The 57,671-nt window shown below is 74.6% G+C and carries 44 protein-coding genes and 1 tRNA gene (2 of these 45 running past the window's edge); 24 read left to right on the top strand and 21 right to left on the bottom strand.

Annotated features, from left to right (window positions below; translation table 11 throughout):
• From QRT04_RS11445 to QRT04_RS11435, 3 genes are all read right to left on the bottom strand, one after another.
• A protein-coding gene (locus QRT04_RS11445) for a cation-translocating P-type ATPase (protein WP_289455377.1) crosses the window boundary here: on the bottom strand, positions 1-1,892 show its 5' portion. Its footprint begins 823 nt before the window's first position; 1,892 of the gene's 2,715 nt are visible here — the first part of the coding sequence; its start codon is at positions 1,890-1,892; its stop codon lies beyond the left edge, outside the window.
• 77 nt (positions 1,893-1,969) lie between these two features.
• Positions 1,970-3,013, bottom strand: coding sequence for a cytochrome d ubiquinol oxidase subunit II (locus QRT04_RS11440; RefSeq protein WP_289455375.1), 1,044 nt, complete (start codon positions 3,011-3,013; stop codon positions 1,970-1,972).
• Positions 3,010-4,434: a cytochrome ubiquinol oxidase subunit I gene (locus QRT04_RS11435; RefSeq protein WP_289455373.1), complete on the bottom strand. Its 1,425-nt coding sequence runs from the start codon at positions 4,432-4,434 to the stop codon at positions 3,010-3,012. The genes QRT04_RS11440 and QRT04_RS11435 overlap by 4 nt, the downstream gene beginning before the upstream one ends.
• Before the next feature lie 252 nt (positions 4,435-4,686).
• Between QRT04_RS11435 and QRT04_RS11430 the strand changes: the two genes are divergently transcribed.
• Entirely contained in the window at positions 4,687-6,546 is a 1,860-nt protein-coding gene (locus tag QRT04_RS11430) for a glycoside hydrolase family 15 protein (protein ID WP_289455372.1), read from the top strand.
• Here QRT04_RS11430 and zwf read toward each other — a convergent pair.
• Positions 6,543-7,946: a glucose-6-phosphate dehydrogenase gene (gene zwf / locus QRT04_RS11425; protein WP_289455371.1), complete on the bottom strand. Its 1,404-nt coding sequence runs from the start codon at positions 7,944-7,946 to the stop codon at positions 6,543-6,545. The two genes, QRT04_RS11430 and zwf, sit on opposite strands and share 4 nt — an antisense overlap.
• Positions 7,947-8,189: 243 nt before the next feature.
• On the opposite strand from zwf, the gene QRT04_RS11420 reads away from it, so the two are divergent.
• The 3 genes from QRT04_RS11420 (at position 8,190) to QRT04_RS11410 (ending at position 13,792) form a co-directional block, all read left to right on the top strand.
• Positions 8,190-10,817, top strand: a complete 2,628-nt coding sequence (locus tag QRT04_RS11420; protein ID WP_289455370.1) for a LuxR C-terminal-related transcriptional regulator — start codon at positions 8,190-8,192, stop codon at positions 10,815-10,817.
• 96 nt (positions 10,818-10,913) lie between these two features.
• Positions 10,914-12,218: an NAD(P)/FAD-dependent oxidoreductase gene (locus QRT04_RS11415; RefSeq protein WP_289455369.1), complete on the top strand. Its 1,305-nt coding sequence runs from the start codon at positions 10,914-10,916 to the stop codon at positions 12,216-12,218.
• A gap of 23 nt (positions 12,219-12,241) precedes the next feature.
• Positions 12,242-13,792, top strand: coding sequence for a GMC family oxidoreductase (locus QRT04_RS11410; RefSeq protein ID WP_289455368.1), 1,551 nt, complete (start codon positions 12,242-12,244; stop codon positions 13,790-13,792).
• 19 nt (positions 13,793-13,811) lie between these two features.
• Here QRT04_RS11410 and QRT04_RS11405 read toward each other — a convergent pair whose 3' ends face one another.
• The 6 genes from QRT04_RS11405 to galU all read right to left on the bottom strand — a co-directional run bounded on the left by QRT04_RS11405 (position 13,812) and on the right by galU (position 20,480).
• Positions 13,812-16,085, bottom strand: coding sequence for a helix-turn-helix transcriptional regulator (locus tag QRT04_RS11405; protein WP_289455367.1), 2,274 nt, complete (start codon positions 16,083-16,085; stop codon positions 13,812-13,814).
• 151 nt (positions 16,086-16,236) lie between these two features.
• Positions 16,237-16,309, bottom strand: a tRNA-Ala gene (locus tag QRT04_RS11400).
• Between the two features lie 85 nt (positions 16,310-16,394).
• A complete protein-coding gene (locus tag QRT04_RS11395) occupies positions 16,395-17,603 on the bottom strand; it encodes a hypothetical protein (RefSeq protein WP_289455366.1) in 1,209 nt (402 codons plus the stop codon).
• Positions 17,604-17,709: 106 nt separating this feature from the next.
• Positions 17,710-18,315 carry a GNAT family N-acetyltransferase gene (locus tag QRT04_RS11390; protein ID WP_289455365.1) on the bottom strand — a complete coding sequence of 202 codons (606 nt, stop codon included), beginning with the start codon at positions 18,313-18,315 and terminating at the stop codon, positions 17,710-17,712.
• The gene (locus tag QRT04_RS11385) at positions 18,315-19,532 is read right to left on the bottom strand and encodes a molybdopterin molybdotransferase MoeA (protein WP_289455364.1); all 1,218 of its coding nucleotides are present in this window, start codon (positions 19,530-19,532) and stop codon (positions 18,315-18,317) included. The genes QRT04_RS11390 and QRT04_RS11385 overlap by 1 nt, the downstream gene beginning before the upstream one ends.
• Positions 19,533-19,577: 45 nt before the next feature.
• Positions 19,578-20,480 (bottom strand): UTP--glucose-1-phosphate uridylyltransferase GalU, encoded by a 903-nt coding sequence (gene galU / locus QRT04_RS11380; protein ID WP_289455363.1) that lies wholly within the window; start codon positions 20,478-20,480, stop codon positions 19,578-19,580.
• Positions 20,481-20,595: 115 nt separating this feature from the next.
• Here galU and QRT04_RS11375 point away from each other — a divergent pair, with 115 nt between their 5' ends.
• The 5 genes from QRT04_RS11375 (at position 20,596) to QRT04_RS11355 (ending at position 23,760) form a co-directional block, all read left to right on the top strand.
• On the top strand, positions 20,596-21,231 hold the full coding sequence (locus tag QRT04_RS11375) for a 5-formyltetrahydrofolate cyclo-ligase (protein WP_289455361.1): 636 nt from the start codon (positions 20,596-20,598) through the stop codon (positions 21,229-21,231).
• A gap of 117 nt (positions 21,232-21,348) precedes the next feature.
• Entirely contained in the window at positions 21,349-21,732 is a 384-nt protein-coding gene (locus QRT04_RS11370) for an FmdB family zinc ribbon protein (protein ID WP_289455360.1), read from the top strand.
• A gap of 425 nt (positions 21,733-22,157) precedes the next feature.
• Positions 22,158-22,754, top strand: a complete 597-nt coding sequence (locus tag QRT04_RS11365; protein ID WP_289455359.1) for an SAF domain-containing protein — start codon at positions 22,158-22,160, stop codon at positions 22,752-22,754.
• 40 nt (positions 22,755-22,794) lie between these two features.
• Positions 22,795-23,394, top strand: coding sequence for a large conductance mechanosensitive channel protein MscL (mscL, locus tag QRT04_RS11360; protein WP_289455358.1), 600 nt, complete (start codon positions 22,795-22,797; stop codon positions 23,392-23,394).
• 84 nt (positions 23,395-23,478) lie between these two features.
• Positions 23,479-23,760 carry a hypothetical protein gene (locus QRT04_RS11355; protein ID WP_289455357.1) on the top strand — a complete coding sequence of 94 codons (282 nt, stop codon included), beginning with the start codon at positions 23,479-23,481 and terminating at the stop codon, positions 23,758-23,760.
• Positions 23,761-23,793: 33 nt separating this feature from the next.
• Here QRT04_RS11355 and QRT04_RS11350 read toward each other — a convergent pair whose 3' ends face one another.
• On the bottom strand, positions 23,794-28,389 hold the full coding sequence (locus tag QRT04_RS11350) for a hypothetical protein (RefSeq protein ID WP_289455356.1): 4,596 nt from the start codon (positions 28,387-28,389) through the stop codon (positions 23,794-23,796).
• 466 nt (positions 28,390-28,855) lie between these two features.
• Here QRT04_RS11350 and QRT04_RS11345 point away from each other — a divergent pair, with 466 nt between their 5' ends.
• The 11 genes from QRT04_RS11345 to QRT04_RS11290 all read left to right on the top strand — a co-directional run bounded on the left by QRT04_RS11345 (position 28,856) and on the right by QRT04_RS11290 (position 43,222).
• The gene (locus QRT04_RS11345) at positions 28,856-29,437 is read left to right on the top strand and encodes a DinB family protein (protein ID WP_289455355.1); all 582 of its coding nucleotides are present in this window, start codon (positions 28,856-28,858) and stop codon (positions 29,435-29,437) included.
• 260 nt (positions 29,438-29,697) lie between these two features.
• The gene (gene pstC / locus QRT04_RS11340) at positions 29,698-30,729 is read left to right on the top strand and encodes a phosphate ABC transporter permease subunit PstC (protein WP_289455354.1); all 1,032 of its coding nucleotides are present in this window, start codon (positions 29,698-29,700) and stop codon (positions 30,727-30,729) included.
• A gap of 2 nt (positions 30,730-30,731) precedes the next feature.
• Entirely contained in the window at positions 30,732-32,102 is a 1,371-nt protein-coding gene (pstA, locus tag QRT04_RS11335; RefSeq protein ID WP_289455353.1) for a phosphate ABC transporter permease PstA, read from the top strand.
• Positions 32,099-33,811 carry a phosphate ABC transporter substrate-binding protein PstS gene (pstS, locus tag QRT04_RS11330; RefSeq protein WP_289455352.1) on the top strand — a complete coding sequence of 571 codons (1,713 nt, stop codon included), beginning with the start codon at positions 32,099-32,101 and terminating at the stop codon, positions 33,809-33,811. The genes pstA and pstS overlap by 4 nt, the downstream gene beginning before the upstream one ends.
• A complete protein-coding gene (locus QRT04_RS11325) occupies positions 33,808-36,528 on the top strand; it encodes a hypothetical protein (protein WP_289455351.1) in 2,721 nt (906 codons plus the stop codon). The genes pstS and QRT04_RS11325 overlap by 4 nt, the downstream gene beginning before the upstream one ends.
• 183 nt (positions 36,529-36,711) lie before the next feature.
• Positions 36,712-38,760, top strand: coding sequence for an Ig-like domain repeat protein (locus QRT04_RS11320; protein WP_289455350.1), 2,049 nt, complete (start codon positions 36,712-36,714; stop codon positions 38,758-38,760).
• A gap of 79 nt (positions 38,761-38,839) precedes the next feature.
• Positions 38,840-39,763, top strand: a complete 924-nt coding sequence (locus QRT04_RS11315) for a sortase (RefSeq protein WP_289455349.1) — start codon at positions 38,840-38,842, stop codon at positions 39,761-39,763.
• 280 nt (positions 39,764-40,043) lie between these two features.
• On the top strand, positions 40,044-40,766 hold the full coding sequence (locus tag QRT04_RS11310; protein ID WP_289455775.1) for a phosphate ABC transporter ATP-binding protein: 723 nt from the start codon (positions 40,044-40,046) through the stop codon (positions 40,764-40,766).
• 231 nt (positions 40,767-40,997) lie between these two features.
• Positions 40,998-42,215, top strand: a complete 1,218-nt coding sequence (locus tag QRT04_RS11305) for a M23 family metallopeptidase (RefSeq protein WP_289455348.1) — start codon at positions 40,998-41,000, stop codon at positions 42,213-42,215.
• Positions 42,212-42,592, top strand: coding sequence for a DivIVA domain-containing protein (locus QRT04_RS11295; RefSeq protein WP_407653594.1), 381 nt, complete (start codon positions 42,212-42,214; stop codon positions 42,590-42,592). Before QRT04_RS11305 ends, QRT04_RS11295 begins: the two co-directional genes overlap by 4 nt.
• 45 nt (positions 42,593-42,637) lie before the next feature.
• On the top strand, positions 42,638-43,222 hold the full coding sequence (locus QRT04_RS11290) for a GNAT family N-acetyltransferase (protein ID WP_289455347.1): 585 nt from the start codon (positions 42,638-42,640) through the stop codon (positions 43,220-43,222).
• A 60-nt stretch (positions 43,223-43,282) separates the two neighbouring features.
• Here the strand turns inward: QRT04_RS11290 and QRT04_RS11285 are convergent, their stop codons facing one another.
• The gene (locus tag QRT04_RS11285) at positions 43,283-45,421 is read right to left on the bottom strand and encodes a MucBP domain-containing protein (RefSeq protein ID WP_289455346.1); all 2,139 of its coding nucleotides are present in this window, start codon (positions 45,419-45,421) and stop codon (positions 43,283-43,285) included.
• A gap of 106 nt (positions 45,422-45,527) precedes the next feature.
• Here QRT04_RS11285 and QRT04_RS11280 point away from each other — a divergent pair, with 106 nt between their 5' ends.
• Complete coding sequence (locus QRT04_RS11280) at positions 45,528-46,829, top strand: GntR family transcriptional regulator (protein ID WP_289455345.1); 1,302 nt, start codon at positions 45,528-45,530, stop codon at positions 46,827-46,829.
• 29 nt (positions 46,830-46,858) lie between these two features.
• On the opposite strand, the gene QRT04_RS11275 is transcribed toward QRT04_RS11280, so the two are convergent.
• From QRT04_RS11275 to QRT04_RS11255, 5 genes are all read right to left on the bottom strand, one after another.
• Positions 46,859-47,401, bottom strand: coding sequence for a DapH/DapD/GlmU-related protein (locus tag QRT04_RS11275; RefSeq protein ID WP_289455344.1), 543 nt, complete (start codon positions 47,399-47,401; stop codon positions 46,859-46,861).
• Positions 47,402-47,516: 115 nt separating this feature from the next.
• Entirely contained in the window at positions 47,517-49,016 is a 1,500-nt protein-coding gene (locus tag QRT04_RS11270) for a hypothetical protein (RefSeq protein ID WP_289455343.1), read from the bottom strand.
• 148 nt (positions 49,017-49,164) lie between these two features.
• Positions 49,165-49,653 carry a hypothetical protein gene (locus QRT04_RS11265; RefSeq protein WP_289455342.1) on the bottom strand — a complete coding sequence of 163 codons (489 nt, stop codon included), beginning with the start codon at positions 49,651-49,653 and terminating at the stop codon, positions 49,165-49,167.
• 41 nt (positions 49,654-49,694) lie between these two features.
• A complete protein-coding gene (locus QRT04_RS11260; RefSeq protein WP_289455341.1) occupies positions 49,695-50,477 on the bottom strand; it encodes a DUF5995 family protein in 783 nt (260 codons plus the stop codon).
• Positions 50,474-51,316: a hypothetical protein gene (locus tag QRT04_RS11255; RefSeq protein WP_289455340.1), complete on the bottom strand. Its 843-nt coding sequence runs from the start codon at positions 51,314-51,316 to the stop codon at positions 50,474-50,476. Before QRT04_RS11255 ends, QRT04_RS11260 begins: the two co-directional genes overlap by 4 nt.
• A 142-nt stretch (positions 51,317-51,458) precedes the next feature.
• Between QRT04_RS11255 and QRT04_RS11250 the strand changes: the two genes are divergently transcribed.
• Positions 51,459-51,869 carry a DUF6228 family protein gene (locus QRT04_RS11250; RefSeq protein WP_289455338.1) on the top strand — a complete coding sequence of 137 codons (411 nt, stop codon included), beginning with the start codon at positions 51,459-51,461 and terminating at the stop codon, positions 51,867-51,869.
• A gap of 396 nt (positions 51,870-52,265) precedes the next feature.
• Positions 52,266-52,727: a hypothetical protein gene (locus QRT04_RS11245; protein ID WP_289455337.1), complete on the top strand. Its 462-nt coding sequence runs from the start codon at positions 52,266-52,268 to the stop codon at positions 52,725-52,727.
• 9 nt (positions 52,728-52,736) lie between these two features.
• Here the strand turns inward: QRT04_RS11245 and QRT04_RS11240 are convergent, their stop codons facing one another.
• From QRT04_RS11240 to QRT04_RS11230, 3 genes are all read right to left on the bottom strand, one after another.
• Positions 52,737-54,890 carry a DEAD/DEAH box helicase gene (locus QRT04_RS11240; RefSeq protein WP_289455335.1) on the bottom strand — a complete coding sequence of 718 codons (2,154 nt, stop codon included), beginning with the start codon at positions 54,888-54,890 and terminating at the stop codon, positions 52,737-52,739.
• A 395-nt stretch (positions 54,891-55,285) separates the two neighbouring features.
• Positions 55,286-56,242 (bottom strand): NAD(P)-dependent alcohol dehydrogenase, encoded by a 957-nt coding sequence (locus QRT04_RS11235; RefSeq protein ID WP_289455334.1) that lies wholly within the window; start codon positions 56,240-56,242, stop codon positions 55,286-55,288.
• A 96-nt stretch (positions 56,243-56,338) separates the two neighbouring features.
• On the bottom strand, positions 56,339-57,136 hold the full coding sequence (locus QRT04_RS11230; RefSeq protein WP_289455333.1) for a helix-turn-helix transcriptional regulator: 798 nt from the start codon (positions 57,134-57,136) through the stop codon (positions 56,339-56,341).
• A gap of 49 nt (positions 57,137-57,185) precedes the next feature.
• Between QRT04_RS11230 and QRT04_RS11225 the strand changes: the two genes are divergently transcribed.
• Positions 57,186-57,608: a DUF2000 domain-containing protein gene (locus QRT04_RS11225; protein WP_289455332.1), complete on the top strand. Its 423-nt coding sequence runs from the start codon at positions 57,186-57,188 to the stop codon at positions 57,606-57,608.
• Here the strand turns inward: QRT04_RS11225 and sigJ are convergent, their stop codons facing one another.
• A protein-coding gene (sigJ, locus tag QRT04_RS11220; protein ID WP_289455330.1) for an RNA polymerase sigma factor SigJ crosses the window boundary here: on the bottom strand, positions 57,609-57,671 show its end. 900 nt of this gene lie beyond the right edge of the window; only the last 63 of its 963 coding nucleotides appear in the window; its start codon lies beyond the right edge, outside the window; it ends in the stop codon at positions 57,609-57,611. It lies immediately after the preceding gene.

Genomic DNA, 57,671 nt, shown 5'->3' with positions numbered 1-57,671 from the left:
AGCTTGGCGAGCCGCAGCTTGTCCTGCGGCGTGACGCGGCCGAACACGTGCAGGTCCGGCAGGGCGGCCGTCAGCTCCGCGTCCGTCATCGCCTGGATGTCGGCGCCCGACGCGGCACCCGGGCCGAGGCCGAGCTCGCGGCCGATGGCGGACGCCGTGATGGCGTGGTCGCCGGTGATCATGCGGACCTCGATGCCGGCCTCGCGGGCCGTGCGGACCGCGTCCTTCGCGGTCGGCCGCAGCGGGTCGATGATGCCGACCATCCCCACGAACACCAGGTCCTCGACGTGCGCCATCGGGTCGGCCTGCACGTCCGCGAGCGGCGCGTCGACGCGGCGGAACGCGAACGCGAGCACCCGCAGCCCCTGCTCCGACATCCGCTGGTTCGCCGCCTGGATGTCCTCGACGGACTCCGCGATCGGCACGACCGCGTCCCCGGGCGCGAGCGCCTGCGAGCACCGCGCGAGCACGACGTCGGGCCCGCCCTTGACGAGCTCGACCAGGCCGAGCGTGCCCTGGACCGGCAGCTGGTGGAACGTCGCCATGAACTTGTACGCCGAGTCGAACGGCACCTCCGCCGCGCGCGGGTAGGCCCGCCGCGTCTCCTCGGCGTCGACCCCGATCTTCGCGGCCAGCACGACGAGCGCGGCCTCGGTCGGGTCGCCGACGACCTCGCCGGCGTCGGACACCGTCGCGTCGCTGTCGAGGCACAGCCCGTACGCGAGGCGCGTGAAGTCCGGCACCTCCGTGCCGGCGACGTGCTCGATCGCGCCCGTCTTCGCGTAGCCCTCGCCCTGGATCCGGAACCACCGGCCGCCGTGGAACATCGTGCGGACCGTCATCGCGTTCATCGTCAGCGTGCCGGTCTTGTCGGAGTTGATCGCGCTCGTCGCGCCGAGCGTCTCGACGTCGGTGAGGTTCTTGACGACCGCGCGGTGCTCGGCGAGCTGCTTGCTCCCGTACGCGAGCATCGACTGGACGAACGTCGGCAGGCCGGTCGGGATCGCGGAGATCGCCATCGAGATGCCGAGCAGCAGCACGGTCGTCGCGTCCTCGCCGCGGATCAGGCCGATGACGACGATCACCGCGACGGCCGACCACGCGACGATCCCGAGCACGCGCGTCAGCGAGTCGAGCTCCCGCTGCAGCGGCGACTTGGCCGGCGCGACCGCCGAGAGCATCGACGCGATCTGGCCCATCTGCGTCTTCATGCCGGTGTCGGTGACGACCATCGTCGCCGTGCCGCGGGTCACCGACGTGTTCTGGAAGACCATGCACGCGCGGTCGCCGAGCGTCGCGTCGGGGTCCGTCAGCGTCGCCGGGTCCTTCGGCACGGGCGCCGACTCCCCGGTGAGCGCGGCCTCCTGCGTCTCGAGCGTCGCCGACCGGAGCAGCCGGCCGTCTGCGGGCACGAGGTCGCCGGCCTCGAGGTTGACGATGTCGCCGGGCACGAGCTCGAGCGCCGGGACCTGGGCGAGCGTGCCGGCGCGCACGACCTTCGCCTGCGGCACCTGGAGCTTGGCCAGCGCGTCCACGCTCGCGCGCGCCTTGAGCTCCTGCCGCGTGCCGAGCACGACGTTGAGGATGACGAGCGCCGCGACGAGCACCGCCACGGCGCCCTCGCCGATGGCGGCCGAGACGATCACGACCGCGATGAGCATGAGGTTCATCGGGTCGCGCAGCTGGCGCAGCGCCACCGACCACGTCGACGGGGGCGGCTCGGACGCGATCGCGTTCGGGCCGTACAACGCCTGCCGGCTCGTCACCTCGTGCGACGTGAGCCCGGCGCCCGCGTCGGTGCCGAGGTCGTGCACCACGTCCTGCGCCGAGAGCGTGAACCACGGCACCGAGCTCGTCCGGATCACCTGCGTCACGTCCGTGGGACTCGTCATGACAGCGAATCTAGGTCGGGACGTCGCCTTTGTCCCGGTCCGGCTCGATCCCGGGTGGCCCTCGACCGCGCCGCGGGTCAGCCGGGACCGGGTACCGCGCGTGCCTCGGCGGCGTCCTCGACGCCCTCGTCGGGCAGCAGCCGGCGCTGCTCGAGCACGTAGAGCAGGACGAACCCCGGGGCCACGACGAGGACGAAGAGCCCGACCGCGACGAGGATCGCCGTCAGCGTGCCGGACGGCGCGGCCGCGTCCGCGACGGTGAGGGTCTCGGGCAGGAGGTACGGCCACTGCGCCACGCCCCACGACACCACCGTCGCCGCGACGGCGAGCGCCGCGAGCACCCGGGCACCGCGCGCCGCGCCGCGCACCAGCAGCACGAGCGCACCCGCGCCGCACAGCGCCCCGGCGATCACGACGGGCGCCGCCTGCGACGTCAGCCCGTCGAACACCGGCCGCGCGTCCGTGCGGACGACGAGCAGACCGACGACGAGGACCGCCGCGACGACGACCGCGCTGACGACGCTGCGACGCCGGAAGTACCGGGCGAGGTCCTCCTCCCCCGCACCGCGCGCCTCCCACACGAGGAAGACCGCGGCCAGGTAGGCGACCAGCGCGACGGCGAGGAGCCCGGCGACGACCGACGTCGGGTTGAGCCAGCTGTCGACGGGGTCGCCCGCCTTGCCGCCCGGCGGCACGCGCCCCGACGCGATGCCGCCCGCGACCGAGCCCATGCAGTACGGCACCAGCACCGACGCGGCTGCGAACCCCGCGCCGAGCACGGTGCGCGCGCGCCGGCCGGCGACCGCCTTCCGGAACGCGAAGCTGGCGCCGCGCAGGACGATGCCCAGCGCGGCGAGCGTCAGCGGGACGAACAACGTCAGCCAGATCGACCCGTAGGCCCCCGGGAACGCCGACCACGCGACGACGAAGATGAAGATCAGCCAGACGTGGTTGGCCTCCCAGACCGGACCGATCGACTGCTCGACCAGCGCCCGCGGGCGGCGTCCGCGCTCCTCCCCGCCCGCGGCGAGGTCCCAGAACCCCGCACCGAAGTCCGCACCCCCGAACACGGCGTACGCGGTCACGGCCAGCAGCAGCACGAGGGCGACCACGGTGCTCACAGCGCGACCTCGTCCCGGTCCGCCGCGGGCACGGTCGGGGAGTAGGGACCCTCGTGCTCGACGAACTCGTCGCGGCGGCGCGCACGCCGGCTCATGCCGCGCAGGACGACGACGGTCGTGACCGCGAGCGCGGCGTAGACGACCCCGACGGTGATCGACGTGACCCAGACCCCGGTGTTCGCGGTCGCGGCATCCTCGACGCGCATGAGGTTGTAGACGATCCAGGGCTGGCGCCCGACCTCCGTGACGACCCAGCCCGCCTCCATCGCGACCACGGCCAGCACGCCCGAGACGGCCGCGGCGCGCAGGAACCACCGGCTCGCGGGCATCCGTCGGCGGAAGACCCACGTGGCGGCGTACCAGAGCGCGAGCAGGAGCAGCAGCGTCCCGAGGCCGACCATGACGTCCCAGCACAGGTGGACGACGTTGACCTCGGACGTGGTCGGCCGGGTGTCCGCCGGGACCGCGTCGAGCCCCTGGACGACCGTCGACCGGCCGGTGCTCGGGTCGGACAGCCAGGACGCGAGCCCCGGGATGGGGATGCCGCCGCTGACCTGCCCGTTCGCGTCGAGGTGGCCGAGCAGGGTCTCCGGGACGTCGCTCCCGGTGCTCGGCACGAGCTCGATCGCCGCGAACTTGGTGGGCTGCTCGTCGTAGACCCAGCGCGCGAGCGCGTCGCCCACCCCCATCTGCACCGGCGTGGCGACCGTGGCCACCGTGAAGGCGATGACGAACGCGGTCCGGTGGTAGTGGTCCTGGCGGCCGCGCAGCATCGCCACCGCGTACACCGAGGCGATCAGGAATCCGCCGACCAGGTAGGCCGCCACCAGCATGTGGGCCGCCTGGAGCGGCATCGCGTCGTTGAAGATGACCTTGACGGGGTCGACGGCGACGACGTCACCCGACGAGTCGAGCGTGAACCCGGTGGGCGCGTTCATCCACGCGTTGGCGGCGACCACCGACATCGTGCCGAAGATGCCGGCGACCCAGATCGGCACGCCGGTCCAGAAGTGCGCCCACGGCCGCAGCCGGCGCCAGCCGAAGATGTAGATCGCGATGAAGATCGCCTCGGTGAAGAAGAAGATGCCCTCGAACCCGAACGGCACGCCGAACGCGGCGCCCCACCGGCCCATGAACCGCGGCCAGAGCAGGCCGAACTCGAACGAGAGCACCGTCCCGGTGACCGCGCCGACGGCGAACGTCACCGCCATGTACTTCGACCAGCGCTGCGCGAGCCGCAGCGCGTCGGCGTCGTGGTGCTTGATGCCGCGGTAGTTCGCGACGAGCGTCATGAACGCCCACGAGACGCCGAGCGGCACGAGGATGATGTGCGAGGCCAGCGTGAACGCCATCTGGCTGCGCGCCCACGGGACCGGGTCGACCGCACCGATCGCGACGAGGGCCTCGACTGCTGAGGTCACGGGCGTCACCCTCCTGGACGCTCCCACGAGCACGGCCGGGACGGGACGCACGACCCCGGTGCCGCGAGCCTAGGGAGCGGCCGGGCGGGGTCGCATCACCCCGGCGAGATGACCGCCGCGGAGGTTGCGCGGCTCTCGTCCCGCGTGCGCCGACCGCAGCCGCGCGCGAGACGTCATCACCGGGGGGTGATGCCGCGCGCCACGCGTCCGGCCGAGCATGGAGCCCCGCCACCAGCCTCAGGAGAGTGCGCCGTGAGCGCTGCGACCTCGCCGTTCCCGCCCATCGCGGACTACGCGTTCCTGTCCGACTGCCACACGGGCGCCCTCGTCGCGCCGGACGGCTCGGTCGACTGGCTCTGCGTGCCCGCCTTCGACGCCCCGAGCGCGTTCGGGAACCTCCTCGACCGCGGCGCCGGCTCGTTCCGGTTCGGTCCGTACGGGATCAACGTGCCGACGGCCCGCGTCTACGTCCCCGGCACGAACGTCATGACGACGACGTGGCACACGCCCGGGGGGTGGCTGCTGGTCCACGACGCGCTGACGATGGGTCCGCGGCAGGGCCCGGACGTCGTGACGCCGCACACGCGCCCGCCCGCCGACGACGACGCCGACCACCTGCTGGTGCGCACGGTGGAGTGCCTCGACGGCTCGGTCGAGGTGGAGCTCGTCTGCGAGCCCGCCTTCGACTACGGCCGGGTCCCGGCCGACTGGTCGCAGGTCGGCGACGGTCACGCCGCCGACGCCTCGGGTGCCGGCCAGCGCTTCCGCCTGAGCACCGACATGCTCATCGGCATCGAGGGCGGCTCGGCGCGGGCGCGTCACGTGCTGCGGAAGGGCGACAAGGCCTTCTGCGCGCTGTCGTGGGCCGACGGCCTCGCCTCGCCCGTCGACGTCGCCGACGCCGAGGCGCGGATCGGTGCCACCGTCCAGTTCTGGCGCAGCTGGCTCGCCCGCGCGCGGGTGCCCGACCACCGGCTGCGCCACCCGATCGAGCGCTCGGCGCTGACGATCAAGGGGCTGACGTTCATGCCCACGGGCGCGACCGTCGCGGCCCTCACCACGTCGCTGCCCGAGACCCCCGGCGGCGAGCGCAACTGGGACTACCGCTACACCTGGGTCCGCGACACCACGTTCACGCTCCAGGCGTTGCACTACCTCAACCTCGACTGGGAGGCCGACGAGTTCATGCAGTTCGTCGCGGACCTCCAGCCGAACCCCGACGGCGCGCTGCAGATCATGTACGGCATCGACGGCCGCCGGGACCTCACCGAGTCGACGCGCGACGACCTGACGGGCTACGAGGGCGCCCGGCCGGTCCGCATCGGCAACGGCGCGTTCGACCAGCGCCAGAACGACGTGTTCGGTGCCGTCCTCGACTCGATCCTGCTGCACACGACGCGCAGCAAGCGCCTGCCCAGGCGGCTCTGGCCGCTCGTCGAGTCGCAGGCGGCGTGCGCGATCGCGGCGTGGCGCGAGCCCGACCAGGGCATCTGGGAGGCGCGCGGCGAGCCGCAGCACTACGTCTCGTCGAAGCTCATGGGCTGGGTCGCGCTGGACCGCGCGTCGAAGCTCGCGAGCATCCGCGACGACGAGGAGCTCGCCCAGAAGTGGCGCGCCACGGCGGAGGAGATCCGCGAGGACATCCTCGCGCACGGCGTCAGCGACCGCGGCGTGCTGCGTCAGCACTACGACACCGACGCCCTCGACGCCTCGACACTGCTCGCGCCGCTGTTCGGGTTCCTGCCGGGCACCGACGAGCGGATGCACGCCACCGTCGAGGCGATCGACCGCGAGCTCACCGAGAACGGCTTCGTGCTGCGCTACCGCACGGACGAGACCGACGACGGCATGTCCGGCAAGGAGGGCACGTTCCTGATCTGCTCGTTCTGGCTCGTCTCGGCGCTCGCCACGGTGGGCGAGATGGACCGGGCGCGGGACCTGATGGAGCGTCTCCTGCGCGTCGCGTCGCCGCTGGGCCTGTACGCGGAGGAGTTCGAGGTCGACCGAGCGCGGCACCTGGGCAACTTCCCGCAGGCGTTCTCGCACCTCGCGCTCATCGAGGCGGCGGCGCGGATCATCCTCGCGGACTTCCGCGAGGAGGTCGCTCTCTAGATCCAGGGCGTGCGCCACCCGCCGAACCCGGCGGTGACGCGGTCGGCCGCCGCGGGGCCCCAGGACCCCGGCTGGTACGGGTGCACGTCCGGCGGCGCGTCGAGCAGCGGCTGCATGATCCGCCAGGTCTCGTCGACCGCGTCCTGGCGGGCGAAGCGCGTGCTCTGGCCGAGCATCGCCGCGTGCAGCAGCACCTCGTAGGGCGTCGGGCCCTCGCCGCCCTCGTCGGCGAACAGCATCTGCATCTCGACCTGACCGACCCCGGCGAGGTCCGCGCGGTGCGCGTCGACCTCGACCTTGATGCCGGTCGACGGGTCGAGGCGGACGACGAGCTGGTTCGGCTCGGGTCGGTGGCTCGGCGGCCCGAAGCCGAGCCGCGGGGGCCGCTTGAACACCAGGCGCAGCTCGGTCTGCGTCGCCGCGAGGCGCTTGCCGGTCCGGATGAAGAACGGGACGCCGGCCCACCGCCAGTTCTCGATGTCGAGGCGCAGCGCGGCGTACGTCTCGGTGGTCGACCCGGCGGCGACGCCGTCGATGCCGAGGTACCCGTCGTACTGGCCGCGGACGTAGTGGGCCGGGTCGGCCTCCTCGACCGCGCGGAAGAGGGCCACCTCCGCGTCCTTGAGCGTGGTCGGGTCCCCGCGCGACGGCGGCTCCATGGCGGACGCGGCCACCACCTGCATCAGGTGGTTGACCACGACGTCCCGCAGCGCGCCGACCGGGTCGTAGAAGTGCCCGCGGTCCTCCACGCCGAAGTCCTCGGCCATCGTGATGTGCACGGACTCGACGTAGTTCCGGCTCCAGACCGGCTCCATGATCGCGTTCGCGAACCTCAGGTGGAGGATCTCCTCGAGCCCCATCTTCCCGAGGTAGTGGTCGATCCGGTACAGCTGCGACTCCTCGACGTACTGGTGCAGCTCCTCGGCGAGGGCGACCGCGGTGGCCTGGTCATGGCCGAACGGCTTCTCGATCACGAGCCGCGCGTCGTCCGTCAGCCCGGCCTCGCTGAGCATGCGGACGACCTCGCCGAACAGGAACGGCGGGATCTCCAGGTAGAACACGGGGCTCTGCGCGCCCTTCACCGCGTCGGCGACCCTCGCGTAGGTCGCGGCGTCCTTGAAGTCGCCGCTGACGTACGACAACCGCTTCGCGAGCCGGTCGAACACCGCCGGGTCGAGCGTCTCGCCCGTCCCGACGATCGACTGGCGCGCCCGCTCGACCAGCTGGTCCAGCGACCAGTCGTCCACCGCGACGCCCACGATCGGGCAGTCGAGCAGGCCGCGACGCTCGAGCCGGTAGAGCGACCGGAACGTCATCACCTTGGCCAGGTCGCCCGTGATGCCGAAGATCACGAGCACGTCCGCGGGCCGGGTCTCGGCGTGCCCCGCCGTCTTGACCATCTCGACTCCTCACGCCGGGACGACGCGCCGACGGTGCCGGACGCGTCCGAGATCCCCACCGTGGGCGCTCCGGCCGCGCCCGGCGTCGTCCCACGGGGATGACTTCCCGGCCCGGACCGGTCCGAGCGGGCGAGCCGCGCTTCACCCCATCGAGGCGATGACTCACCCGCGCCCGCGACGTTGGGTCGAAGGCGTGGCCCGCGCGTCGCAGCGGGTCCCACGGGCGGGGCAGGGGAGGCGGCCATGGACGTCCGAGACGACGCTGCGATCGTTGCCGACGTCGAGCCGCGAGGGCTGCTCCCCGCCCCGTCCGCGCGGACCCCGCGCGTGCCCCGTGCTCCTCTGGTCCCGCGTCCGCGGCTCGTCGACCGGCTCGCGCACGCCGCGTCCTCGGCACAGCTGACCGTCGTCTGCGCGCCCGCCGGGTGGGGCAAGACGGTGCTCGCCGGCCAGTGGACGCTCACCCAGCCCGACGTCCTCTGGCTGACGCTCGAGCCGGCGGACGCGGACCCGGACGTGTTCTGGTCGCACCTGATGAGCACGCTGGCCGACGGGGTGCCGACGAGCGAGCGCGCGGTGACCGGCATCAGCCCCGCGGCCGTCGACGCGCTCGCCGACGCGCTCGCCACCGGCCCCCGGCGGGTCACGCTCGTGCTCGACCGGTTCGAGCTGGCGGGCGGACGCGCCGTCCGAGCGCTCGGTCCGTTCCTGGACCGGGCCGCGGACGGGCTGAGCCTCGTGCTGCTGACCCGGCGCCGGCCCGCGCTGCCGCTCTACCGCTACCGCATCGACGGACGGCTGGCCGAGCTCGGCGCCGACGACCTGCGGCTCAGCGCCAAGACGGTGGGTGCGACGTTCACCGCGCTGGGGCTGCAGCCGAGCGGAGCCGCCGTCCGCGCAGCGCTCGACGCGTGCGACGGCTGGCCGGCCGCGGTCCGGCTCGCCGCGCTCGAGCTCCGCGACCGCCGCTGGACGGCTCCGTCGGACGCGCAGGTGCGCGCCTGCCTCGCCCCGACCGTCGGCTCGCTCGGCGACTTCCTGCGAGCCGAGGTGCTCGGAGGCCTCGCCGACGACGACCGCGCGCTGCTCCGCTCGGTCTCGGTCGTCGACGAGTTCTCGCCGGCGCTCGCGGCCCGGCTGTGCGGTGACCGGCGCGCGGAGCGGGCACGCGCCCTCGCGCACGCGGACCCCCTCGTCATCCCCGACGCGACCGGCGGCCGGCTGCGCCTGAACCCGCTCGTCCGCGGGGCGCTCTACGCGGAGCTCTGCCGCCGGCAGCCCGACAAAGCTGCCCGCCTGCACCGCCGGGTCGCGGACCACCTCGTCGCGCAGGGGTTTCCCGGCGAGGCCGCCACCCACGCGGCGCTCGCCGGCGACGCCGCGTACGGCGCCGCGGTCCTCGTCGACGCCGGCGTGGTCGCGCAGTGTCTCGTGGCGTCGGACGACGCGCGCGGGCTCGACGGCTGGGTCGGCGACGCGCCGGTCGAGACGCGCGAGACCGCCGTCGTCCAGGCCGCCCGCGCAGCCCTCTCGGGCGACGTCGACCGCGCCGCGGTGTGGCTCGCGGCCGCGCAGCGGTTCGGCCCGGGCGGCGACGCGTCGGCGCTCTCGGAGACGCTCGTCCACCTCCGGGTGAGCTTGTCCGAGGGTGATGCCGAGGCTGCGCTCGACGCCGTCGACCGTGCGCGACCGGCCGTCGCCGCGCTCCCGCCGGCCGCGGCGAGGGTCGTCGGCGCCGGTCTCCAGGAGGTCGAGGGGCGCATCTCGTTCCGGGAGGGCCAGCTGGACGCGGCGGCCGGCCGGCTCACCGACGCGATGCTCCGGCTCGGCGAGGACGACGGGGAACCGCGCCGCCGGCGCGCGCTGGCGATGCTCGCGCTCGTCGAGGCCTGCCGGGGGAACCTCACGCGGGCCGACGCGCTCGCCGAGACCGAGCAGCGGATCGCGGACGACGCCGGCATCGGGCCGGACGGGCGGTCGGCGGCGTCCGCGCTGGCCCGCGCGTGGGTCGCGACCGAGCGGCAGGAGCTCGCGCGCGCGCAGCTGTGGCTCACCCGCGCGGTGCGCACGCGCGAGAGCGCCGAGGAGCCCACGCTCGCCGCCTTGTGCCTGCTCCTGCGCGTCCGGCTGATGCGGGACCGGGGCAACCTGCCCGGCGCGCGCGACCTGCTGCGTCGGAGCGAACCCGAGTCGTCCTGGCTCGCGGTCCCGCTCGCGCACGAGAACGCGGTGCTCGAGGCCGCGCTTGCGCGCGACACCGCCGGGGGCGGGGCGGCACCGGACGCGCCCGGCCGGGCCGCGGTGCGCGGTGTCGCCGGCCCGTCGGCGGACGACTGGCCCGAGCTGCGGGTCCAGCCGTCGCCGCTGCAGATGGAACGCCTGGTGGACCGGGCCGAGCGGCTCTGCCGCCAGGGCCGCTCGGAGGACGGCCGCGCGCTCGTGCTCGAGGCGCTGGCCCTCGGCGAGCCCGAGCAGCTGAGGCGCCCCCTGCGCAACGCCGGACCGGGGGTGCGGGCTCTCCTGCGCACCGACCCGGAGGTCATCGGCCGAGCCGCCTGGCTCGCACCCGCGGCGAGGCGCGCCCTCCGGCCCGCGACGAGGCGCGAGCGCCCGACCTGGCGCACGGAGCCGCCGGCGCGGGCCGTGCTGACGCCCGGTCGTCCGCGGCGAGCGCCGGACGAGCCGCTGACGGAGCGTGAGCGCGAGATCCTCGACCGCCTCGCGCAGCTCATGAGCACGCAGGAGATCGCCGCCTCGATGTTCATCTCGGTCAACACCGTGCGGACCCACGTCCGGCACATCCTGGACAAGCTCGCGGTCGGCCGGCGCAACGAGGCCGTGCGTCGCGCGCGGGAGCTCGGCCTGGTCTGACCGGGCCGGCGCCCGTCGCCGACGGCCCGGCTCGGGCTGCGCGTCATCCGGACCGGACGATGCGCCGCGACGGCGAGCGCCGCGAGGCTTCGAGGCATGGCGGAACGAGTCCTGGTCCTCGGGGGCGGCCTCGCCGGGGTGGCGAGCGCCCGGGAGCTCGCGGCCCAGGGCGTCGACGTGACGCTCGTGGACCGCAACGACTACCACCAGTTCCAGCCGTTGCTCTACCAGGTGGCGAGCTCGCAGCTCCCCGCGGAGGACATCGCCCGTCCCCACCGGACGATCTTCAGGGAGCACCCGAAGGTCGACGTGAACACGGCCGACGTCGTGGCCGCCGACCTCGCGGCGCGCACGCTGACGCTGGACGACGGCCGCGTCCTGACCGGGTCGCACGTCGTCGTCGCCGCGGGCGCCCAGCCCAACTTCTTCGGCACCCCGGGCGCGCAGGAGCACGCGTTCCCGCTGTACTCCGTCGCCGACGCCGAGCGACTCCGCCTCCACCTGCGCGACCTGCTGCGCACCGCGCTGGCCGACCCCGCGTCGACGGCCGACGGCGCGATCGACGTCGTGGTCGTCGGCGGTGGGCCGACCGGCGTCGAGGTCACCGGTGCGCTCGTCGAGCTCATGGCGCAGCTGCACCGGACCCGCGGGCTCGAGCCGGGCCGGGTCACGCTCGTGGACCGCGGCAACGCGCTGCTCGGGCAGTTCTCGGATCAGGCGCACCACTACGCGCACGGCAAGCTGACGACGGGCGGTGCGGACATCCGGCTCGGTGTCGGCGTGAGCGAGGTGCACGCGGACCGGGTCGTCCTCACCGACGGGACCAGCATCCCGACGCGCACCGTCGTGTGGGGCGGCGGCGAGTCCGGCGCCGCGATCCTCGAGCACGCCGGCCCGACACCGGGGCGCGGGGGCCGCATCGACGTGCGCCCCGACCTGACCGTCGACGGCTACCCGGGCGTGTACGCCGTCGGCGACGCGGCGAACATCCCGTCCGACGACCCGACGCGCGCGCTCCCGCAGCTCGGCTCGGTCGCGCAGCAGTCCGGCCGCTGGGCGGCCCAGAACCTCGTCCGCGGCCTGCACGGCGAGCCGGCGCAGCCGTTCGTGTACCGCGACAAGGGGATCATGGCGATGATCGGGCGGAACGCCGCCGTCGCCGAGGTCGGCACGCGGCACCGCCACCAGGTCGAGGGCCCCTTCGCGTTCGCCGCCTGGCTCGGGGTCCACGCGCTGCTGCTGAGCGGCGTGCACTCCCGCACCGACGCGTTCCTGACGTGGGCCTGGGAGTACTTCGACCACGAGCACGTCGCGCACGTCGAGGAGTCGTCGACCCCCCACCGGATCGCGTGGGGCGGCGACGAGGAGGACCGGCCGCACATCGACACGGAGCGGCGCTGACCTGCGAGGCGGAGGAGCCAGCCATGGCCGACGAGTACGACGTCATCATCGTGGGATCCGGCGCGGGCGGCGGGACGCTCGCGCACCGGCTCGCGCCGTCGGGCAAGCGGGTCCTGATCCTCGAGCGGGGCGACTGGCTGCCGCGCGAGCCGGAGAACTGGGACGCGAACGCCGTGTTCGTCGAGAACCGGTACGTCTCGGCCGACACCTGGTACGACGCGAACGGCAGGCCGTTCCAGCCGCAGGTCCACTACTACGTCGGCGGGGCCACCAAGTTCTACGGCGCCGCCCTCTACCGGCTGCGCGAGAAGGACTTCGGCGAGCTCCAGCACAGCGACGGCATCTCGCCCGCGTGGCCGGTGGGGTACGACGTCTTCGAGCCGTACTACCTCGAGGCCGAGCGGCTCTACCAGGTGCACGGCGCGCGCGGCGAGGACCCCTCCGAGCCGCCCAGCACCGCGCCGTACCCGTACCCACCGGTCTCGCACGAGCCCCGGATCCAGCAGCTCTTCGACGACCTCGCGAAGGTCGGCCTCCACCCGTTCCACGCACCGTGCGGCGTCATGCTCGACGAGACCGACCGCGACGCGAGCGCGTGCATCCGGTGCGGAACGTGCGACGGCTTCCCGTGCCTGGTCCGCGCCAAGTCCGACGCCGACGTCGTCGCGGTCCGCCCGGCGCTCGCGCACGACAACGTCACGCTGCTCCGCGGCGCCGAGGTGCGCCGGCTCGAGACCGACCCGTCGGGCCGGAGCGTGACCTCGGTGGTCGCCGTCGTCGACGGGTCCGAGCAGCGGTTCGCCGCGTCGGTGGTGGTGGTGTCGGCGGGCGCCGCCAACTCCGCGAAGCTGCTGCTGGCGAGCGCCAACGACCGGCACCCGAACGGGCTCGCGAACGGCTCCGACCAGGTCGGGCGGAACTACTGCTTCCACAACAGCCGCGCGTTCCTGGCCGTCTCGAAGGAGCGGAACGACACGAGGTTCCAGAAGACGCTCGGCCTCAACGACTACTACTTCGGCGACGACGACTTCGCGTTCCCGATGGGGAACGTGCAGATGGTGGGCAAGTCGTCCGCACCCATGTACCGCGGCGAGAAGCGCATCGCGGCCCTCGCGCCGATGTTCGCGCTCGACGAGGTCGCTGCGCACGCGGTCGACTTCTGGCTCTCCACCGAGGACCTGCCTCGGCCCGAGAACCGCGTCACGCTGTCGAAGGACGGCGACGTCGTGCTGACGTACACGCCGAACAACCTCGAGCCCCTCGAGCAGCTCTACCACCGCGTGACGAGGCGGCTCGACCACCTCGGTATGCACCCCGGCCACCTCGTGCCGCGCGACATCTACATGAAGAACGACATCCCGGTCGGGGGCTGCGCGCACCAGGCCGGCACGGTGAGGTTCGGCAGCGACGCCACGACGTCGGTGCTGGACACCGACTGCAAGGCCCACGAGCTCGACAACCTCTACGTGGTCGACGCGAGCTTCTTCCCCAGCATCGGAGCGGTGAACCCGGCGCTGACCGTGATGGCGAACGCCCTGCGGGTGGGCGACCACCTGCTGGCACGCCTCGGCTGAGCCGGGCCGGCCCGGGGCCTCAGGCGATGCCGAGCGCCTCGATCCGGTCCACGGCGTCGCGGCGCGACGAGACGCCGAGCTTGCGGTAGACCGCGGTCACCTGCGTCTTCACCGTGTGCCGCGAGACGTGGAGCTGTTCGGCGATCTGCGGGAACGACAGGTGCGTCGACATGAGGGGCACCAGGCGCAGCTCCGCCGCCGTGAGCGAGGTGAAGCCCGCCGCGTCCGCCTGGGTGATCCGGCCGAGGCGCGCCGCGAGCTCGGCCGCGTCGTCGCGCAGGCGGCCCAGCCCCGGGCGGCGCACCAGGATCCGCCGCGCCTGGTCGAGCGACGCGCGCGCGCCCGCGGGGTCGACGAGGTCCAGCGACGCGTGCGCGAGCTCGAGCAACGCCTGCACCGAGACGACCGGCAGCACGTGCGTGAGCAGCGGCCGCAGCCGCGCGGCCCGGCGCGCGAGCGCCCGGGCCTCCGGCACGCGCCCGGCGGCCGCGGCCGCGCGCGAGGCGGCGGCGAGCACGAGCGCGCTGGTCCAGAAGTGGTCGAGCCGCGCCTCCTCCACCGCGACCAGAGCGGCCTCGAGGTGCATGTCGGCCGCCGTACGGTCCCGCAGCCCGCGCGCCACGAGGTGCTGCTCGGCGTGCCCCAGCGCGACGAGGGGCTGCGCGCCCGCGGCGCCCGCGAGAGCCACGGCGTCACCGAAGTCCGTCTCGGCCGCCGCGAGCTCGCCGCCGAGCAGGTGGACGAGCCCCGCGGAGTGCAGCATCGTGGCGCGGTACGGGCTCTCGGGCGCGAGGCCGCCGAGGGCGAGCGCGACGTCGCGCTCGATGCCGACGAGACCCTCGCGCGCCAGGTTCGCGCGCATGTACGCCAGCGTGGCCGCCTGGGAGCTGCCGTCGGGCAGCACACCGGTGGCCGGCATGCTCTCGGCCGCGGCGATCCACCGCTCGGCCTCGCCGGAGCTGCCGAGCAGCGCGAAGATCAGCGCACCGTGCGCCGCGATCGCGGGGTAGAGCTCGGTGGGCGGGTGCCGGGAGAGCCACTCGAGCCAGCCGCGGACGGTCTCGATCCGGCCGCTCGCCCAGGTCGGCTGCATCGCCTCGAGCACGAGCACCGCGGCCCGGTCGGCGTCGCCCGCGGCCTGGGCGTGCGCGATGGCGGGGCCGGGCTGGTCGTGCGCCGCGAACCACGCCTCTGCGCGGCGGTGCAGCGCGAGCTCGACGCCCGCGTCCGCGTGGCGGAGCTCGCTCTGCATCAGGTCGCGCAGCAGGTGGTGGCACCGGTACCACTCGCCCCGCCGGTCGAGCGGGACGACGAGCAGGTTGCGCGACTCGAGCGCCTCGAGGGTGTCTGCTGAGCCCGTCGTCTCGAGGACCGCGTCGCACGACGGGCCGGAGAGCCGCTCGAGGACGGACGTGCGCATGAGGAAGTCGCGCTCACGTGCCGACATCCGAGGCAGCAGCTCGGCCCGCAGGTACTCGCGCATCAGCCGGTCGTCACCGGTGAACGTCGAACCCGAGGCGGGCTCGCCCGCGCCCAGGGCGAGCGACGCGAGGTACACGCCGGCCGGCCAGCCCTCGGTCTCGCGGACGAGCTCCGCGGCCCGGTCGTCGTCGAGCTCCACGCCGGCGTTGGCGACGAGCTCGCGCGCCTCTGCCGTGGTGAGGGCGAGCTCGGCGATGCCGAGCTCGAGCAGCTCGCCGCCCATGCGCAGGCGCGACAGCGGGAGCGGCAGCCGGTCGCGCGATGCGAACGCGACCCGCCACCCCGCCGGGAGCCGCAGCGCGAGCTCGGCGAGGCTGGCCCAGCACTCGGGCCCCGTGATCGCCTCGGCGTGGTCGAGCACGAGCATCACGCCGTCGTCGAGCTCGGCGAGCGCCGAGACCAGCGCCGGCACCGATGCGACGTCGCCGCCGGTCCGGGCGAGGAGGTCGGGAGCGGCCCACCCGGGTGGCGCGAACCGTCCCAGCGCGCCGACCATCGCGGACCAGAGCGACGCGGGGTCCTGCCCCACGAGGTCGCACGAGACCCATGCGACGGGCTGCCCTGCGCGCGTGGCCCACTGCACGAGCACGGTGGTCTTCCCGTAGCCGGGCGGCGCGACGATCGTGACCACGGAGGCGGGCGCGCTCATCAGCGCCCCGACCAGCGCCGTCCGGTCGACCGTGCCGCGCCTGAGGTGCGGCGCGCCCGCGGCGTCGCGACGGGGTACGGGACCGGCGCCGCGGGCGTCGCGTCGCACGACGGGGTCGCGTGCACCCTGGCGGCGGTCCTCGGCCGTCCGAGACACGCTCACGAGGCTACGATCCGGCCCGCGCCGCGACAACCGTCCCAGCTCCCCCACGTGCGGCGGTTCCGCGGCCGCACGGGGGGCGCCCGGTTCGCGCCGCTCCCGCCCGCGAACGACGAGAGGCCCCTCACCGTGAGGGTGTGGGGCCTCTCTCGGGTGGAGCTGAGGGGATTCGAACCCCTGACCTTCTCATTGCGAACGAGACGCGCTACCAACTGCGCCACAGCCCCGCGAGCGGGCTACAGATTAGCACCACGGGTGGGCCCATCACGAAATCGGCCGGCCCCGCAGCCGTGCACGCCAGACGGCGCCCGGTCACTGGCCCGAGGCGCGGCGCTTCGCCAGCACCGCGTCGAGGTCGATGCTGCCGGTGGTGGCGGCGGGCGGCTCCACGGCGGCGTGCTGCTCGGCGCCCGGCACCCCGACGATGTCGGCCGCGGCGGGCACGGCCTCGGCGGCGCGGGCGGCCGTCGAGCCCTCCACCTCGCCGAGCGGCGCGGGCTCACGGCGCGGTGCCGCGGGCTTCATCGTGTAGGTCGGGCGCGGCACGGGGACGGGCGACCAGGCCTCGTCGTCGTCGCGCGCCGCACCGGCGTCGGCGGCTGCGACCGCGTCGTCCAGGGGGGCCGAACGGCGGACGACGGGTGTCGCACCGGTCGAGTGTCGTGCGGGCGCCTCGCCCTCGCCGCGGTCCTCGACGATCCGCTCGAACAGCTGCGTCTCCGCCTCCGACGGGTGGACCGCGCGGCCGGTGACCAGCGGGACGGCCGTCCGCGCCGACGGCGCGGGCGCGACCTCACGGGCTGCGTCGGGCCGCGCCTTCGCCGGCGCTGCCGTCCGGTTCGCCGGCGCCACCGCGGGGGTTCCGCGCGAAGCCGTCACCGGCGGCGCGAACGACTCGCGGCGCTCCTGCTCGAGCCGCTTCGCCCACTCCGCGTCGGCCGCGGCCCAGGAGCGCGAGGCGCGGCGGCCGAGCACGAGCACCGAGCCGAGCAGCACGGTCGGCACCGCGGCGACGAGCCACGAGACGGTGGTCACGACGCCGACGACCCCCCACGCGGCGACGGTCGCGACGAGCAGCACCCCGGCGAGCAGCGCGCGGCGGCGCGCGGCGCCACGACGGCGCGCCACGGCGGCGGCCCTCGCGGCGTGCGCCTGCGCCCGGCGGCGCACGGCCTCGGCGGAGAGACGGTCCTGGGTGCCGAGCGGTCGGTCCACGGTGGTGCCTCCTGTCGCGGTGCCGGCGGGTCGCACCGGCACCCCTCTGCCCGGGGTCAGCAGCTGGCGGGTCCGCGCCTCGGCCGGCGCGCACTCCGCGGACGCCGACGCGGTCCGCGACGCCCGTTCCAGCCGGTGGGCCCGGCCGGGCCGGTCGCTCACGGCGACCACGCGCAGCGCCTCGGAGTAGCGGTCCTCGGTCCGCGACTCCAGCAGCTGCTGTCGGTGCCGCAGCTTGTGCGGCACCAGATAGGCCACCCACAGGCCGACGAGCGCGAGCGCCACCGGTCCTGCGAGATCGTTCACGCACCGACGGTAGGGGCGGCCCCGCGGGCGATCGTGGACGCGCCCGGCGTGTCGGTGCCGGCGGGCGGACGCGCCACCCGGGCGGCCCCGGTGCGTCCCGTCGGCGTCAGGCCCGCTGGGCCCGTGAGGCGTGCCACCGCGCGAGCAGACCCTCCGGCACGTCCTCGACGGTCAGCGCGAAGCTCCGGTGGTCGCACCACCGGTCCTGGATGTGCAGCAGCCGCAGACGCAGGCCCTCGTCGCGGAACCCGAGCTTCTCGACGACGCGCAGCGACGGCTTGTTCTCGGGCCGGATGTTGACCTCGACGCGGTGCAGCCCGAGCACGCCGAAGCAGTGGTCGGTGGCGAGCGCGACACCCGTGGGCGTGACGCCGCGACCGGCGACGTGCTCCGAGACCCAGTAACCGATCGAGGCCGAGCGCAGCGAGCCGAGGATGATCGACGACACCGTCAGCTGGCCGACGAGCTCGCCGCGGTACTCGACCGCGAACGGGAGCGCCGACCCGGCGCGCGCCTGCGCCGCGAGCGTCCGCACGAACCCCGGGAACGACGGCCGCGGCCCGGTGACGGGCACCGGGCTGGTCGCGTCCCACGGCTCGAGCCACGCGGAGTTCCGGGCCCGCAGGGTCATCCACGCCGACTCGTCCCGCCGGCGCAGCGGGCGCAGCCGCACGTCGCCGTCGGTGAGGACCGCGGGCCAGCCGACCGCCATCAGCCCTCCAGCACCAGGCAGTGCACCACCTGGCCCGGGTGCACGGAACGGTCCTGCTCGCCGACGACCGCGAGCGCGTTGGCGTGCGCGAGCGCGTTGACCGTCGGCGCGTTCGGGTCGCCGAGCGGGGTCGCGCGGTACCCCTCCTCGGGCGAGCCGAGCACCATGGCCGGCACGAACTGGCGCAGCGCGGCGGGCGACGTCCAGCCCTGCGTCGTCTCCGCCGCGACCGACGGCCGGTACAGCTCGGTGTGGCCCGCCATCGCGCGCAGCGCGGGCCGGACGAACACCTCGAACGAGACCTGCGCCGCCACCGGGTGGCCCTGCAGCGCGAAGATCGGGACCGCGCGGTCGCCGAGCTCGGCCCCCACGACGCCGAACCCGTGCCGCTGCCCGGGCGTCATCGCCACCTGGTCGAGCCGCACGCTGCCGAGCGGCGCGAGCACGTCCTTCACGGTGTCGTGCGCGAGCTCGGACAGGCCGCCCGTCGTCACGATCAGGTCGGCGCGGACGAGCTGGTCCTCGAGCGCCTCGCGCAGGCCGCCGCGGTCGTCGGGCAGCACGGCGACGCGCACGGGCGTCGCGTCCGCGTCGCGCACGGCCGCCTCGAGCGCGTGCCCGTTCGCCTCGAAGACGGCGCCCTGCTCGGCGTTCGTGCCAGGCTCGACGAGCTCGTCACCGACCGACAGCAGCACGACGCGCGGGTGCGGGTGCACGCGCAGCCGGGACCGGCCGAGCGCGGCGGCGAGCGCGAGCTGGCGCGCGCCGAGCCGGGTTCCGGCCTCGACCACGACCTCGCCCGCGCGCACGTCGGACGCCGCGGGCCGCACGAACTGGCCCGCCACCGCGGGCCGCTGCAGCGCCACGTGCGCCGCGCCGCGGTCCGTCTCCTCGAGCGGCACGACCGCGTCCGCGCCGAGCGGCAAGGGCGCGCCGGACGCGACGCGCACCGCCTGGCCGGGCACGAGCCGGAGCGGGCCGCCCGCGCCGGGGCGCACGTCGTGCGCGACGGGGATCGACCGCAGGGCGTCGACGGTGTCGTGCGCCGCGACCGCGTACCCGTCGCGCGCGGCGACCGTCAGCGCGGGCACGTCGCGCGGGGCGACGAGGTCCGCGGCGAGGATGCAGCCCGACGCGTCGTGGAGCACGACGTCGAGCGGTGCGACCGGCCCGACGGCGGCGAGCACGGCCGCCAAGTGGTCCTGCACCGATCTCATGCGCGCATTGTCACCCGCGCCGCACCCGGCACGCGGGCATCCCCGTCAGTCCCGGAGAGTCGGGACGAACTCCGCGAGCCAGGCGCGGAAGTCCGGGCCGAGGTCCTCGCGGTCGGCCGCCACCCGGACGACGGCCTTCAGGTAGTCGAGCCGGTCGCCCGTGTCGTAGCGCCGCCCCCGGAAGACGACGCCGTACACGCCGCCGCCCTGCTCGGCGGGCATGTCGGCCAGCGTGGCGAGCGCGTCGGTCAGCTGGATCTCGCCGCCGCGCCCGGGCTCCGTGCTCTCGAGCACCTCGAACACCGCGGGGCTGAGCACGTACCGGCCGATGATCGCGAGGTTGCTCGGCGCGTCCGCGGCCGCCGGCTTCTCGACGAGCGCGGTGACGCGGACCTGGTCCGGGTTCTCCGCGCCCTCGACGGGCTCCACCGCGGCGCACCCGTAGAGCGAGATCTGGTCCTCCGGCACCTCGAGCAGGGCGATGACCGAACCGCCGACGCGCTCCTGCAGCGCGATCATCGGCTCGAGCAGCTCGTCGCGCTCGTCGATCAGGTCGTCGCCGAGGAGGACCGCGAACGGCTCCTTGCCGACGTGGTGCTTGGCCTGGAGCACGGCGTGGCCGAGGCCCTTGGGCTGGCCCTGGCGGACGAAGTGCACGTGACCGAGGTCGGTCGACTCGCGGACGCGGGCGAGGCGCTGGTGGTCGCCCTTCGCCTCCAGCGCCGCCTCGAGCTCCGGGACGGAGTCGAAGTGGTCGGCGAGCGTGCGCTTGCTGCGACCGGTGATCAGCAGGACGTCATCGAGCCCGGCGCGCACAGCCTCTTCGACCACGTACTGGATCGCGGGCTTGTCGACGACGGGAAGCATCTCCTTGGGAGTCGACTTCGTGGCGGGGAGGAACCTGGTCCCGAGCCCCGCGGCGGGAATGACTGCCTTGTGGATCGTCATGAACGGAGGCTAGTGGCGGTTCGCGAGGCCCGGCCTGTGGAACGTGTCACTCGTCATCGACCCGCCGCCGGAGGTTCACCGTCGGGTCGGCCCGTCCGTTTGCGACACTGAGGGCATGAGCGACGGCGCCCAGCCCTACGTGCACCAGTCCGAGGGCGCGGAGGTCGACGAGGTCAAGGAGCGTCTTCGACGCTCGATCCGCGACACCCGCAACGCGCGCTCGCAGCGTCGGCGCGAGGAGTGTGCGGCCGCGTTCGCGCAGGTCGTCGAGCAGGAGCCCGTGGTGGCGGCGGCGCGCTGCGTGTCCGTCTACGCGTCGCGGCCCAGCGAGCCGGGCACGGCCGCGCTGCTCGAGCGGCTCGCCGCGCGCGGCGTGCGCGTCCTGCTGCCCGTGCTGGGGTCCGGGCTCCAGCGCGACTGGGCCGAGTACCGCGGCCCGGACGACCTCCGGGAGCGCGCACCCGGTCGGCCACCCGAGCCCGGCGGTCCAACCCTCGGGACGGCGGCCATCGCCGAGGCCGACGTGATCGTCGCCCCGGCGCTCGCCGTCGACACCGACGGGACCCGGCTCGGGCAGGGCGGCGGCTGGTACGACCGGGCGCTGGTCGAGGCGCGCTCCGACGTGCCGGTGGTCGTGCTCGTGTATCCCGAGGAGCTGTACGACGCCTCGACGCGGCCGCTCCCGCGCGAGGCGCACGACCGGCGGGTGGATGCGGTCGCGACGACGAAGGAGTGGCGCTGGCTGCGCTGACGTCGCACGGCGTCGCCGGGGAATCGCGTGGCGGCCGGAGCCGTTAGCATTGGCACTCGGACCATGCGAGTGCCAGGCCGTCGACGGCGGCCCGGCGAGACGTCATCAGGAGTACCGGTGCCCACCTACGCCTACGCGTGCACGGCTTGCGGCCACGCCTTCGAGATCCACCAGTCGTTCACCGACGACGCCCTGACGGTCTGCCCCGAGTGCGAGGGTCGGCTGCGCAAGGTGTTCTCGGCCGTCGGCGTCGTGTTCAAGGGGTCGGGCTTCTACCGGAACGACGCTCGCGCGGGGTCCGGGGCCAAGCGGTCCGGGACGGCGGGGTCGTCGTCCGGCTCCGGGTCGTCCGCCACTGCGGGGTCGGGCTCGTCCGACTCCGGGTCGGGCGGGTCGTCGGCCCCTGCGTCGTCGAGCTCGTCGTCCGGCGGCTCGACGTCGGGCTCCTCGGCGTCCGGCTCGTCGACCGCTGCGGCGTCGAAGCCGGCCGCGTCCGCCTGACACGGGCCGCGCCCGCGTGATGTCGCGCCGCGTCCGCGCGATGTCGGGCCGCGTCCGCGGGACGCCGGACGCGTCCGCGGGACGTCACGGCGCGTCGTCCGGAGGACGGACGCGCGTCGTTCCGACGCGGACGCTGCGCGCCTCGCGCCCCGGCGAGCCGCCCACAGGCCCGTGACGAGCACGCGCCTCCACTGACGCGTCCCCTGCCGCCGATCGGCGGGCCGACGCGCTCCTAGCGTCGTCGCATGTCGTCGCACTCCGCCGCCGGGTCGGTGCCCCCGTACCCAGGCGTCTCGTCCGCCGCCACCGCCGACGCGCTCCGGCCACGCGGGTTCGCTCGATCACCGCGTCCCCGCGGCCCCTACCCGCGCGCCCCGCTCCCGCGCTCGCTGCGCTGGCGCAGCCTCGTCTGGCGGGGACGCTTCGTGGTCGTCGCAGCCTGCGTCGGCGTCGCGGCGTCGGCCGCGCTGCACGTCGCCGCGCCACCGCCCACCCGCACCGTGCCGGTGGTCGTCACGGCGCACGCCGTCCAGGCCGGTGCGGCGCTCGAACGGTCCGACGTGCGGGTCGCCCGCGTCCCGCCGGAGCTCGCGCCCACGGGTGCCGCCACCGCGGTGTCGGGTGTCGCGGGCGCGACCGTGGCGGTACCGCTCGAGGGCGGCACTCCGCTGGTGGCGGGTGTCCTGGCTCCGCGCGACGTGCACGGGCCGGCCGGCACGGTCGTCGCGGCGGTCCGGTTCGCCGACCCGGCGGCTGCTCGGCTCCTCTCCGCCGGGATGCGGGTGGACGTGGTCGCCGCGACGGCGGAGGGCGCGACGGGCCGGACCGTCGCACGCCGCGCACTGGTGCTGCCGACGCCCGCCGAGGCGGTCCGCTCGCGCACCGGCAGCGGCGGCCTGCTCGGGGGTGGCGGCGGCGACGGCGAGATGCCGCCCGTGCTGCTCGCGGTGCAGCCCGACGAGGCCACGAGCGTCGCGGGTGCGTCCGCGTCCGCATTGCTGTCCGCGATCGTCGTGCCATGATCGACGGACTCGCCCGACCCCCGACCTCGCAGGAGGCAGCGTGACCGAGCCGAGCCCGTCTCCCCACCGCCACGCGGCAGGTCTCCAGGACCGCGCGACCGCCGGGGTCAAGGGCCTCGCCAAGGTCGGCGCGGGGTTCAAGGAGTTCATCTCGCGAGGCAACGCGGTCGAGCTCGCGGTCGGCGTCGTGATCGGCGCCGCGTTCGGGGCCGTGGTGAAGTCCCTGCAGGACAACGTCATCAGCCCGCTGATCGGCTGGATCTTCGGCAAGCCGAACCTCGACAACCTGTGGGACATCGGGCCGTACTCCTGGTACGCCGGAGAGCCGGGGAAGCCGGAGACCGCGCCGCAGCCGATCCACGTCGGCGCGATCCTCAGCGCGCTGCTGCAGTTCCTGCTCACCGCCGCGGCGATCTACTTCCTGATCGTGCTGCCGCTCAACGCGCTCGCGAAGCGGCGCAAGCGCGGCGTCGAGGAGGAGCCGCAGGCGCCGGCGGAGGACATCCTGCTGCTGCAGGAGATCCGCGACCTGCTCGCCGACCGGCTGAGCCCGGCCGTGGCGAACGACACGGCACCGGGCTCGGCGGCCGCCGGGCCGCCGACGACTCCGCCAGCGGCGTCCCCGCCTCCCGAGCGCTGACGTCGGCGTCGCCCACCGGCGGGCGGCCGGTGGCGCCGAGCCGTCCCGTCCCGGCCCGGCCGGCCCGGGTGGGACGATGGGCGCGTGACGACGGAATCCGGTGGACGACGGCGCGGACCGCGCCGGGCCGTGCGCGCGCCGGGGCCCGTCGGCGGCGACAGCCGCGCGCTGCTCAGCCGGCTGCCGGCTCTCCCGCGCGGGCAGGCGTCGACGGCGGACGCGCAGGACGCCGCACCTTCGCCGAGCACCGAGCCCGAGCCGCCCGTCGCGTTCCGCAGCAAGGACGACTCGGACGTCGGGTGGGGCTCACGCTCCGACGACTCGAACGACGACCGGCTCGAGCGGGACAAGCCGCCGCACTGGTGAGCCTGCGGGTGGCCGGCCTGGCCGGCGAGCCCGTCAGGACAGCGCGCGGGAGATCGCCGAGCGGACCGCCGTGTCGACGCGGTGCGAGCGCCGGGTGATGCCGAGCTCGTCGCGCAGCGCCGACGCGAGCTCGTCGCGCGAGCGGTCCTGGCCGTCGGACCGGAGCCACGCCACGAGGTCGTCGAGCTGGTCGTCGCTGTACGCGCCGATCGGCAGACCCTTGCGGACGTCCGGCCGCCGCGACGTCGGCACCGGGAGCACGAGCTGCAGAGCGCGCTCCGAGGGCGCTGCCTCGGTCGCGGTCGGCTCGCCCGGCTCGGCGGCAGCGGCTGGCGCGTCGGTGGCGTCGTCCGCGTCGGGCTCCGCGTCGGGCTCGCCCGCGCTCGCAGTGCCGGGCGCCGTCGCGAGCGCGTCGGTCGTTCCGTCCTCCGCAGCGACGTCGTCGCCGTGCACGACCGCCGAGTCCGACGGGATCTCGAGCGGCGTGCTCGCCGCCGGTTCGTCGGTCGCCGCCATCGGAACGTCGTCGGAAGGCGTCGACTCACTCGGCGGGACGGTGCCGAGCGCCACCCCGGCGTCGGCCGGCTCACCCGCGCCGCTCGAGCCGGCGTCGGCCTCGGCGGACGGGAGCTCGTCGCCCTCGTCGTTCGCGTCGACCGGCTCCGGAACGCCGAGCTCGACCGGCCCGGAGCGCGGCACGGCCGGCGCGGGGACGCGGGCGTGGACAGAGCGGCGGATGCGGTCGACCTCGGCCTGCGGGTCGAGGAACGCGGCGGCGGACCACACACGCAGCACCGACCACCCGAGCCGCTCGAGGCGGTCGGCGGTCAGCCGGTCCCGGACCCGCACGCTCGGCTCGTCGACGTAGGCGGCGTCGTCCGTCAGCACCGCGACGAGCAGCTCGCCGGGCACGTCGGGGTGTCCCACCACGAGCGGGATGCGGTCGCCGCCGGGGATGCCGTGGTCGAGCTCGACCGTCAGGCCGTGGTGCCAGAGCCGCTCGGCCAGGTCGATCAGCAGGCGGTCCGTGTCGGTGGCGCCGGCGTCGGCCGGGCGCGCATCGGCGTCGGCCGGGCGCGCGTCGGCCGGACCGTCGACGACGAGCGAGGCGACGAGCTCCTCCCCCGACGCGCCCGCGCCGCGGCGGTCGGCGAACGCGAGCAGGTCGCGCAGCAGACGAGGGCCGGGACCGCGCAGCCGCTCGGGGTCGAGGTCAGCGGCGGCGAAGCTCGAGACGACGACCAGGCGGTGGCGCGTCGCGCCGAGGGCGTCGAGCAGCAGCGCGTCGCCGCCCGGCTCCGAGACGGGCCCGAACGTGTGGAGCACGCGGCGGTGCGGCGTCCGGCCGAGGCCGAGCGACAGGACCACGGCCTCGCGGCGCAGACCTGCCACGCCGGCGAGGTCGGTGACGACGAACGGCTCGGGCTGGCCGGCGTCGAAGAACGCGGCGAGCGCGGGGTTGCCGCGGACCTCGGAGAGGACGGCCTCGCGCACGGCGTCGGCGTGCAGCGGCGACGCCGTGACGACGGCGAGCGACTCGTCGGGTCGCATCAGCGCGTGGTCGAGCACGAGCTCGAGGACGTGGTCGACCTCGTCGCGCGGCGCCTCGACGACGCCGGTGTGGCGGTCCGGCATGCCGGTGCCCTCGACGAGGTCGAGCCGGACGAGCGGGCGGTGCACCGGCAGCGGCGTCGCGCGCAGCACGTCGCCGTACCCGTGCGCCCCGAGGAACGCCGTGAGGTACGGGTCGCGCCGCGAGGCGTCGGCCGTCACGGAGACCGTCGGCAGCACCTCGGAGAGCGAACCGAGCGCCGAGCCGGACGCGCACCGCGCGTCGCCGACGACGACCACCTGGCGGCCCCGCGCGAGCGCGGGCAGCGCGACCTCGAGCGGCAGGTGCGCCGCGGAGTCGAGGACCACGAGGTCGACCGTCCGCGCGGCGGGCAGCACCTGCGGCACGAGCATCGGGCTCGCGACGATCACCGGCCGGAGGCGGCGGGCGACGTCGGGGTAGCGGTCGAAGGTGTCGCGCAGCGTCGTCAGCCGCTCCTCGACGAGCTCGCCGAACAGCGCCTCGGCCTGCTCGCGGTGCCGCCGCAGCGCGGTCGAGACGTGCTGGGCGACCGCCAGGCGCACCGGGCCGGCGAGGCTCGCGACGTGCGCGCGGTCGAGGTCGGCGTACCGGCGGGACAGCTCGCCGAGCGCGGCGCCGTCGTAGCCCGCGAGCGCGGGGTCCGTCATCAGCACCTGCTCGAACACCGTGCTCCACCACGCGAGGTCGAGCTCGGCTGCTGCGACCTTGGGGTCGACGCGGCGCTGTGCGAGGTCGTCGACCAGAGCTCCGAGCCCCGCGGACCGCAGGCGGTGCACCAGGCCGGTGCGCGCGGGCAGCGTGTCGAGCGCGTCGGTGTCCGCGCGCAGGCGGGTGAGCCGCCCGACCAGCGCCGTCAGCGGCATCGCCGTCAGGCCGCCGCCCGACGGTGTCGTCGCGAGCACCTCCTCGAGCGCGTCGAGGTCGAGCCGCACCGCGGCGTACTCGTCCTCGAGGTGCTCGAGCCCCTCGGGCAGGCGCGGCCAGCCGCCCGACGGGCACTGCGCCTGCCACGCCTCGCGCTGGCGCTGCACCTCGAGCAGGCCCGCGTGCAGGTCGGCGATCGGCCGGCCGGGGCGCTGCATGTCGTGCGCCTGCTTGCGCAGGCGGCGTCGCAGCCAGAAGCCCATCTCGATGCCGCGCTGCTCGCGCCACTGCGGCGAGGCGGTCGCGGCGACGAGGTCGGCGGCGGTCCGCTCGAACACGACGGGCAGGAACGCGTCGAGCGCGCCGCGCACGCCGTCGAGCAGGTCGAGCTGGGCGCGCCACGCGTCGAGCGTCGTGGCCTGGACCAGCCCCGTCTCGGCGGCGACCTCGGCGGTGCGCGCGAAGAGCGACGGCAGCGAGTCGTCGAGCAGGCGCGCAAGCCGCAGTCGCACGACCTCAGCGTCGGCGGGCGTGCGCAGGTCGGCGCCGTACCAGGGCGTGTCCGACGGGCGCACCGAGAAGGCGCCGAGCTCGCCCGCGGCGACGAGGTCGTTGGCGAGCGACGACCGGCGCGGCTCGTCGAGCACGCGCGCGACCTCGGGCGTGAGGCGGACGGTGGTGCGCGGCGTCGGGCGCGCCGAGGTCAGCCGGGCCAGCTGCTGCAGCGCGTCGTACGCCGACACGCCCCACGGCGCGCGCGGCGCGTGCAGGCCGTCGACGTACCCGGCGAGCCGCTCGCGATGGGCGGCGAGCGACTCGCGCAGCGCGAGGATCCCCGCGACGTCGATCTGCGGCGGCTCGGCCGTCATCGCGCCGAGCAGCCGGCGCGACGCGTGCGCGCGCCAGCCCGTGTCGGGCGCGACGTCGAGCAGCAGGTCGCCGAGGCCGAGCCGGTCGAGGCGGCGGCCCAGCTCGACGGCCGCGCGACGGTGGCCGGGCACGTACAGCACGGTGCGGCCCGACGCGGCGGCGTCGGCGACGATCGCGGCGACCGTCCCGGTGACGTCCGCGCCGGCGGGCGCGTCGACGAACGTGTGGGCGCCCGACGCGACGACGTCGATGACGTGCTGCTGCGCGGGGTCGAGGTCGCCGACGCCGCGCTCCATGCCGGGGTCGCGGTCACCCGTCACCGGCGCGGGCAGCGGGCGCAGCAGCCGCTCGCGCTCCTCCTCGACGCCCGCGAGCGCGGCCACGACCTCGTGCCGGTCGAGCGTGCCGGCGAGCGCGTCGAGGTCGTCGACGAGCGCCTGGCCCGGGTGCACGAACGCGCCCACCACGACGCGCTCGGTGAGCGTGAAGTCGTCGAGCACGGCCTCGCCGAGCGACGCGAGCCGGTCCAGCGCGGCCTGCGGGTCGAACCCGCCCGACGCGAACGTGCCGCGCGCGACGGCCCCCGGGTCGAGCAGCGCGCCGCGTGACCGCAGCGCCCGCGCGAGCACGGGGTTGACCTCGAGCGTCGGCTCGAGCGCGAGCTCGTAGTCGCTCTCGCCCGAGCCACGGGGACGCAGCGTGACGGGCCGCAGCAGCACGGGCGCGCGGACGGTGCGCGGCGCGGGCGCCTCGGGCGTGCCGACCGCGTCGTCGGCGGCGTCGTCCGCGGTGCCGTCGGGAGCGGTCGACGGCCGCGCGGGGGCGCGCCGCGTCACCGACGCGAGCGCCGCGACGTCGTCACCCGCGAGCTCGGGGCGGATCGTCTCGGTCCACGTGGCGACGCCGATGGCGAGCGCGGTCGGCGCGAACCCGAACCGCTGCGCCGACACGGCCGCGCGCGCGGAGACGGCACGTGCCCGGCGGCGCGCGGTCGACAGCGCACCGCCCTCACGCACGAGGTTCGAGAGCCGCGTCTCACGGCCGGCGTACAGCTGCGCCATGCCGGAGGGGTGCGCGGCGGACAGGTCGAGCGCGGCGTCGCCGAGCAGCTCGACGTCGGCGAGCGTCGAGCCGCCGGCCGCCTCGACCAGGGACGCGCGCCACGTGGCGATCGCGCCTTCGACGAGCTCGTCGGCGCTCGGCGGCTCCACGAGGACGACGCCGGAGTCCTGCGTCGAGGGGGCGTCGTCGTCGGGAGCCTCGTCGGTTCCCGAGCCAGGGGTGCGCACGGGGACAGTCACGCTCGAACGCTAACCGCGGCGTCCGCCGGGGCCGGGTTGCCGCGCCGGGCGCGGCGCGGGTGAGGTCGCGCCGCGGCGCGGGGGGGCTGGCCGGTCGCGGGGGCCGGCCGGTCGCGCGCCGTCACGGCGCCGGTCGCACGCGTCACGCACGTCCCGCCGGAGAACGCGAAGGGCGGGACCGCGTGGGTCCCGCCCTTCGGACGTGAGAACGGTGTGCACCGCGCAGGGGGCAGGCGATGCACACCGTCGAGTGGAAGTCTGGGGCATCGGTGGCGTCCTGGTCAAACGTCCAGACGAACCCGGTGGGTGAAACCTCAACGACGCTGCCGAGGGGTCGAAGGCCGTGGCTCGAGGCAACCTGCGGGGCGCCCCGAGGGTGGCTCGAGGCAACTGGCGCGGCCTGCAGGGACGCCGCCGGGGCCCATTGTCGTTGCCGCCGCGCCGCCGGCCGCCGAGCATGGCGACCATGTCCTCACGCCGACGCGCCGACATGTTCACCCAGGACGGCAGGCCGTCCGACGAGGACCCGCGCGAGCACGGCCCGCGGCTCGGCGACGAGCGCACCACCCTGGCGTGGTCGCTGCGCCGCCAGCGCCTCACCCTCGAGCTCAAGTGCGCCGGCCTCGACGCCGAGCAGCTCGCGAGGCGCGCCGTCGAGCCGTCGACGCTGTCGCTGCTCGGTCTCGTGCGGCACCTCGCCGAGATGGAGCGCGGGCTGTTCCGGGGGCTGCTGTCCGGCCGCGACGCGTCCCGCCTGTACACGTCGCCCGAGAGCCCCGACGGCGACTTCGACGGCGCCGTGGCCGACGACGACGTGGTCGCCGAGGCGTGGGCGACGTGGCGCGCCGAGGTCGAGTTCGCCGAGCGCTTCGTCGCCGAGGCCCCGAGCCTCGACGCCACGGCGGACGACCCGCTCAACGAGCACGGCAGCGGCGGCGGCGGCATCTCGCTGCGCGAGGCGATCGTCGGGCAGATCGAGGAGTACGCGCGCCACCTGGGGCACGCCGACCTGCTGCGCGAACGCATCGACGGCCGGCTCGGCCAGTGACGCGCCCGCGCCGCTGACGGCGCACCGGGCGCAACCCGGACGAGCCCGGCGGGCGGGGCCGACGGCACCCCCACGGTTCACCAACGCTTCGCCCGCCCGATGCCCCCGTGATGCCCGCCGGCACCGCGCACGTCGCCGACGGCCGTCACGCTCGCCTCGTTCGGCGCTCCCGCGCTCGACCCGTTCTCGCAGGTGAGCGGCCCGACCGGCCGCCGCCGGCGACGACGAGCCCCCCGTGCCGAGAAGAGCGTCCTCCCCCGATGGCCACCGTGCTCGAGTCCCCTGCGGACCTGCCGCCGTCCCCCGGCGGGCCTCCCGACGCGGACGTGCCGCGCCGGCTCGGCACGCGCCGCGCGCCTGCCGACCGAGCGTTCCGCGGCGTGCTGCGGGGCGGCGGCATCAGCGTGCTGGCGATCATGTCGTTCGTCGGCATCTTCCTGCTGGCGCGGGCGTGGCAGGCGCTGCGGGTCGCGGGGCCGAGCTTCCTGACGACGCAGGACTGGGAGCCGGACTCGCACCACTTCGGCATCGCGGCCGTGATCGTCGGGACGCTGCTGATCGCGACGGTCGCGGTGTCGTTCGCGCTCCCGCTGTCGCTGGGCACCGCGCTCTACATCTCCGAGTACGCGCCGGCCCGGCTGCGGCGTGCGCTCGTCACGCTCGTCGACCTGATGGCCGCGGTGCCGTCGGTGGTCTTCGGCCTCTGGGGCTTCTTCTTCCTGCAGGGGCACCTGACGGACGTCGCGCGGTGGCTGTCGACCGTCTTCGCGTGGTTCCCGCCGCTCGCGGTGCAGGGCACCGACCCGCGCGACCCTCTGTCGACCGTCACCGTCTACACGTCGTCGACGTTCGTCGCCGGCCTCGTGGTCTCGCTGATGATCACGCCGATCATGACGTCGATCATGCGCGAGGTCTTCATGCAGGCGCCGGTCGGCGAGCGCGAGGGTGCGCTGGCGCTGGGCTCGACGCGCTGGGGCATGATCCGCTCGGTCGTCCTGCCGTACGGCGCGGGCGGCATCATCGGCGGCACGATGCTCGGCCTGGGCCGCGCGCTCGGCGAGACCATCGCGGTCTACATGATCATCTCGCCGGTCTTCCAGGTGCAGTGGCACGTCCTGCAGAACGGCACGAACTCCGTCTCCTCGCTCATCGCGCTGCGGTACGGCGAGGCCTCGACGTTCGGCATGTCGGCGCTGATGGCGGCCGGCCTGACGCTGTTCCTGCTCACGCTGGTCGTGAACTTCGCGGCGTCGAGCATCGCCGCGCGGTCGCGCTCGGGCCAGGGGACCTGACGATGACGACCCTCGCCTCCCGCCCGTCGGGCGCCGCACCGGCCGATCACGCGCCCGCTGCGCCGCCCGCGAGTGCCGCCGACGAGCCCGCCACCCCGGCCCGCACCCACCGGCCCGCGCCCGCACCCGACCCGGCCCCCGAACGGCGCCGACAGCTCGGCGGCGCGCGCATCAGCGACGCGCTGGCGCTCGTCGGCTCCGGCGTCGCGGCGCTGTCGCTCACCGCCGTCATCGCCACGCAGCTCGCGCCGGTGCAGGGCGTCGTGGCGTGCGTCGCGATCGCGACGGTGCTGTTCCTCGTCGTCTACGCGACGGTCGTCTCGCTCGACGCGGACGCGCCCGCGGTGCGCGACCGGGTCGTCATGGTCGTGGTGCACGGCCTCGCGTTCGTCGTCATGGCGACGCTCGTCTTCATCGTGACGTTCACCTTCGGGCGCGGGCTGCGGGCGCTGCTGCACGCCAACTTCTTCACGCAGGACATGGCGCTCGCGGGGCCGCTCGACCCGTTGACGACCGGGGGTGTGGCGCACGCGATCGTCGGCAGCCTCATCCAGATCTCGCTCGCGCTCGCCATCACGATCCCGCTCGGGCTCGCGACCGCCGTCTTCCTCACCGAGGTGCCTGGCCGCTTCTCGCGGCTCGTGCGGACGGTCGTCGAGGCGATGACCGCGCTCCCGTCGATCGTCGCCGGCCTCTTCGTCTACGCGACCGCGATCCTCACGTTCGGCCTCGACAAGTCGGGCCTCGCGGCGTCGATGGCCATCAGCATCATGATGCTGCCGATCATGATCCGCTCCGCGGACGTGGTGCTGCGGCTCGTGCCCGGGACGCTCAAGGAGGCGTCGTACGGGCTCGGCTCGGGCCAGTGGCGCACGGTCTGGAAGGTCGTGCTGCCGACCGCGCGCTCCGGCCTGACGACCGCCGTCATCCTGGCGACTGCCCGCGGCATCGGCGAGACCTCGCCCGTGCTGCTGACGTCCGGCTTCACCGCGGCGTTCAACGCGAACCCGCTGCACGGCCCGATGGTGAGCCTGCCGCTCGCCATCTTCCAGTTCGTGAAGTCGCCCGAGCCGTCGATGATCGCGCGCGGCTTCGGCACGGCCGCGGTGCTGATGATGATCGTCGTCCTGCTGTTCGTGCTGGCGCGCGTCATCGGCGCGCAGGACGCGGCCGCGCGCGCCCGCCGGGCCGACCTGTACGCGCGGGTGCTCGACGGGATCCGCGTGCGGCCGCGCGCCCTCTCCGAGCTCGAGCCCACCGGCGACGCCACCGTCGACCCGGTGCTCGCCCGCTACGCCGTCAGCGGCGAGCTGCCCTCCGAGGCGCCGACCGCGCCCGGCGCCCCCGACTCCCCCACCGAGGAGCACCCGTGACCCGCACCCGTCGCCTCGTCGCGAGCGCCATCGCCCTCGCCGGGCTCCTCGCGGCGACGCTCGCCGCGGCGCCCGCGCAGGCAGCGTCCAGCTACGTGCCGATCAACGGCGCCGGCTCGTCGTGGAGCTCGAACGCGATCGACCAGTGGCGCCGCAACGTGCAGCAGTACGGCATGCGCGTCAACTACGCGAGCACGGGCTCGTCGGACGGCCGCAACCAGTTCAAGGCGGGCACGGTCGACTTCGCGAGCACCGAGATCCCGTACGGCATCACGGACGGCGGCGTGCTCGACACGCTCCCGACGCGCGGCTTCGCGTACATGCCGATCGTGGCCGGCGGCACCGCGTTCATGTACAACCTGCAGGTCGGCGGGCGGCGCGTCACGAACCTGCGGCTGTCGGGCGACGTGCTGACGAAGATCTTCACGGGCGTCATCACGATGTGGAACGACCCCACGATCGCCCAGGACAACCCCGGGCTCGCGCTGCCGCCGCGCAAGATCGTTCCGGTCGTCCGGTCCGACGGCTCGGGGTCGACCGCGCAGTTCACCACGTGGATGGCGCACGAGCACCAGGGCGACTGGGACGCGTACTGCCGCAAGGCCGGGCGGTCGACGCCGTGCGGCACGACGTCGCAGTTCCCGACCGTCGCGGGCAAGGGCTTCGTGTCGCAGCCGAACTCGCAGGGCGTCGCCGGGTACGTGGCGCAGACCGCCAACGTCGGCACGATCACCTACGTCGAGTACTCGTACGCGCTGAAGACGGGCTACCCGGTCGCGAAGATCCTCAACGCCGCGGGCTACTACGCCGAGCCCACCGCGTCGAACGTCGCCGTCGCGCTGCTCTCGGCCCGGATCAACACCGACAAGTCCTCGGCGGCGTACCTGACGCAGGACCTGACGCGCGTCTACACGAGCACCGACCCGCGGGTGTACCCGCTCTCGTCGTACAGCTATGTGGTCGTGCCGACCGACAACGCCGACGGGTTCACCGACGCGAAGGGCCGGACGCTCGGCGCGTTCGCGTACTACTTCCTCTGCGAGGGCCAGCAGCAGGCGCCCGTGCTCGGGTACTCGCCGCTGCCGATCAACCTCGTGCAGGCAGGACTCGACCAGGTGCGCCGCATCCCTGGCGTGCAGGCGCAGTCCGTCGACATCAAGGGCTGCCACAACCCGACGTTCTCGTCCGACGGCACGAACACCCTGGCCAAGAACGCCCCGCAGCCGTCGCCGTGCGACAAGCTCGGCGCGACGCAGTGCTCGACCGGGACCGGCGGTGCGAAGGGCACGACCACCCCGGTCGGCGGCGGGTCGAAGGGCTCGGGCGGCAAGGGCTCGGGCGCGGCGGGTGGCGGCACGGGGACCGGGACCGGCTCGGGCGGCACCGGCGGCGGCATCGGCGGCGCGGGCACCGGCGCGGCCGGGTCCGGCGGAGGCACCGGCGGTGCGCTCGGCGCTGACGGCTCGGGCGGCGGCACCGGCGCGGGCACTGGCACGGGCGTCGTCGCGGCGAACTACGGCGGCGGCCCGGTCGCGTGCGAGGCCGACACCGGCGTGTGCCAGAACGTCGTGGCCGAGCCGGTGCAGACGGGCGCGCACGCGACGCCGGCCGGTCAGTCGCTCGCCATGGCGCTGGGCGTCGGGCTGCTGCTGCTCCTGGTCGCCGGCCCGCCGCTCGTGGCGCGCGTCCGCAAGGGGGCCGGCGCGTGAGGGCGCGGGCGCTGCACCGCGTCGGCTCGGGCCTCGCGGTCGGAGGGCTGGCGCTCACGCTGCTCTCGGGCGTGCTGGCGGTCGCCGCCTCGGCCGACGCGGGTGACGGGCTCGGCGATCCCCGCGCGACGGACGCCGCGACCACCCTGGCCACGGACGACCCGACGACGGAGCCCACCACCGACCCGACGACGGCCCCCACGACGGAACCGACGGCCCCCGCCGGCGACCCCGGTCCCACGGCGAGCCCCACGGACGGCCCGACCCCCACCCCCGACCCGACACCGACCCCGGTGCTCCCGTCCGACTTCCCCACCACGTCGTCGACGCAGACGCAGGCGTGGGTCGACCCCCAGCTCGTCGCGGGCCACGACGCGACCGACCCCGGCTACGGCGCCCTGCGCGGGCTCACGGTGACGGTGAACCAGACGAAGGACATCACCAACCAGGGCGTCACCATCGCGTGGAGCGGTGCGCCCGCGACGTCGCACGGCCGGTTCGCGGCGAACTACCTGCAGGTCATGCAGTGCTGGGGCGACCCCGCGACGGGCCCGACGGCCGAGCAGTGCCAGTGGGGCGCCCCGCCGTCCGGGCTCTCGGGCCTGCTCGGCGACCGCGTCGGCGGCCGCACGCTGCGGCCCGGCGAGGACCCGCAGCAGGCGTACGACGCGGCGCACCTCGTGCCGCCGCCGCTGACGAACCCGAACCTCAAGGCGTACGCGGTCCCGTTCCGCGCGGTCGACGGAACCACCGTCTGGGACACGTCGCCGTACTTCACGTCGGCCACGACGAACGAGATCACGGCGACCCGCACGGGCGACGACGGCACGGGAACGGCGGTGTTCACGACGAACACCACGCTCGAGGCGCCCCAGCTCGGCTGCGGCGACCGGCTGGCGAACGGCACCGGACGCTCGTGCTGGCTCGTGGTGGTGCCCCGCACGGCCGTCGACGCCGACGGCACGCCCGTCGAGCAGACGCCGGACGGCGCGCTCTCGGGCTCGCCGCTCTCGGCCACCGCGTGGCGCGACCGGCTCGTGTTCCGGCTCGACTTCCAGCCCGTCGGCTCGTCGTGCCGCATCGGCGCCGACGAGCGGCGCGTGGTCGGCCACGAGCTCGTCTCCGACGCGATCACGTCCTGGCAGCCCGCGCTGTGCGCGACGGGCACCACGTACGGGTTCTCGCAGATCGGCGACGACGAGGCACGCGGCGAGATCACGAGCGACCAGCTCGGCGCGGCGCACCTGGGCTTCGTGCAGCGCCCGCTCGACGCGACGGCGGGCAAGGAGGCCGGTGTCGTGTACGCGCCCGTCGTGCAGTCGGCGATCGTCGTCGCCTACAACATCGAGACGAACGACGCGCTCGGCACGAAGGGCGCCGCGGCGAACGGCACGCCCGTCACGGACCTGACCCTGAACGCACGGCTGCTCGCGAAGCTGCTGACGCAGTCGTACCGCGCCGACGTGCCGGGTGGCGGCGGCAAGGCGCTCACCAAGAACCCGCGCTCGATCGTCACGGACCCGGAGTTCGTCGAGCTCAACCCGTCGTTCGCGGACTTCGTGCCGACCGCGGGTCCCGACGGGCTGCTCGTCGCGCTGGGTTCGTCGGACGCAGCGGCGCAGGTCTGGTCGTGGATCAAGGCCGACCCGTTCGCCGCGGCGTTCCTGCGCGGCGAGCCCGACGAGTACGGCATGGTGCTCAACCCCGCCTACCGCGCGCTCGACATCGCCCACGACGCCGAGATCGACTCCTACCCCAAGGCCGACCTGTCGACGTACCGCCAGGACGAGACCGTGCCCGACCCGGGTTACGGCACGCTCGACCTGCGCCCGTACATGAACGACATGAACGAGGGCGCGATGCGGGCGCAGCGCGCCGACGCGGGCGGCAAGGTCGTCTGGGACGTGACGAAGCTGCCGCCGGGCTTCACCTCGTCGGGCGCGCAGCTGCCGGGCCAGCGGTTCGAGCTCGCGCTCACCGACGCCTCGGCCGCCGCGCGGTTCGGCCTGCGGACGGCCGCGCTGGTGAACAACGCGGGCCAGGCCGTCGCGCCCAGCGCCGCGTCGATCGGCGCCGCCGTCGCCGCGATGCCGCAGTCGTCGAGCGCCCCGGGCGTGCGCGTGCCCGACGCGAACGCGCGCGTGCTCGGCGCGTACCCGCTCGCGACGGTCAGCTACGTCGCGATCGCGGTCTGCCGCGCCGACGCCGACGAGCTCAAGGACGACGCGGGCCTGCTGCGGGTCGCGGCCGGCACGGGACAGGTGCCGGGCGACGCGCAGGGCCGGCTCCCCCGCGGGTACGTGCCGCTCTCGGCGGCCGACGCGGCCAGGACCCGGTCGGTCGCGGCGTCCCTCACGTCGAGAGCGACGCACACCACGCTGTGCGGCGCGGACCCGACGACGGCCCCGACGGGCGGCACGGGCACCGGCGGCTCGGGCGACGGCGACGGCGACGGCAGCCCAGCGGGCGGCTCGCTGGGCTCCGGAGGCGGTGGCGCGCTCCCGCCGGCCGACGCCGACACCGGCTCGGGCTCGGGCGGCGGCTCCGGTGCGCCACCCGCGGCTGCGGCTCCCGAGGTCGATCCGCGCGTGACGCCCGCGGCGGTCACCGCCATGCGCGCGGGCCTCGCCGGGTCGCTGGCGCTCGGGCTGCCCGCGTGCGTCGCGGGCCCGCTGCTCATGCGCCGCGCGCGGCTGCTCGAAGCGCGGGGACTGTAGCCCGTACGGGCGGTTCTCGCCTGCGCGTCGCCCAACGTTCGCCCAGGTGAACGCGGTGTTTCCACGCTGGACGCCCGACCAGGACCGGGTGTTCGCCCGCCGTCCCTAGCGTCCGATCGTCGCCGCCGAGCGGTGGCGCTCGCGGACCCGCGAACCTCGGACCTCAGGAGAGGAACCCCCTTCATGAAGGTGAACGCCTTCACGCGCATCGCGCTCTGCGCGGGCGCGTCGGCGCTCGCGATCGGCGCGCTCGCGCTGCCCGCCAGCGCGGACCCGGCACCGGGCACGTTCGGCACGCTCGTCGGCCTCGGCTCCGACACCACGCAGGACGTCGTCAACGCGATCGCCGCGGCGGTCCCGAACCACCTCATCGCGTCGTACGACGCGACGAAGCCGGACTCCTCGGTCGTCACGCGCTCGGGCGGCACGGGTGTCGCGCGCGCCAACGGCTCGGGCGCGGGCCGCGACCTGCTGCGCGCCGCCATCGGTCAGACGACGTCGGCGAACGTCGCGACGTTCGCGGGCGGGACCGTCGCCGTCACGACGGCGGACGCGTTCGGCAAGATCGACTTCGCGCGCTCGTCGGGCGGCCCGGGTGCCGCGGACGTCCGCCCGGACGGCGTGCTCACCTACGTCCCGTTCGCCGTCGACGCGGTGACCTACGCCGTCGCACCGAACAGCGTGCTGCCGCACGACCTGACGAAGGCCGACATCACCGCCATCTACCAGGGCGTGTACGACCGCGTGCAGGTCGTCGGCGGCGTCTCGACGCTGCTGCACCCGGCGGACACCGCGGCCGGCGGCGCGCGTGTCGTGCCGATCACCACGTTCATCCCGCAGGCCGGCTCGGGCACGCGCTCGTTCTGGCTCGGTCAGCTCGGCATCACCGAGACCCAGATCTCGAGCGGCACGTACCCGAACATCAAGGACCACGACTTCACGAACGCGCTGGTCGAGGAGCACCACGGCAACGCGCTCGTCAGCGGCACCGACGACCAGGACGCGGGCGCGATCGCCCCGTTCTCGGCCGGTCAGTGGATCGCGCAGGGCAACGGCCTCGTCACCGACAACCGCCACGGCGCGCTCCTCGGCGCGACCAACGGCACCGAGCCCGTGCAGGGCACGGCCGGCTCGTACGCGCTGAACTCGGCGTACAACGCGTTCACGCGCCCGGTCTACAACATCGTGCCGTCGCGCCTGGCGGACGACCCGACGTCGAACATCGCGAAGGCGTTCGTCGGCCAGACGTCCGAGGTCTGCCAGCAGACCTCGGTCATCACCGAGTACGGGTTCGGCCTGCTCACCGGCGCGGTCAAGTGCGGCGACACGCAGACCCGTGCCTACCAGGCGGCTCCGTCGAGCACGACCGTCGCTCTCGGCACGCTCCCGGCCGCGACCGTCGGCCAGCCCGCCACGCTGACGGCGGCGCTGACGAACGTCAGCCTGGGCGGCGGCACGGTCACGTTCGCCAAGGTCGCGGGCGGCACGGCGACGACGCTCGCCACGGTGACCGTCGCAGCGAACGCGACGTCGGCCTCGGCCAGCTGGACGCCGTCAGCCACCGGCACGTCCGACGTCGTGGCCTACTTCGTCCCGGCGCTGCTCGGCGTCGGCGCGCCCGACCCGACGGCGTCGAAGCCGCTCACGGTCTCCGCGGTCCCGGCCGTGTCGTCCTCGACGAAGGTCGCGGCCTCGGCCAAGCCGGTCGTCGGCAAGTCGTTCACGCTGACGGCCACGGTGACGGCGGCCACGTACGGCGCCGGCAAGGTCGCGTTCTACGACGGCAGCAAGCTGCTCGGCTCGGCCACGTTCTCGACGAGCACCCACAGGGCCGCTCTCGCCGTGAAGGCCACCAAGACGAGCTACGCGGTCAAGGCCGTCTACCTGCCGACGACGACCGCGGTCGTCAAGGGCAGCACGAGCGCGGTCGTGAAGGTCGCGGTCGCGAAGGCCAAGGCGTCGGTCAAGCTCACCGGCCTCACGACGGTGAAGCACACCAAGCACGCGTCGGTGACCGTGACCGTCAGCGCCACGGGCGTCACGCCGACCGGCAAGGTCGTCGTGAAGGACGGCAAGAAGACCATCGCCACGCACACGCTCAGCAGGGGCAAGGCGACGATCAAGCTCCCGCTCCTCAAGACGGGCAGCCACAAGATCGTCGTGACGTACACCGGCTCGTCGACGGTCGCCCCCGCGACCTCGGCGGCCAAGACCCTCAAGGTCACGCGCTGACCTCGGGCACACCCCGGGCGGGGGGTCGTCGCGCGGCTCGCGCGGCGGCCTCCCGCCCTCCCGCATCCGAAGGACGTTCATGACGACGACCGCCCCCGTGCCGGCCCCTGTGCTCGCACTGCCGAGCCCGGACGCCGCGCTCCCGCACCTCGAGGCCTCGGCCCGCGCCCGCGTGCTCGGCTCGGCGCTCGCCGCCGCCGGCGCTCTGCTCCTCGGCCTGGTGCTGCAGGCCGTCGTCGTCTCGCCGCTGCACGAGTCCCGCGACCAGCACGTGCGGTACGACCAGCTCCGCTCGGCGCTCGCCAACGGCACCGCACCGGTCGGCCAGATCTCCGCCGACGACGCGCTGCTGCCGACCGGCACACCCGTCGCGATCCTGCGCGTCCCCGCGCTGCACCTCGACGCCGTCGTGTCCGAGGGCACCACGTCGCAGGCGCTGCTCTCGGGGCCCGGCCACCGCCGCGACACCCCGCTACCCGGCCAGTCCGGCGCCAGCGTCGTGATGGGCCGGCAGTCGACGTTCGGCGGACCGTTCGCGCACCTCGACCGGCTGACGACCGGCGCGACGATCACGACCGTCACGGGTCAGGGCACCGCGGTCTACCGCGTGACCGGCGTCCGCCGCAGCGGCTCGGCTCTCCCCGCCGTGCTCGCGCCGGGCGCGGGCCGGCTGACGCTCGTCAGCGCGACCGGCACGCGCTTCCTGCCGTCCGACGTCGTCCGCGTCGACGCGCAGCTCGTCTCCGACCCGTTCGTCACGCCGCGGGCCGTCGTGTCCGCCCCCGAGCTCGCCGCGTCGGAGCGCGCCTTCGCGGGCGACCCCGACGCCTGGCCGTGGCTCGTCATCGCGCTCGCCGGACTCGTGCTCGTGGCGCTCGCCGCCGCGTTCCTGCGCGGCTGGTGGGGGCGCTGGCAGACGTGGCTGACGTGCGGGCCGGCGCTCCTGCTGCTCGGGCTGCTCGCCGGGCAGCAGGTGTTCGTCCTGCTGCCGAACCTGCTGTGAGTCCTGGCGGCAGCCTGCCGTTCACCTTCCGTCCATCCCCGCACGAGAGGGTTCGTCCGTGACGACCACCCTGCCCGACGACGTCCGCCCCGGGTCCGGCGCCTCCGCGGCGCTCGGCGACACCGCGGTGCTGCCCGCGGTCGACGACACCGCGGTCCTCGAGCCGGTTGCCGGCGCCCCCGCCGCTCTCGGCTCGCTCGCCGGCCCGGTCCCGGCCACGCCGTCGACGCCCAGCACGCTCGAGGCGCGCGCCGTCTCCGCCTGGTTCGGCTCGCACAAGGTGCTCGACCGCGTCTCGCTCACGATGCCCGCGGGGCAGGTCACCGCGCTGATCGGGCCGTCCGGCTGCGGCAAGTCGACGTTCCTGCGCATCCTCAACCGGATGCACGAGCTCGTCCCGTCAGCCGCGCTCGCGGGCTCGGTGCTGCTCGACGGCGCCGACATCTACGACGCCTCGCGCCGCGTGACCGACGCCCGCCGCCGCATCGGCATGGTGTTCCAGAAGCCGAACCCGTTCCCCGCGATGTCGATCGCCGAGAACGTCACGTCCGGCCTCGCGCTCACGGGCGTGAAGGTGTCGAAGGGCGAGCGCGAGCAGATCGTCGAGTCAGCGCTCACGCGCGCGGGCCTCTGGAAGGAGGTCAAGGACCGGCTGCGCGCGCCCGGCGGCGGGCTGTCCGGCGGCCAGCAGCAGCGCCTCTGCATCGCGCGCTCGCTCGCGGTCCGGCCGCGCGTGCTCCTGATGGACGAGCCCTGCTCGGCCCTCGACCCGACCTCGACGCGACGCATCGAGGAGACGATCGGCGAGCTGTCGCAGGAGGTGACGATCGTGATCGTCACGCACAACATGCAGCAGGCCGCGCGCGTCTCGCAGCAGTGCGCGTTCTTCCTCGCGGAGGCCGGGACGCCCGGCGCGATCGTCGAGCACGGCGACACCGAGGCGATGTTCTCCCAGCCGAGCGACCCGCGGACGCACGACTACGTGAACGGACGGTTCGGCTGACCCGGTCGGCGCACCTTTCTGACCTCGGCAAATGCCTCTCGACCCGCGTCCGAGCTCCCGTCACAACCGACCCAGCAGAAACTTCTGTCCCAGGGGTATCGCGCCGACCCCAGCAGATCGACCACAATCGGACAGCCGAAACACTCAGGTCGAGGCCCGCGGCAACCGATGTCAGAGGGTCGGCGTCACAGCAATCGTCGCCGGCGTCGATCTGCTCTGGAGTGATGCCCCGTGCGCGTACCCCTCGCCGCCGCCCGTATCCGAGACCTCCGCCGCGCCGCCGCGCCGGGCGCGCTGCGCGTCGGTGGCGTCGCGCTCGCCGCGGCCGTCGCGCTGACGGTCGTCGTCCCCGCCGCCCAGGCCGCGGACGCGCCCGCGCCGACACCGACGCAGAGCACGAGCCCGGAGCCGACGCCGTCGCCGACCCCGGACCCGACGCCGACACCGACGCCCACGCCGACGCCGACCCCCACCCCGACGCCGACGCCCACCCCCACGACTCCCCCGGTCGTCACGCCGCCGCGCACCCCGCAGTACGGCACGAACCTGACGACCACGACGACCGCGGGCGGCACGAAGCTCGCGCTGCCGCTGGTCGCCGGGAAGTTCTCGATCAGCTCCTGGTACGGCGCGCGCTGCATCCCCGCCGTGGGCGCGTCGACGTTCCACTACGGCCTCGACATGTCGGCGCCTGACGGCACGGCGATCTACGCGCTCGCGTCGGGCACGGTCGCCTACGCGGTCAACCCGCGGAACGGCTCGGCCGGCTACGTGACGATCCGCAGCGTCGTCGACGGCCAGACCGTGTACATCGCGTACCTGCACATGTGGCAGGCGACCAAGTGGGTGCGTGTCGGCCAGACGATCAAGATCGGCCAGCGGATCGCCGACGTCGGCGCGTCCGGCCCGGCGAGCGGCCCCCACCTGCACCTCGAGGTCTGGAAGAACGCGTACTGGGGCTCCGGCTCGCCGCAGAACCCGGTGACGTGGCTGACCGCGCACGGGCTGCCGGTCACGACGCTCGCGTCCAAGATCAGCGCGCGCGCCACGCCGACGAGCTGCACCTACTACGCGACCGGGCGGCTGAACCTGCGCACCGGTCCCTCGACCGCGATGACGTCGATCAAGGTGCTGCCCGCGAACGCGAAGCTCATCAACAAGCCGGGCACGATGACGAACTCGTTCATCCCGGTGACGTACACGACGTCGACCGGCACGAAGCTGACCGGCTGGGTCCACTCCAGCTACATCCGGCAGTACAAGACGTTCAGCATCGGCAAGGCGACGTACCTGCGCACGCGGGCGGCGTCGTCGGCGTCCAAGATCGTGCACGTCAAGGTGAGCGCTCGGGTCACGTCGTTCGGGACGAAGTCCGGCAAGTGGCGGCACGTCGTCGTGCTCGGTCGCTCGGGCTGGGTGCCCGCCACGTCGGTGCGTTCCGGCCTGTGACGGCACCCCACGAGCCGCTCACTGCGGACGCCGTGCTGAACGCCAAGTTCCAGGCGACGAAGTTCCGCGAGGGCTACGACCAGGATGCCGTCGACGACTTCCTCGACCGCGTGGTGGCGACGCTCCGCGGTGACGCGGCCGTGCCGCTGACGGCCGCCGACATCGACGCGCAGCGGTTCCCCTCCACCAAGTTCCGCGAGGGGTACGACGTCGACGACGTCGACGACCTCATGGACCGGGTTCGCACCACGCTGGCGGGTGGCGGGGCTCCGGCGCCGTCAGCAGCGGGTGCGGCCGCGCCCCCGGCGGGGACGCTGCCGGTCGGCATGGTCGACGTGGGGCGGCGCGGTCTGTTCGGACGTCGCCCGCGCGGCTGACGACACCACGCGGGTCGTGTCGGTGGCACGGCCTACGGTCGGGGCATGAGGCTCGAGGTGCTCCCGGCGTTCGGCCGGTTCGAGGACTTCCGCGAGGTCGTCGGCGTCAAGAAGCCGGGCGGCGGCGGGTGCTGGTGCATGTCGTACCGGGACTCCCGGGTGCCGAACGACGAGCGCGCCGACTACATGCGCGGGCAGTGCGAGGTCGAGCCAGGCCCGGGAGTGCTCGCGTACGTCGACGGCGTGGTCGCGGGCTGGTGCTCGGTCGCGCCGCGCAGCACGTACCGACGCCTCATGCACTCGCGCACCATCCCGTTCCTCGACGACCGCGACGCGTGGAGCGCGGTGTGCTTCGTCGTCCGCGCCGGGTACCGCCGCCAGGGGCTGATGCACACGCTCCTGGCGGGCGCGGTCGAGCACGCGCGCGCGTCGGGCGCCGAGGTGGTCGAGGGCTACCCGGTCGACGTCGGCGCGGAGGGCAAGGTCGACGTCATCTCCGGGTACGTCGGGACGACGCGGCTCTTCGAGTCGGCGGGGTTCACGCGAGCCGGGGCGACCGCCGCGCACTCCGGAGGCCGCGAGCGCGTCGTCATGCGGCTGGAGCTCGGCCGAGGACGTCCCGCGGCCTGACGCGCGAAGGCCGGTCCCGCCGTCGAGAACGACGGCGGGACCGGTCCTGGGCGGGTCGGTCTACTGCTGCGTGCGGCGCTTCGCGTAGAGAACGGTCAGCGCGCCCGCTGCGACGAGGCCGCCGGCGATCGCGGCGAACAAGGCCGTGCCCTCGCTGCCCGTCGAGGCCAGCCGGCCGGTCGGGGCCGTCGCGCCCGGGTCAGCGACCACGTGCGTCTGCGGTACGAGCGGGGTCTTCGGCGTCACGGGGTGGACCGGCTTCACCAGGGTCATCGGCTTGACGGGGGTCACCGGCTTCACAGGCTCGACCGGGGTCACCGGCTTCACCGGCTTCACCGGGTCGGCGTCCCGCTCGTAGACGTACGTGACGACGATCGTCCCGTCGACGTACCGTCCCTTCTCGTCCCCCTGGACGACCACGACGTGGTAGCCGGGGATGCGCGCGGGCTTGGTCGCGTAGTCGTCGCCGACGGGCCCCGAGCCCGTGACGTCGCCGGAGAGCGTGCTGCCCTTCGTGTCGACGTAGTGCGCCACGACGTCGCCCGTCGCGGGGGTCACCGCGTCGCGCTCGTAGACGTACGTGACCTCGACGGTCCCGTCGACGTACTTGCCCGTCTCGTCGCCGTGGACGACGACCACGTGGTACCCGGGGACGTCGGCCGGCGTGGTCGCGTAGTCGTCATCGACCGGGCCCGAGGTGCTCGCGTCGTCGGTCAGGCGGTTGCCGTCCGTGTCGACGAAGTGCGCGACGACGGTCCCCGTGGCGGGCGCGGGCACGCGCTCGTACACGTAGACGACGGTCGTGGTGCCGTCGGTGTAGACGCCGCTCGCGTTCGACGGGAGCTCGGCCTGCACCAGCTGCCAGCCGTCGACGTCCTTCGGCGCCGTGGTGTACTCCGCGCCGGGCGCGCCGGTGGAGTGGTCGGCGGGGGCGAGCGGGTTTCCGTCGCGGTCGACGTAGCGCACCACGAGGTCACCGGCGGCGGCGTCCTTGAACGTGACCGTGGCGGTGTCGGGCGCGTCGAGCCCGCGGCGGACCGTGATGTTGTCCGCGCCGTTGCTGTACGTGCCCGCCGTGTCCGACGTGACGTCGACAGACACGGTGCAGGACTTGTCGGCCGCCGCGAGCGCGCCGTCCTTCACCGCGATCGCGCCCGAGCCGGCCGCGGCCGTCACCTCGGCGTCGCAGGTCGTCGTCAGGCGAGGATTCTCGGCGATGACGAGCCCCGACGGCAGCGAGTCGGTGAACGACCAGCCGGCCTTGGCGGCGAGCTCGTCGGTGTTCGTGACGGTGAGCGTCAGGCGGACGGAGTCGCCGGTCGTCGCGGTGCGCTCCGAGAACGACTTGTCGAGCTGCGGCGTCACGTCGACCACCTCGATGTCGTCGAACGCGCCGTCGTTGCCCATGTTCGCCGACGTGCCGTTGCGCACGACGATGCCGAACGATCCGCCGTCGTAGAGGAACGACTTGTCGGACGTGAAGCGACCCGCGTAGACCGGCTCGCTCGCGCCTTGCGGGTTCGTCGCCGTCACCGCGACCACCCGCGAGCGCGAGTCGGTGATCGGGTCGATCGGCGTCGACGTCAGCGCCTGCTCCTTGCCGTCGCGCACGACGGCGAACTTGAGCTGCGGGTTCTCGCGGTCCGGGTGCGCCTTGTTCTTGCCGTTGGTGGCGGCCGCGTTCACCGAGAACGCGAGGAAGCGACCCTGCGCGTCCTTGAGCGTGATGTCCTGATTCGTCGCGAGCATCACCTGGTCGTCGGGGTTCTTCGCCGTCTTCGAGTCCTGCGTGTACGCCGAGATCGCGAGGTTGGTCTGCGGGTTCGCCGAGCCGTTCACCTTGCCGAGGGCCTCGGCAAGCTGGCGGAGCGTGTTGAACGCGACGGTCTCGGTGCCGTTCCCGGCGCCGGTCGCGTCCTTCGCGGCGGGCGTGCTCTTGAACGACAGCACCATGCCGTTGGCCTTGACCGCGTTCATCCAGTACGGGTCGGCGGTGTACGTCTCGCCGTTCGCGCCGACGTACGCGCTGAGCATGGTGCGCAGGCCGGTCGCGGGCGCGTTCTGGAAGTCTTCGTGGAACACGACGCGGCCGGCCTGCGGCTGGCCCGGCGTTCCCGGATCGGCGGCGGCGGCTGTCGCCGCGCCGCCTGCGAGGACGGCGGCGAGTCCGGCCGCCGTCGCGATACGAACGGTGCGCATGGGGTCCCCCGGTGTGAGGCGCTGAACTGACCTCCCAAATGTATTTCAGCGTGCACTGTCCAGTTTCAGGACGAACGTCTCAACTTTCAGCAGTAGGGTGGGCGGCGTGCCGATCCCGGGCGGAACCCTCGACCTGAGCGGCACGCCGCAGCGCGCAGACGTCGAACGACGCCTCGTCGACGCCGTCGTCGCGGGCGATCTCGCGCCGGGCGCACGCCTCGTCGAGGCCGAGCTCTGCCGCCAGTTCGACGCCCCGCTCGCCGCGATCCGCGACGCGATCGCGAAGCTCGCGCTCCTGGGCCTGGCGGTGGTCGAGCCGCGCCGCGCGACGTACGTCGCGCCGGTCGACCCCGAGCACGTGGCGCAGACAGCGGTCGTCATCGGTGAGATCGCGACGGAGGCGATCCTCGAGGCCACCCCGCGGCTCACGGACGGCGACCGTGAGCGCCTGCGCGCGTACCGCGCGGACGCGCTGGGCTCGACCGACCAGCTGCGCCGGGCGCTGCGCGAGAGCCGCCAGCGCGAGCTCTACGACGTCTTCTATGCGCGTGCGGGCAACCCGGACCTCGACCGGGTCCGCACGTGGCTCTCACCGACGATGGCGCGGTTCGGCCGCCTGCACACGGATCGCGTCGACGTCGAGGCCACGCGCCGCAACCAGCGGGCGACCATCCGCGCCGCTCTCGCAGGCGACGGCCAGGCGGCGGCCACCGCGTTCCGGGCGACCGTGCTCCACCTCGAGCACGAGGCTGCGACGTCACCCCGTACCCCCGACGACCCGACGGATGCCCTGCCACGCTCCCCGCTGATCCGCGACCGCGCGACCGACGCGATCCGGGACGCGCTGCTCGACGGCACGCTCGTCCCCGGCGAGCCGCTCCGCGAGTCCGAGCTGATGCGCTGGCTCGGCATCTCACGCACACCGGTGCGGAACGCGCTCCGGACGCTGACGGCGCTCGGCCTCGTCGTCCAGCGCTACCACCAGCCGGCACGCGTGGCGACGCTCGACCGGGCCGGCGTCGTCGCCGCGCTCCGTGCCGTCGGGGCGCTCCGCCGCCTGTCGCTGCGCCTCGCCTGCGCCCGAGACCGCGAGGCGGTGCTCGCCGTGTTCACGGAGGCGATCGACGCGCAGGGCTCTGGCCGGCACGGGCTCCTCGGGCTGGTGGGGCGCACCGGCGACGAGATCGCACCCATCTCCGGGAACGCGGTACTGGCGGAGACGCTGGCGCGGCTGTCGACGCGCGTCCGGTGGTACGCGATGCACGAACCCGCGATCCTCGGGCCCGGGACGGTCGCCACGCTGCGTGAGGTGCGGGCCGCGGTTGCCGCGGACGACATCGCAGCCGCCGAGGCGGTGCTCGACACCCTGTTCACGGTCGACCCCGACACGCTGACGGTCGTCGGGTAGCCGACCCCCGCCCGGCCGCTGACAGCGAGTCACCAGGTGCGGCGGACCGTCGCCTTCGGCCCCGCCACCAGGGACGCGGCCGGCACGTCGTCGGCGACCACCGCACCCGCGGCGACCACCGCGTCCCGCCCGATGCTCACGCCCGGCAGGATCGTCGCGCCGGCGCCGATCCAGACGTTCTCCGCGACGTCGATCGGCGCGCCCGTCAGGTAGCGCTTCCGCTCGGCGGGATCGACCGGGTGGCCGCTCGTGATGAACGTGACGCGCGGCCCGACCATCACGCGTTCGGCGAGCCGGATCCCGGCGTAGTCGAGGAACGTGCAGCCCTGGTCGACGAACACCCGCTCGCCCAGCTCGAGGTTGAGCCCGTGGTCCGTGTAGAAGGGCGGGTAGATCGTGACGCGCGGCGCGAGCGGGCGGCCGAGGATCTGCTCGAGCAGAGCGGCCTTCCCGGGCTCGTCGTCGAAGGGCAGCGCGTTCAGGCGCGAGGTGAGCGCGGTGACCTCGAGGACGCGGGCCGCCATCGCCTGGAACTCCGGGCCGTGGATCTCCATCAGGTGCGGCACAGCCATCCCGCGATCTTGCGCCACCCGCGGCCCGACGGCGGGAGGCACGCCCCGAGTCGACCCCGGAGACGCCGACGGCCGGGGCGCGGATCCCGCAGGACCGCGCCCCGGCCTCGTCAGCTCAGGAGTGCGAGCGGGTGGCGCGGCGGGCGAGCACCACGGCGCCGGCGCCCGCGAGCACGAGCGCGCCGGCGATGCCGCCGAGGCCCGCGTCGTTGCTACCGGTGGTGGCCAGCTCGCTGCTCGGGTCCACCGCGACGACCGTCAGCGGCGTCGAACCCGTGACCTTCGCGGTGCCGGCCGCCGTGGCCGTCACGACGATCGTGTGCGCACCGGCCGGCGTGCTGCCGGGGATCACCACGGTCGCCGAGAAGGCGCCGGACGCGTCGGCCTTGACCGTCCCGAGCGTGACGGGCGTCGAGTGCAGCACGATCTTCACGGTGGCGTGCGGCTGCACGCCCGTGCCCGTCACGGTGATCGAGTCGCCGGGGTGCACGTCGCCGTGGTGGTGGACGACCGGAGTCAGCACGCGCGCACGGATCGTGAAGCTACGCACCGGCGAGGCGGAGTCCTCGAGGATGCCCTCGAAGCCCGGGACGACGAGCTGCGCGGTGTGCTTGCCCACCGCAGGCGCGGGGAACGAACCCTTGACGATGCCCGCGGCGCCGTCGGCGAGCTTGATGGTGGCGGGGTCGACCGGCTTGCCGTCGACGAGCAGGAAGACACCGCCCTCCTTGAACCCCTCCTTGAGGCCCGCGGCGTCGATCGTGTCGGCGGGGTCGGCGAGGACCTCGTCGAGCCAGACCGTCGCTATCGACGTGGTGAACGAGACGCGCGCGATGCCGCGCTTGGGGTTCGCCGGGGTCTCGAGGGCGATCTTGAACGAGAGCAGCGGCGCGGCGACGCTCACCTTTGCGCCGGCGATCGCGGGCTGGCCCGACGGCGTCACGACCACCCAGTAGTCGGTCGAAGTGCCCGGCAGGACGACGTCGGCGTCGAACACGTTGGCCGACACGTCGAACGAGCCGTCTGCCTTGACCGTGCCGTGCCCGATCTCCTCCCCGTCGAGGAGCCCGTCCATGCCGGCCATCAGCGACACGGCCGCGCCTGGGATCTGGTCGGAGCCGACCGCGTGCACGACGAACTGCGTCAGCGTCGCGCCCACCTTCGAGCCGTCGGCGTAGCGCAGCTGCCACGCGACGCTCGCGGGCAGCACCGTGAACGTGGCGACGTCCTGCGACGCGGCGAGCGTGCCCTGCGCCGCGAAGCTCGCGGTCAGCGTGTGGTCGCCCAGCGCCAGCCCCGTGGTCGGCACCGAGATCGACGCGCTGCCGGTCCCCGTTCCCGTGGACGGCATGTCGACCGTCAGCGGGACCTCGGTCGCGGTGCCACCGTCGACGCTCAGGTCGACGACGGCGTCGGGCAGCGCGGCGACGAAACCGGTAACTGAGACCGTTCCCGCGAGGTTGTGCCCCGTGGCGACCGTGCCGGCCACGGTCAGCGTCGTGTCGGTAGGGTCGCCGGCCACGGCGGACGCGGACTGCGCGCCGGCGAGCGCGCCGATCGCGACGAGCGCGAGCGCGCCCAGCGTGGCGGAGGAACGGCGGACGAGGTGATGCATGGAGGGCCTCGGGGCTCTTCGGGGAGCGGGTCGCGCTCGACGTGGCGGCGACGCTCCGGTGGGAGCAGCCGGGAGAATTATCGGCAACGCGAGGTGCGGCCTTGACACGGGCAGGCTGGGACCGTGGTCACACTGCCGACGTGCCCGGTCAGGCAACTCCTCCGCGGATCCGCCGCAGGTGCCGGCGCACGGCGCCCGCTCCGGCCACGTTCACGAGGAGCGAGACGATCGCGAACGGCACGGAGATCAGCAGCGCCCCGACGTCGTGGTTGCCGTCGCTCGCCACGAGCGAGAGTGCGACGAGCGCGGGCAGCTCGGCGAACGCCAGGCCTATGAAGACGGCGGTCCGGACCACGGCGTGCTCGCTCGCCGGGTCGGCCGTCCGGCCCGTCCCGCGCCGCAGGCCGCCGCGGATCAGGAGCGGCGGCACGACCAGCGACACCAGCCCGAGCCCGAGCCCCAGGGCGAGTCCACCGAGGGTCACGACGGGGTCGGGCACCAGGACGAAGGCGCCCAGCAGACCGATGGCCACGAGCGCGGCGCAGAACGCGTAGGCGATGCGGGACAGCGGGCGGACCAGCGCGGCCTCGTCATCGAGGTCCGCGGGGGCCGACTGCGGCTCAGGGGGCGTCGTCACGGGGTGACCGTAGTACGCGGAGCGGGCACGTCTGCCGTGTCTCAGGCACCGGTGAGCCGCACCCCGAACCCGTGCACCGCGAGAGACAGCAGCACCTGCCGCGAGCTCACCAGGTCCTGGACCCGCGCCGCGCACAGCCGTTCGAGCTCTGCGAGTCGCGCCGCGAGCGCGTCCGGCCCCGCCGCGCGGGCCTCGTCCAGAGCGGTGGCGTTGTGCCAGACCTTCTCGCGCGCCTCGGCGAGGAAGCGCCGACTTGCGGCGCGGTTCGCCGGCCGGAGCAGCCGATCGAGGACGCCGACGCGCGAGACGGCCGTCAGCTCGTCGTCCTCGGCGGCGACCCGCCCGCTCAGCACCGTGTCGACGTGCCGGTGGTCGGCCTCGCGCCGTGCCCTGACCGCCGGCGAGGCGAAGTCGGCGGCCGGGATGACGGCGAGCAGCGCCTGCGGCAGGTCGTAGTTGATGTGCGCGTTGAGCCCGAGCAGGACGTGCCGCAGCGGCGGCAGGTCGCGTGGCGCGCCGAACGCGACGCGCCACGGGCCGCTGACGGTCCGCTCGGCCGTCTCAGCGTCCACCGGCTCGACCCCCGGCTGGCGGGCGGCCGCGAGCGCGTCGAGGTAGAGGTCTGCGAACGCGACGTCCCAGCGCAGCACCCACTCCGGATCGGCGAAGCCGCCGTCGGCGACCTCCTCGGCGACCGCGCGGGTCGTCCGCAGGTAGACGCCGTGGAAGTACCGGCGCGGATCGTCGGCGGCCGTCAGCCGCGCCAGGTCCGCCTCCATGCGGGCGATCACCGACGCGATGGTCCCCGCGTCGCCGGTCGTCACGCCGGAACCTCGACCGGCTGCCGGCTCACCCGCTCCATCCGCAGGTAGAGCGCCGCACCGAGCACGAGCGTCGCGACGAACCCCACGGCGAACAGCCAGCTGAGCGGACGGTCACCACGCCACTCGTCTCGAGCGCGAAAGGCGGCAACCACCATGAGCGCGAGCATCACGCCCGCGACCTGGAACGGCAGCCGCGCGCTCGACCAGCGCCGCTCGACGAACGCACCCGTGGCGGCGGACCCGAGGCAGAGCACAGCACCCATGACGGGCGACGTCAGCGGCGTCAACGGCCACGGCCAGACGCTCGCGGCGTACCGCGGGAACAGCACCAGCACCCCGCCGGTGACGACCGCCAGCACACCGACGGCGCCGATGAAGAGCGCCGCGGCCTCCGGGAGCACGGGCTCCCCTGGCGCCGCAGGCACGTCGAAGCGCCGGTTACGCCACCACACGACCGCGATCAGGAACGGCGCGACCACGTACAGCAGCACCCACAGCCAGAACGCGACCCGCCCGTGCGCGAACGTGTCCCACCGGACGAAGGTCGTGACGCCGAGGATCGTGGCGAACAGCGCGACCGGCGGGAAGCCGGCCTTGATGGTGTGCCACCGGCGCGCCAGCCCAGCGCGGACGAAGTAGTACGCGCCGCCGAGGTAGGCGGACGCGAGCGTCATCGCCGTCATGCGCGATGCGATGTCCCAGGCGAAGAGGTGGCGCGTCCCGGCGGGGTCCGGGTACAGGACGGCGAACGCCAGCAGCAGGAACGGCACGATCGCCCAGCTCACGCCGGACGTCAGGCGCAGCACGCGGTCGTCGCGCGGGACTGGCGCGTCGTCCACGGCAACCTCCGGCTGCCCATTCGCCGGCCCGTGCCGACGGTGGCGGGCGATGACGCTAGTCCGGCGCCTGCGCGTGGGCCAGGGCGCGAGCACCCGCGGGCTGTCGCGCCCACCCGCGAGGAGCGGACCCTAGGGTGCAGTGGTGATCCGCATCGGCACCGCCCCGGACCTCCTCGAGGTGTCGCGCCTGCCATCCGGCGATATCGAGGTGACGCTCGTCGGGCCCCACATCCGGGCAAGCCACACCGTCCGCCGCCACTACGCCGACGACGGGTTCGGTGACCTGGCCAAGTACTTCACCTCGCTGGAGGCCTCGTGGCGCGGGTGGGAGGGCGAGCGGGAGTGGCGATCGCTCGAGGGCGAGCTTCGCGTGGTTGCGCGGCACGCCGGCAGCCACGTCGCGCTGACGGTCGCGCTGGCAGGCTTCGACCCGGCAAGCGATCGCCGTTGGTTCGCCGAGATGGTCCTGCGCCTGGACGCCGGAGCGCAGCTGTCCGGGGCCGCCGACGATGTAGCGCGCGAGGTGGGCTGGCTGCGGGCGGACGCGCGGTAGACCGTCGCCACGCCGCGGCACGATCCGATCGCCTATCGCGGCTCGAGCTCCTCGTCGTCTATGGATTCGTCGTAGCCATGCGCCCGCAGGACCGAGGTCACGTCGGCGAGCCATAGTGCCTCGTCCTCGATGCGCCAGAGGTGCCCGCGGCCACATCGGTAGTGCGGCGCACTTTCCGGCAGCAGGCAGCCCATCAGTGCGAGGTCTCCAGCCTCGCCAGCCGCCCGCGCAGCCTCCATAGGAAGCCCGAAGAGCGTGGGCGCGCCCTTCCCACGACACGTCGGGCAGGCGCTCATGCCCGCACCTTATGTCGGTACGCGGCGGGGCCGGGTCAGAGCCGTGGGATGCGCACCAGCGCGCCGACAGCGCCGATCACTCCGTCGGTAGTCTCCGCGCGTGGCCGCACATCCCCGACGGGTCGAGGTCTTCCCCGTGGAGCCGTACCGGTGGATTGCCGTGATCGACACCGTTGCGGCCGAGGCGACCACGGCCGCAGGTCTCGAGGAGGACGTCCGCCGAACCATTCGCGAGATCTTCAAGATCGAGGAGCCAAGGTTCGAGATGGTCGACGACCTCGGGCTCCCGTGGACACCACGGGACGCTCCGGCGCAGATTGAGCGACTCGAGATCTCGTTTTCGCCGACATCGTGGCGACCGGACCGCGTGCCGTGGTGGAGACGCTGGAAGCCGGCGCCGCGGCTCCGTGACTGCCCTGCGTGCGGGCACTCCTGGAGGGAGCACCTGATGCAGGAGGGCTGCTGCTCCGAGTGCGCCTACGAGATCGCGCACGGCGAGCCGGACGCTCCGACGTCTCGCTGCACGCTCATGCCGCCGTTCGACGCACGGCTCGCTCTCTGAGCACCGCGCTCAGCCCACGCCCTCCGCCGCCAGCGCGTCCGTCAGCAGCCCCACCAGCGCCTCGAGCTGCACGTCCACCGACGACGCCCCTTCCTCGTCCCCGGCGCCATCGAGCGCCCGTGCCGCGAGCGCCGACTTCGAGTCGATCAGCTCCGCGATCTTCGAGTCGATCGTCTGCGCCGCGATGATCCGCCAGGCCGTCACCGGCTCGTCCTGGCCGATGCGGTGGATCCGGTCGATCGCCTGCGTCTGCTCGGCGTCGGTCCACGACAGCTCGGCGAGCACCAGGTTGGACGCGACCTGCAGGTTGATCCCGACACCGGCCGCCATCAGCGAGCACACCGCGATCGACACGTCCGGGTCGTTGGTGAACGCGTCGATGCTCTTGTTGCGCGTCCGGGTGGTCTGGTCGCCGCGGATCGACACGTACTTCAGGCCGCGGTCGGCGAAGTTCTGCTCGGCCTGGTCCATCACGTCGACGTGCCGGGCGAAGAACACGACCTTGCCGACGTTGCGCACGAGCTGCGCGGTGTAATCGGCGGCCAGCCCGGCCTTGGCCTGGCCGATGCGCCGGACCATCGTGAAGACGTTCTCGCCGCCGGCCTTGTCGCTCGAGTCCTTGAGCTCGCCGGCCGCGACGCGACGCGCGAGCTCGAGGTCGATCGCGCCACCGGTCGAGGTGTCGCCCCGGGCCTCGAGTGCCGCCCGGTACCGCCGCACCAGCCGCGCGGCGAGCGCCGCCTCCGCGGCCCGGATCGAACGCCCGACCGCCCCGTCCAGCTCGACCGGCAGGTCGGCGACGCGGCGCGCGGGGATGTCGGCGACGACGTCGATCTTGCGGCGACGCACGATGCCCATGTCGATCACGGCGGACCGCGCGGCGGAGTAGAAGCCCGGGTCGGCCGGCGTCAGGCCCGTGTCCTCGAGGGCCGTCATCAGCTTGCCGACGGGCTTCGTGTCGTCGATCCAGCCGAGGAACTCCCAGATCGCCCGGAAGTCGTCGATGTCGTTGATCAGCGGGGTGCCCGTCAGGGCCATCATCAGCGGCCGCGCGGTGCGCTCGCGGATGCGGTCCGAGAGCCGCAGGACGTGCTGCGAGCGCTGCGACGTCTTGTTCTTGATGAAGTGCGCCTCGTCGACCACCATGCCGCGGAACCCGTGGTTGCCGAGCCAGCCGACGTGCCGGTCGAGGATCTCGTAGTTGACGATGACGACGTCCGCGAACGCGTCGACCTCGTCACCGTCGCCGTGCACGACCGTCGCGCGCCGCAGCGGCGTCCACAGCCCGACCTCGCGCGCCCAGTTCGTCTTGACGACGTTGGGGACCACGACGAGCAGCGGGAACGCGTTCGCCGCCTGGGCCGCGAGCAGCGCCTGCGCCGTCTTGCCGAGGCCGGGCTCGTCGGCGAGCAGGAAGGTGCGGTGGCCGCGCGCCGCGGCCTCGACGACCTGCGCCTGGTGGTGCATCAGCTCCCGGCCGAGGGGCGCGAAGAACGAGCGCGGCTCGGGCAGGTCCATGCACGCGGGCTGGCCGGTGGCGGCGCGCTCGAACGAGTTGAACAGCGGCTCGAGCAGCTCCCAGCCGGCGAGCCGACGGGCGCGCGCCGCGGCGCGCTCGGCCGCGGCCTCGTAGTCGGGCGCCAGGAACGGGTTCGCGAGCTGACGCGCCCGCACCGACTGCGGCACCACCTGCGTCGTCGTCGTGAGCACGGGGGTGGGCGCCGCGACCGGCTCGGGCTCCGGCTCGTCGGGGACCTCGAGGCCGCCCTCGCGCATCAGCGTCGCCTTGAACTGGCGGGCCGCGTCGGACACGCGCGCGTCCTCGGCGAGCAGCGCGAGCAGCGAGGTGTCGCGCGCGGCCGTGCGGGCCAGCTGCGTCGCGATCCCGTCGAGCCGCTTCAGCTGCTCGGTCCGGCGCGACGCGGACAGGGTGGCGTCCGCCATGACGCGCGCCTTCTCCTCACGGACGAGCAGCGCCACGACCTGGAACTTCGTCCGCATGACGGGCTTGGTCGGCGGGCGCTGGACGATGCGGTCGACCTCGCGGGCGACGTCGGCGAGCACCGGGATCATGCCCTGCTCGGCCGGGCGCGCGGCCGGTCGGCGCTGCGTGTTCGTGCCGGAGCGCGCGCGACCGGACCCTCGTTGGCCTGGTCCTGCCACGACTCCTCCTTCAGACAGCACGGCACCGTGACGCAGCGCGCCGACGGGAGCTCGGGGCCGGCGGCGGCCGCGTCACGACGCGCCTAGACCGGCCCTGCGCGCGCCTGTCCGCGTCGACGACGGCGACGGGAGTCGGTCGTCCAGCCAGGCGGGCGTCGGCGGTCCGCTCACGAGGCGGTTCCACCATCGCGAGCGCGAAACAACGCCCCTGACGATACGCCGAACGCGGGCCCAGCCCGACATGTCCGAGGCGCGTCGTGCACCCGGGATCTCGCGCAGCGGGCGAAATCCGCGCGCGCCGACGGCGCCGGGCACCACGTGCCGTGGGTCCTGTCACGCCGCGGCGCGGCGCCAACCCACCCGGGTCACCGCGGCACGACGCCAACCCACCCAGGTCACCGCGGCGTGACGACGACCTTGCCGAGCGCCCGGCCTTCGCCCACGTGCGCGAGCGCCTCGGGCACCTCCTCGAGCGCGAACGTGCGGTCGATGCGAATCCCGATGTCGCCGGCGACGCAGAGATCGGCGAGCGGCTGGAAGTGCGCGGGACCTTGCCTGACGGCCAGCACCCCGAGAGAACGGCCGGTGAGCCGTCCCGCGACCGCGCCCACGGTCAGGACCCGAAGGAGCGCGCGGACCGACCCTCCGACGCACCGGTAGCGGCCTCCCGGCGCCAGCGCCCGCCGGTAGGCGAAGACGGACCGGTGGGCAACGAGGTCGAGCACGAGGTCGAAGGGCTCCCGGTCACGGCTGAAGTCCTCGCGGCGGTAGTCGACCACGTCATCGGCTCCCAGGGACTGCATGAACTCGAGCTTGTGCTCGTTGTCGACGCCGGTGACGTGCGCGCCGAGGCGCTTGGCGAGCTGGAGGGCGAAGGATCCGGACCCCCCGCCGGCGCCGTTGACGAGCACGCGGTCGCCCGCGGTGGCGCGCGCCGTTCCCTGCAGGGCGATGGCACCCGCCTGCGGGATCGCCGACGCCTGGACGAACGTCAGCTCGGTCGGCTTGAGCGCCAGAGCCGACTCACGGACGACCGCGTGCTCCGCGAAGCCGCCCTTCAGCTCGAGGTTGTCGCCGTAGACCTCGTCGCCAGGCGCGAACCGGGTGACTCCCGCCCCGACCGCCTCGACGGTGCCCGCGATGTCCGACCCCAGCGTCCGTCGCCGCGGCGCACGGAGGCCGCCCAGCCGGGCGTAGCCCGGCGAGCCACACAACCCCTCCCAGTCGCTGAGGTTGATCGATGTCGCCTCCACCCGGACGAGGACCTGCCCGGCGGCGGGTTGCGGCGTCGGGACGTCGGCGACACGCAGGACCTCCGGGCCTCCGTACCGCTCGTGCACGACAGCCTTCACGACTCGCATCCTTCCGCGCCGGCGCGGTCTCGTGGAGCGACGGGCGCCGTTGCTCCACCGGTCGCGCGTCCAGGTGGTCGGCCCGGCGGTGGCCCGTCACGCCACGGCGCGGAACTCCCCCGGCGTCACGCCGAGCACCCTGCGGAAGTGCCGGGTCAGGTGCGACTGGTCGTGGAAGCCCGCGTCGACGGCGGCCTGCGCGACCGGGACGCCCGCGAGCAGCAGCCGGCGCGCCCGGTCGACGCGGCGGCTCGTCACGAACCGGTGCGGCGGCAGGCCGAACTCCTCGCGGAACAGGCGCACCAGGTGCGTGGGGTGGGTGCCGAGCTCGCGCGCGAGCGCGTCGAGCGTCACGGCGTCGTCGTCGTCGAGGCGCTCGCGGACGTACCGCGCGAGCCCGCGGTCTCGGTTGGCGCGGGGCGCGGGTGTGCGCCGGTCGAGGTGCCGCCCGATGCGCTCGGCGACGAACGCGAGCCGCGACTCGGCCTCGAGGTCGTCCCGCATGACGAACGCGCGGTGCAGGCCCCCGGCCTCGGCCGCGAGCGCGCGGTCGGCGAGGAACGGCTCCGAGGCCGCGGCACCGATCAGTGCGGGCGGCAGCCATCGGTCGTCGACGTAGACGACGCGCTTGTCGAACCCGCCCGCCGCGACGGCGTGCCCGTCGTGCGGGACGCCGGGCGGCAGCACCGTCACCGAGCCCGGCGGCGCGTGGTGCGTGCCGCGGTCGAGCGCGTACTCGACGCCACCGGAGTCGACCAGCAGGATCGTCCAGTCGTCGTGCACGTGCGTCGGGTAGGCGTGGTGCGTGAAGTGCGCGTGCAGCACCTCGTCGACGCCGGGCACCGCGGGCCGCCACGCGCGCACGCGCTCGGGCCGCTCCATGCGCCGGTCCATGTCAGGAACGTACAAGACCGGGCCGACACCGCCCCCGCAGCCTGGTGCCATGGACGATCCCGTGCGCTTCGAGACGAAGGTCGCCGTGCTCGTGCGCGACGACCTGCAGCCCTGGCAGGCCCTGAACGTGACCGCGTTCCTCACCAGCGGCGTCGTCGGCGCCCACCCCGAGCTGATGGGCGAGACGTACCGCGACGCCGACGGGACGACGTACCTGCCGCTCGTCGGCCAGCCGATCGTGGTGCTGACGGGCGACCTCGACACGCTCCGGACCGTGCACGGCCGCGCCGTCGGGCGCGGGTTGGCGCAGGCGGTCTACATCCGCGAGATGTTCGCGACGGGGAACGACCGCGACAACCGCGCGGCGGTCGCGGCCGTGCCGCCCGACGAGCTCGACCTCGTCGGGCTCGCGGTGCACGGGCCGCGCAACGCGGTGGACAAGGTGGTGAAGGGGGCGCGGCTGCACCCGTGACTACGTCGGCGGCCCGGTCGGCGCCTGCTCCGCTGCGGTGCCGGCGACGTCGCGCCAGCCGCG

This window comes from Cellulomonas alba (genome assembly GCF_030362835.1).
Taxonomy (GTDB): domain Bacteria; phylum Actinomycetota; class Actinomycetes; order Actinomycetales; family Cellulomonadaceae; genus Cellulomonas; species Cellulomonas alba.
Note: the sequence above shows the minus strand (reverse complement) of the source record. Positions and strands in the feature narration are given on the sequence as shown.

Excerpts from the sequence above, each read along its gene's own strand:
- zwf (WP_289455371.1), bottom strand. The coding sequence starts at position 7,946 with ATGGTCAAGACGGCGGGGCACGCCGAGACCCGGCCCGCGGACGTGCTC.
- QRT04_RS11420 (WP_289455370.1), top strand. The coding sequence starts at position 8,190 with ATGGACGTCCGAGACGACGCTGCGATCGTTGCCGACGTCGAGCCGCGA.
- QRT04_RS11415 (WP_289455369.1), top strand. The coding sequence starts at position 10,914 with ATGGCGGAACGAGTCCTGGTCCTCGGGGGCGGCCTCGCCGGGGTGGCG.
- QRT04_RS11410 (WP_289455368.1), top strand. The coding sequence starts at position 12,242 with ATGGCCGACGAGTACGACGTCATCATCGTGGGATCCGGCGCGGGCGGC.
- QRT04_RS11390 (WP_289455365.1), bottom strand. The coding sequence starts at position 18,315 with ATGGCGGTCGGCTGGCCCGCGGTCCTCACCGACGGCGACGTGCGGCTG.
- QRT04_RS11385 (WP_289455364.1), bottom strand. The coding sequence starts at position 19,532 with ATGAGATCGGTGCAGGACCACTTGGCGGCCGTGCTCGCCGCCGTCGGG.
- galU (WP_289455363.1), bottom strand. The coding sequence starts at position 20,480 with ATGACGATCCACAAGGCAGTCATTCCCGCCGCGGGGCTCGGGACCAGG.
- QRT04_RS11375 (WP_289455361.1), top strand. The coding sequence starts at position 20,596 with ATGAGCGACGGCGCCCAGCCCTACGTGCACCAGTCCGAGGGCGCGGAG.
- QRT04_RS11345 (WP_289455355.1), top strand. The coding sequence starts at position 28,856 with ATGTCCTCACGCCGACGCGCCGACATGTTCACCCAGGACGGCAGGCCG.
- pstC (WP_289455354.1), top strand. The coding sequence starts at position 29,698 with ATGGCCACCGTGCTCGAGTCCCCTGCGGACCTGCCGCCGTCCCCCGGC.
- pstA (WP_289455353.1), top strand. The coding sequence starts at position 30,732 with ATGACGACCCTCGCCTCCCGCCCGTCGGGCGCCGCACCGGCCGATCAC.
- QRT04_RS11320 (WP_289455350.1), top strand. The coding sequence starts at position 36,712 with ATGAAGGTGAACGCCTTCACGCGCATCGCGCTCTGCGCGGGCGCGTCG.
- QRT04_RS11315 (WP_289455349.1), top strand. The coding sequence starts at position 38,840 with ATGACGACGACCGCCCCCGTGCCGGCCCCTGTGCTCGCACTGCCGAGC.
- QRT04_RS11290 (WP_289455347.1), top strand. The coding sequence starts at position 42,638 with ATGAGGCTCGAGGTGCTCCCGGCGTTCGGCCGGTTCGAGGACTTCCGC.
- QRT04_RS11285 (WP_289455346.1), bottom strand. The coding sequence starts at position 45,421 with ATGCGCACCGTTCGTATCGCGACGGCGGCCGGACTCGCCGCCGTCCTC.
- QRT04_RS11275 (WP_289455344.1), bottom strand. The coding sequence starts at position 47,401 with ATGGCTGTGCCGCACCTGATGGAGATCCACGGCCCGGAGTTCCAGGCG.
- QRT04_RS11270 (WP_289455343.1), bottom strand. The coding sequence starts at position 49,016 with ATGCATCACCTCGTCCGCCGTTCCTCCGCCACGCTGGGCGCGCTCGCG.
- QRT04_RS11230 (WP_289455333.1), bottom strand. The coding sequence starts at position 57,136 with ATGGACCGGCGCATGGAGCGGCCCGAGCGCGTGCGCGCGTGGCGGCCC.
- QRT04_RS11225 (WP_289455332.1), top strand. The coding sequence starts at position 57,186 with ATGGACGATCCCGTGCGCTTCGAGACGAAGGTCGCCGTGCTCGTGCGC.